The organism is Pseudarthrobacter oxydans (assembly GCF_013314975.1).
Lineage (GTDB): Bacteria > Actinomycetota > Actinomycetes > Actinomycetales > Micrococcaceae > Arthrobacter > Arthrobacter oxydans.
This window is the reverse complement of record NZ_JABTYH010000020.1, coordinates 1-57,671: the sequence shown is the minus strand read 5'-3', so window position 1 is coordinate 57,671 and position 57,671 is coordinate 1. Positions and strand designations below refer to the sequence as shown.

At 65.4% G+C, this 57,671-nt stretch carries 49 protein-coding genes, 7 tRNA genes, 1 pseudogene and 1 riboswitch (1 of these 58 running past the window's edge); of the genes and pseudogenes, 36 read left to right on the top strand and 21 right to left on the bottom strand.

Going from position 1 to position 57,671, the window contains the following annotated elements; genetic code table 11:
• The 7 genes from HTS88_RS13820 to HTS88_RS13790 form a co-directional block, all read right to left on the bottom strand.
• Positions 1 to 602 carry the start of an HRDC domain-containing protein gene (locus HTS88_RS13820; protein ID WP_174179297.1) on the bottom strand. The gene continues 733 nt to the left of window position 1, outside the view, so only the first 602 of its 1,335 coding nucleotides appear in the window; its start codon is at positions 600 to 602; its stop codon lies off the left edge, out of view.
• A 115-nt stretch (positions 603 to 717) separates the two neighbouring features.
• Positions 718 to 1,368, bottom strand: coding sequence for a DUF3000 domain-containing protein (locus HTS88_RS13815; protein ID WP_174179295.1), 651 nt, complete (start codon positions 1,366 to 1,368; stop codon positions 718 to 720).
• A 75-nt stretch (positions 1,369 to 1,443) separates the two neighbouring features.
• A complete protein-coding gene (locus HTS88_RS13810) occupies positions 1,444 to 2,529 on the bottom strand; it encodes a threonine aldolase family protein (protein ID WP_174179334.1) in 1,086 nt (361 codons plus the stop codon).
• A 30-nt stretch (positions 2,530 to 2,559) separates the two neighbouring features.
• Positions 2,560 to 3,279: an SDR family oxidoreductase gene (locus tag HTS88_RS13805; RefSeq protein WP_174179293.1), complete on the bottom strand. Its 720-nt coding sequence runs from the start codon at positions 3,277 to 3,279 to the stop codon at positions 2,560 to 2,562.
• Positions 3,276 to 4,643 (bottom strand): DUF6421 family protein, encoded by a 1,368-nt coding sequence (locus HTS88_RS13800; protein WP_174179291.1) that lies wholly within the window; start codon positions 4,641 to 4,643, stop codon positions 3,276 to 3,278. The genes HTS88_RS13805 and HTS88_RS13800 overlap by 4 nt, the downstream gene beginning before the upstream one ends.
• Positions 4,644 to 4,787: 144 nt before the next feature.
• Positions 4,788 to 5,297: a peptide-methionine (R)-S-oxide reductase MsrB gene (gene msrB / locus HTS88_RS13795; RefSeq protein WP_174179289.1), complete on the bottom strand. Its 510-nt coding sequence runs from the start codon at positions 5,295 to 5,297 to the stop codon at positions 4,788 to 4,790.
• Positions 5,298 to 5,311: 14 nt separating this feature from the next.
• Positions 5,312 to 5,803, bottom strand: coding sequence for a hypothetical protein (locus HTS88_RS13790; protein WP_174179287.1), 492 nt, complete (start codon positions 5,801 to 5,803; stop codon positions 5,312 to 5,314).
• Between the two features lie 124 nt (positions 5,804 to 5,927).
• Between HTS88_RS13790 and HTS88_RS13785 the strand changes: the two genes are divergently transcribed.
• A complete protein-coding gene (locus HTS88_RS13785) occupies positions 5,928 to 7,202 on the top strand; it encodes an alpha/beta hydrolase family protein (RefSeq protein WP_174179285.1) in 1,275 nt (424 codons plus the stop codon).
• Positions 7,203 to 7,208: 6 nt separating this feature from the next.
• On the opposite strand, the gene ybaK is transcribed toward HTS88_RS13785, so the two are convergent.
• The 3 genes from ybaK to HTS88_RS13770 are packed head-to-tail and all read right to left on the bottom strand — an operon-like array spanning position 7,209 to position 9,147.
• Positions 7,209 to 7,706 (bottom strand): Cys-tRNA(Pro) deacylase, encoded by a 498-nt coding sequence (gene ybaK, locus HTS88_RS13780; RefSeq protein ID WP_174179283.1) that lies wholly within the window; start codon positions 7,704 to 7,706, stop codon positions 7,209 to 7,211.
• Positions 7,707 to 7,726: 20 nt separating this feature from the next.
• A complete protein-coding gene (locus tag HTS88_RS13775) occupies positions 7,727 to 8,185 on the bottom strand; it encodes a SufE family protein (protein ID WP_174179281.1) in 459 nt (152 codons plus the stop codon).
• A 38-nt stretch (positions 8,186 to 8,223) separates the two neighbouring features.
• The gene (locus HTS88_RS13770) at positions 8,224 to 9,147 is read right to left on the bottom strand and encodes a sulfurtransferase (protein WP_174179279.1); all 924 of its coding nucleotides are present in this window, start codon (positions 9,145 to 9,147) and stop codon (positions 8,224 to 8,226) included.
• 260 nt (positions 9,148 to 9,407) lie between these two features.
• On the opposite strand from HTS88_RS13770, the gene zapE reads away from it, so the two are divergent.
• Positions 9,408 to 10,445, top strand: a complete 1,038-nt coding sequence (gene zapE / locus HTS88_RS13765; protein WP_174179277.1) for a cell division protein ZapE — start codon at positions 9,408 to 9,410, stop codon at positions 10,443 to 10,445.
• 16 nt (positions 10,446 to 10,461) lie between these two features.
• Here the strand turns inward: zapE and HTS88_RS13760 are convergent, their stop codons facing one another.
• The 7 genes from HTS88_RS13760 to HTS88_RS13730 form a co-directional block, all read right to left on the bottom strand.
• Complete coding sequence (locus HTS88_RS13760; RefSeq protein WP_174179275.1) at positions 10,462 to 11,685, bottom strand: benzoate/H(+) symporter BenE family transporter; 1,224 nt, start codon at positions 11,683 to 11,685, stop codon at positions 10,462 to 10,464.
• Between the two features lie 153 nt (positions 11,686 to 11,838).
• The gene (locus tag HTS88_RS13755) at positions 11,839 to 12,102 is read right to left on the bottom strand and encodes an antitoxin (RefSeq protein WP_174179273.1); all 264 of its coding nucleotides are present in this window, start codon (positions 12,100 to 12,102) and stop codon (positions 11,839 to 11,841) included.
• Between the two features lie 224 nt (positions 12,103 to 12,326).
• Positions 12,327 to 12,398: transfer RNA gene (locus tag HTS88_RS13750), tRNA-Val, on the bottom strand.
• Between the two features lie 41 nt (positions 12,399 to 12,439).
• Positions 12,440 to 12,512: transfer RNA gene (locus tag HTS88_RS13745), tRNA-Gly, on the bottom strand.
• Between the two features lie 59 nt (positions 12,513 to 12,571).
• A tRNA-Val gene (locus HTS88_RS13740) sits at positions 12,572 to 12,646 on the bottom strand.
• A 41-nt stretch (positions 12,647 to 12,687) separates the two neighbouring features.
• Positions 12,688 to 12,758 (bottom strand) — tRNA-Cys (locus HTS88_RS13735).
• Positions 12,759 to 12,805: 47 nt separating this feature from the next.
• Positions 12,806 to 12,878 (bottom strand) — tRNA-Gly (locus HTS88_RS13730).
• 307 nt (positions 12,879 to 13,185) lie between these two features.
• On the opposite strand from HTS88_RS13730, the gene HTS88_RS13725 reads away from it, so the two are divergent.
• From HTS88_RS13725 to hisF, 14 genes are all read left to right on the top strand, one after another.
• Positions 13,186 to 13,257 (top strand) — tRNA-Val (locus HTS88_RS13725).
• A gap of 101 nt (positions 13,258 to 13,358) precedes the next feature.
• Positions 13,359 to 14,219 carry a cytochrome gene (locus tag HTS88_RS13720; protein ID WP_174179271.1) on the top strand — a complete coding sequence of 287 codons (861 nt, stop codon included), beginning with the start codon at positions 13,359 to 13,361 and terminating at the stop codon, positions 14,217 to 14,219.
• 81 nt (positions 14,220 to 14,300) lie between these two features.
• Positions 14,301 to 14,900, top strand: a complete 600-nt coding sequence (gene def / locus HTS88_RS13715; protein WP_174179269.1) for a peptide deformylase — start codon at positions 14,301 to 14,303, stop codon at positions 14,898 to 14,900.
• The gene (gene fmt, locus HTS88_RS13710; protein ID WP_174179267.1) at positions 14,897 to 15,817 is read left to right on the top strand and encodes a methionyl-tRNA formyltransferase; all 921 of its coding nucleotides are present in this window, start codon (positions 14,897 to 14,899) and stop codon (positions 15,815 to 15,817) included. The genes def and fmt overlap by 4 nt, the downstream gene beginning before the upstream one ends.
• Complete coding sequence (locus tag HTS88_RS13705; RefSeq protein WP_174179265.1) at positions 15,814 to 17,385, top strand: RsmB/NOP family class I SAM-dependent RNA methyltransferase; 1,572 nt, start codon at positions 15,814 to 15,816, stop codon at positions 17,383 to 17,385. The genes fmt and HTS88_RS13705 overlap by 4 nt, the downstream gene beginning before the upstream one ends.
• Before the next feature lie 37 nt (positions 17,386 to 17,422).
• Positions 17,423 to 18,103 carry a ribulose-phosphate 3-epimerase gene (rpe, locus tag HTS88_RS13700; RefSeq protein ID WP_174179264.1) on the top strand — a complete coding sequence of 227 codons (681 nt, stop codon included), beginning with the start codon at positions 17,423 to 17,425 and terminating at the stop codon, positions 18,101 to 18,103.
• 39 nt (positions 18,104 to 18,142) lie between these two features.
• Positions 18,143 to 18,292: riboswitch (FMN riboswitch) on the top strand.
• A gap of 290 nt (positions 18,293 to 18,582) precedes the next feature.
• Complete coding sequence (gene ribD / locus HTS88_RS13695; protein ID WP_246256307.1) at positions 18,583 to 19,650, top strand: bifunctional diaminohydroxyphosphoribosylaminopyrimidine deaminase/5-amino-6-(5-phosphoribosylamino)uracil reductase RibD; 1,068 nt, start codon at positions 18,583 to 18,585, stop codon at positions 19,648 to 19,650.
• Positions 19,650 to 20,294 (top strand): riboflavin synthase, encoded by a 645-nt coding sequence (locus tag HTS88_RS13690; protein ID WP_174179259.1) that lies wholly within the window; start codon positions 19,650 to 19,652, stop codon positions 20,292 to 20,294. Before ribD ends, HTS88_RS13690 begins: the two co-directional genes overlap by 1 nt.
• The gene (gene ribB, locus HTS88_RS13685; protein WP_174179256.1) at positions 20,291 to 21,022 is read left to right on the top strand and encodes a 3,4-dihydroxy-2-butanone-4-phosphate synthase; all 732 of its coding nucleotides are present in this window, start codon (positions 20,291 to 20,293) and stop codon (positions 21,020 to 21,022) included. Before HTS88_RS13690 ends, ribB begins: the two co-directional genes overlap by 4 nt.
• Positions 21,019 to 21,807, top strand: a complete 789-nt coding sequence (gene ribA, locus HTS88_RS13680; RefSeq protein WP_246256304.1) for a GTP cyclohydrolase II — start codon at positions 21,019 to 21,021, stop codon at positions 21,805 to 21,807. Before ribB ends, ribA begins: the two co-directional genes overlap by 4 nt.
• Before the next feature lie 70 nt (positions 21,808 to 21,877).
• Positions 21,878 to 22,366, top strand: coding sequence for a 6,7-dimethyl-8-ribityllumazine synthase (gene ribH, locus HTS88_RS13675; protein ID WP_104187712.1), 489 nt, complete (start codon positions 21,878 to 21,880; stop codon positions 22,364 to 22,366).
• Positions 22,367 to 22,469: 103 nt separating this feature from the next.
• Positions 22,470 to 22,733, top strand: coding sequence for a phosphoribosyl-ATP diphosphatase (locus tag HTS88_RS13670; RefSeq protein WP_015936881.1), 264 nt, complete (start codon positions 22,470 to 22,472; stop codon positions 22,731 to 22,733).
• A gap of 90 nt (positions 22,734 to 22,823) precedes the next feature.
• Complete coding sequence (gene hisG / locus HTS88_RS13665) at positions 22,824 to 23,684, top strand: ATP phosphoribosyltransferase (protein WP_174179254.1); 861 nt, start codon at positions 22,824 to 22,826, stop codon at positions 23,682 to 23,684.
• Positions 23,685 to 23,755: 71 nt separating this feature from the next.
• Positions 23,756 to 24,532 (top strand): imidazole glycerol phosphate synthase subunit HisF, encoded by a 777-nt coding sequence (hisF, locus tag HTS88_RS13660; protein ID WP_174179252.1) that lies wholly within the window; start codon positions 23,756 to 23,758, stop codon positions 24,530 to 24,532.
• Between the two features lie 80 nt (positions 24,533 to 24,612).
• Here the strand turns inward: hisF and HTS88_RS13655 are convergent, their stop codons facing one another.
• Positions 24,613 to 25,257 carry a TIGR03085 family metal-binding protein gene (locus HTS88_RS13655; RefSeq protein WP_066280589.1) on the bottom strand — a complete coding sequence of 215 codons (645 nt, stop codon included), beginning with the start codon at positions 25,255 to 25,257 and terminating at the stop codon, positions 24,613 to 24,615.
• A gap of 112 nt (positions 25,258 to 25,369) precedes the next feature.
• On the opposite strand from HTS88_RS13655, the gene hisI reads away from it, so the two are divergent.
• The 11 genes from hisI (at position 25,370) to pyk (ending at position 40,710) form a co-directional block, all read left to right on the top strand.
• On the top strand, positions 25,370 to 25,813 hold the full coding sequence (gene hisI, locus HTS88_RS13650) for a phosphoribosyl-AMP cyclohydrolase (RefSeq protein WP_174179250.1): 444 nt from the start codon (positions 25,370 to 25,372) through the stop codon (positions 25,811 to 25,813).
• Positions 25,814 to 25,930: 117 nt separating this feature from the next.
• Positions 25,931 to 27,493 (top strand): anthranilate synthase component I, encoded by a 1,563-nt coding sequence (locus tag HTS88_RS13645; protein ID WP_174179248.1) that lies wholly within the window; start codon positions 25,931 to 25,933, stop codon positions 27,491 to 27,493.
• Complete coding sequence (locus HTS88_RS13640; protein WP_174179246.1) at positions 27,493 to 28,179, top strand: Trp biosynthesis-associated membrane protein; 687 nt, start codon at positions 27,493 to 27,495, stop codon at positions 28,177 to 28,179. Before HTS88_RS13645 ends, HTS88_RS13640 begins: the two co-directional genes overlap by 1 nt.
• A gap of 104 nt (positions 28,180 to 28,283) precedes the next feature.
• Positions 28,284 to 28,571, top strand: a complete 288-nt coding sequence (locus HTS88_RS13635) for an HGxxPAAW family protein (RefSeq protein WP_104187722.1) — start codon at positions 28,284 to 28,286, stop codon at positions 28,569 to 28,571.
• Entirely contained in the window at positions 28,571 to 29,392 is an 822-nt protein-coding gene (gene trpC, locus HTS88_RS13630; protein WP_174179244.1) for an indole-3-glycerol phosphate synthase TrpC, read from the top strand. The genes HTS88_RS13635 and trpC overlap by 1 nt, the downstream gene beginning before the upstream one ends.
• A 115-nt stretch (positions 29,393 to 29,507) precedes the next feature.
• Positions 29,508 to 30,848: a tryptophan synthase subunit beta gene (gene trpB / locus HTS88_RS13625; RefSeq protein WP_174179234.1), complete on the top strand. Its 1,341-nt coding sequence runs from the start codon at positions 29,508 to 29,510 to the stop codon at positions 30,846 to 30,848.
• Positions 30,845 to 31,669, top strand: a complete 825-nt coding sequence (gene trpA, locus HTS88_RS13620) for a tryptophan synthase subunit alpha (protein WP_174179232.1) — start codon at positions 30,845 to 30,847, stop codon at positions 31,667 to 31,669. The genes trpB and trpA overlap by 4 nt, the downstream gene beginning before the upstream one ends.
• Before the next feature lie 4 nt (positions 31,670 to 31,673).
• Positions 31,674 to 32,828, top strand: a complete 1,155-nt coding sequence (gene lgt / locus HTS88_RS13615) for a prolipoprotein diacylglyceryl transferase (RefSeq protein WP_174179230.1) — start codon at positions 31,674 to 31,676, stop codon at positions 32,826 to 32,828.
• A gap of 263 nt (positions 32,829 to 33,091) precedes the next feature.
• Positions 33,092 to 37,705 carry a glutamate synthase large subunit gene (gltB, locus tag HTS88_RS13610; protein WP_174179228.1) on the top strand — a complete coding sequence of 1,538 codons (4,614 nt, stop codon included), beginning with the start codon at positions 33,092 to 33,094 and terminating at the stop codon, positions 37,703 to 37,705.
• A complete protein-coding gene (locus HTS88_RS13605) occupies positions 37,698 to 39,155 on the top strand; it encodes a glutamate synthase subunit beta (RefSeq protein WP_174179226.1) in 1,458 nt (485 codons plus the stop codon). The genes gltB and HTS88_RS13605 overlap by 8 nt, the downstream gene beginning before the upstream one ends.
• A gap of 64 nt (positions 39,156 to 39,219) precedes the next feature.
• Complete coding sequence (pyk, locus tag HTS88_RS13600) at positions 39,220 to 40,710, top strand: pyruvate kinase (RefSeq protein ID WP_174179224.1); 1,491 nt, start codon at positions 39,220 to 39,222, stop codon at positions 40,708 to 40,710.
• Positions 40,711 to 40,818: 108 nt separating this feature from the next.
• Here pyk and HTS88_RS13595 read toward each other — a convergent pair whose 3' ends face one another.
• Positions 40,819 to 41,424, bottom strand: a complete 606-nt coding sequence (locus HTS88_RS13595) for an ANTAR domain-containing response regulator (protein ID WP_009358190.1) — start codon at positions 41,422 to 41,424, stop codon at positions 40,819 to 40,821.
• A 203-nt stretch (positions 41,425 to 41,627) separates the two neighbouring features.
• Between HTS88_RS13595 and HTS88_RS13590 the strand changes: the two genes are divergently transcribed.
• The 3 genes from HTS88_RS13590 to HTS88_RS13580 all read left to right on the top strand — a co-directional run bounded on the left by HTS88_RS13590 (position 41,628) and on the right by HTS88_RS13580 (position 44,353).
• A tRNA-Leu gene (locus tag HTS88_RS13590) sits at positions 41,628 to 41,709 on the top strand.
• A gap of 86 nt (positions 41,710 to 41,795) precedes the next feature.
• Entirely contained in the window at positions 41,796 to 42,926 is a 1,131-nt protein-coding gene (locus HTS88_RS13585) for a tyrosine-type recombinase/integrase (protein WP_174179222.1), read from the top strand.
• 581 nt (positions 42,927 to 43,507) lie between these two features.
• Positions 43,508 to 44,353, top strand: a complete 846-nt coding sequence (locus tag HTS88_RS13580) for an HNH endonuclease family protein (protein ID WP_343044967.1) — start codon at positions 43,508 to 43,510, stop codon at positions 44,351 to 44,353.
• 721 nt (positions 44,354 to 45,074) lie between these two features.
• On the opposite strand, the gene HTS88_RS13575 is transcribed toward HTS88_RS13580, so the two are convergent.
• A complete protein-coding gene (locus HTS88_RS13575) occupies positions 45,075 to 46,325 on the bottom strand; it encodes an ROK family transcriptional regulator (RefSeq protein WP_174179220.1) in 1,251 nt (416 codons plus the stop codon).
• 174 nt (positions 46,326 to 46,499) lie between these two features.
• Between HTS88_RS13575 and pulA the strand changes: the two genes are divergently transcribed.
• From pulA to HTS88_RS13545, 6 genes and pseudogenes are all read left to right on the top strand, one after another.
• Positions 46,500 to 49,568, top strand: coding sequence for a pullulanase-type alpha-1,6-glucosidase (gene pulA, locus HTS88_RS13570; protein ID WP_174179218.1), 3,069 nt, complete (start codon positions 46,500 to 46,502; stop codon positions 49,566 to 49,568).
• Between the two features lie 781 nt (positions 49,569 to 50,349).
• On the top strand, positions 50,350 to 53,082 hold the full coding sequence (locus HTS88_RS13565; RefSeq protein ID WP_343044966.1) for an alpha-amylase family glycosyl hydrolase: 2,733 nt from the start codon (positions 50,350 to 50,352) through the stop codon (positions 53,080 to 53,082).
• Between the two features lie 135 nt (positions 53,083 to 53,217).
• A complete protein-coding gene (gene ppgK, locus HTS88_RS13560) occupies positions 53,218 to 54,003 on the top strand; it encodes a polyphosphate--glucose phosphotransferase (protein ID WP_174179214.1) in 786 nt (261 codons plus the stop codon).
• Between the two features lie 444 nt (positions 54,004 to 54,447).
• Positions 54,448 to 54,957: an alpha-amylase family glycosyl hydrolase gene (locus HTS88_RS13555; RefSeq protein ID WP_141001246.1), complete on the top strand. Its 510-nt coding sequence runs from the start codon at positions 54,448 to 54,450 to the stop codon at positions 54,955 to 54,957.
• Positions 54,954 to 55,712, top strand: a complete 759-nt coding sequence (locus HTS88_RS13550) for a hypothetical protein (protein WP_174179212.1) — start codon at positions 54,954 to 54,956, stop codon at positions 55,710 to 55,712. Before HTS88_RS13555 ends, HTS88_RS13550 begins: the two co-directional genes overlap by 4 nt.
• Positions 55,713 to 55,921: 209 nt before the next feature.
• A pseudogene (locus HTS88_RS13545) lies at positions 55,922 to 56,200 on the top strand (ROK family protein); the annotation flags it as partial.
• Positions 56,201 to 56,434: 234 nt separating this feature from the next.
• Here the strand turns inward: HTS88_RS13545 and HTS88_RS13540 are convergent.
• Positions 56,435 to 57,289 (bottom strand): carbohydrate kinase family protein, encoded by an 855-nt coding sequence (locus HTS88_RS13540; RefSeq protein ID WP_141001242.1) that lies wholly within the window; start codon positions 57,287 to 57,289, stop codon positions 56,435 to 56,437.
• Between the last annotated feature and the right edge of the window lie 382 nt (positions 57,290 to 57,671).

Below are 57,671 nucleotides of genomic sequence, written 5' to 3'. Positions count from 1 at the left end.
TCCGTCAGGACCTCAACGTCCAGTGCGGCATACCGCAGCCAGGGTTCGGGCAGGGGGCGGGTGGACCAGTCGGCGGCCGAATGCTCCTTGGCCAGCCCGAAGCCCAGCAGCTGTTCGATGACGGCCGCGAGTCCCACACGGGGGAGGCCGGCGAGCCGTGCCGCGAGTTCGGTATCAAAGAGTTTGTCCGGCCACATGCCCAGTTCGGAGAGGCAGGGCAGGTCCTGGCTTGCGGCGTGCAGGATCCACTCGACGCCGCGCAGGGCGTCATTGATGATGTCCAGGTTCCCAAAGGGCTCGGGGTCGATCAGCCAGGTACCGGCGCCTTCACGCCGGATCTGGACCAGGAAAGCGCGCTGCCCGTACCGGAAACCGGAAGCACGCTCAGCGTCAACCCCAGCCGGCCCCGTTCCTGCCGCTATGGCCGCAGCGCAGCGCTCCAGGCCGGACTGCGTTTCGATCACCAGCGGAACACCGTCCCGTGGTGCCGCAAGTTCGACGATTTCGGGGACGGGGCTGTCAAAGCCTTCCACCGTGATGTGGGGTGCGGTATCAGCAGCCGGGACGCCGGCCGTGGTGTTATCCGGAATGTTAGGGGTCATGATGCCCTTAGTTTACCGGCCGGCCGGTCCGCGCCTGCGTGCGGGACATCGTGCGGGCCTGCAAAGTGCTGCCTTCCGTCCCCGGGCGCCCTTTGTGCGCCACCGGCCAGGGCCCTCAGTTCCGCCGCCGGTGCGTCAGCGGCGTGACGCCGTCCGGCAGGGGCGGCAGTCCGGCGAACGTGCAGACCATATCCGACCACGCCTCGAGGTGGGCCCTGACATCGGATGTGGCTGGCGTCCAGGAGGCACGGAGTTCAATATCAATGGAACCAGGACGCTCCGAGAGGGTGCCGAAGCTTTCGGAGAGGACGCGCGTGGCCGTACCGCCCGCTGCCCGGTACGGTGCCTTGTGGTTTTCCAGTGCCTCCACGAGCCAGGTCCAGGCGACTGTTCCGAGCATCTCATCGTTGCCCATCTCGGGCTCCAGTTCCGCGCGGATATAGGTGACGATGCGGAACTCCCCGCCCCAGACCTCCGACCCGTCCGGGTCGTGCAGGAGGATGAAGCGGCCCGTTGCCAGTTCCGTGCCGCCGTCGTCTTCCGTTCCCGACGCGGCGGCCAGTGCCATGGCAGCCGGGCCGTGGAGCGGCGTTCCGGCCGTGCCGGCGCCGGGAGCATAAACCTCGGCACCGAGGGCCACGGCAAATGGCGCCAGGCGGGCAGGCGCCGGAATCTCCGCCAGGCGGAGCTCCCGGCGGCACTGGGCTTTCCTGAGGGTTCCCAAGGCGTGGAGAAACTCCGGGGGAACCTGGTCAAGTGCGTTCACCTTCGCAGGTTACGCAACCGGGCCGGGCCGGGCGGGTAGGCTCGCCGCCCGCCCCCTGCCCTGGTGCCCGCAGCGTCATCCCTCACGCTGCCGGAGTTCCCGGCGGATGGCGGCAGCAAAGGTATCCACGTCTTCCTCGGTGGTGTCAAAGGAACACATCCAGCGGACCTCCCTGGCAGCCTCATTCCAGTCGTAGAAGCGGAAGGACGTGCGCAGCCTGTCAGCCACGCCTTCGGGGAGGATGGCGAACACGCCATTGGACTCGGTCTTCTGGGTGGGCTGGACGCCGTCGATGGTGTCGACGGCGGCGCGGAGCCGGGCGGCCATGGCGTTGGCGTGGGCGGCGGAGCGCAGCCACAGGTCACCCTCCAGGAGCGCGATGAACTGCGCGGACATGAAGCGCATCTTGGACGCCAGCTGCATGTTCATCTTGCGCAGGTACACGAGCCCGTGCGCGGCTTCCGGGTTCAGGGCCACCACCACTTCACCGAAGAGCAGGCCGTTCTTGGTTCCGCCGAAGGACAGGATGTCCACGCCGGCGTCGCGGGTGAAGGCGCGCAGCGGAACCTGGAGGTGGGCCGCGGCGTTGGCCAGCCTGGCACCGTCCATGTGGAGCTTCATGCCCCGGGCATGGACGTGGTCGGCGATGGCGCGGACCTCCTCCGGCGTGTAGCAGGTGCCAAGCTCGGTGGTCTGGGTAATGGAGACGGCGAGCGGCTGGGCACGGTGCTCGTCACCCCAGCCCCACGCCTCCCGGTCAATGAGCTCGGGCGTGAGCTTGCCGTCGGGCGTCGGAACGTGCAGCAGCTTGATGCCGCCGACGCGCTCGGGGGCGCCGTTTTCGTCCATGTTGATGTGGGCCGTTGAGGCACAGACCACCGCCCCCCAGCGGGGGAGCAGCGACTGCAGCGAGAGGACGTTCGCGCCGGTGCCATTGAAGACCGGAAAGCACTCAATCCCGGGCCCGAAGTGCTCCTCCATCAGTTCCTGCAGCCTGGCTGTGTAGTCGTCCTCGCCGTAGGAGACCTGGTGGCCGTCGTTCGCGGCAGCCAGCGCCGCGAGGACTTCCGGGTGGACCCCGGAATAGTTGTCCGAGGCGAAGCCCCGCACGTTCGGATCGTGGAGGCGGATCCCGGCGGCGGTTTCAGCAGTTGTTGTCATGGGTTTGCTCACGCTTTCAGTCTAGGTAGGTCAGGGCGCCAGCAGCATCCGGCTGCCGTTCAGTTCCGCGGCAGGGGCCTGGAAGAGGCCGACGACGGCGCGCGCCAGGTCCCCGACGTCCGTCGCCCCCGGGAATGAACGCTCCGGGTGGCTGCGGCGCAGCCCCTCATCCACCAGGGCCTTGACCACCAGGACGACGGCGGCTGCCGTGCCGCCGTCGACCTTGCCGGCGTCCCGGCGGAAACCGTCCGCCACGGCCATGGTCCAGGCCTCCGCGGCTGCCTTCGCTGCGGCATAGCTGGCCGCCGCCGCCGAGGGCTTGGCGACGGCGGTGGAGGACACCATGGCGAAGCGGCCGTCGGGGGAGGCGGCGACGTCGTCGTAAAAAACGCGCGAGACGTTGCGGAGCGTCGTGATGGCTCCCCGCTCCAGGAAGTCCCAGTCCTCGTCCGTCTGGTCCGTGATGCCGCGCGCGCCCCGCCAGCCGCCCACCAGGTGGATCACCGCATCCATCGGCCCGGCAGCAGCGGAGACCTCGGCCCGCAGCTGGCGTACCTCCTCCATCCGTGCGAGGTCGCACACGAAGGGGGCAACGCCGTCGCCCGCCTGTTCGGCCGCGGCACTGATCCTGGCCTGGTCCGACCCCACGGTGAAGACGCGGTGGCCCGCTTCCCGGAGGGCGCGGGCCACCGCAATGCCGGACGCTCCGCTGCCGCCGGTGACCAGTACGTTCAGCCGCCGTTGTGTCACAGGGCAGAGGCTCCGGTGATGCCGGCCGTGGACTCGATGACGGGGCGCATCTTCTTCTCCAGCGCTTCGTAGAACATGGACAGCGGGAATTCGTCGTCCAGCACCTGGTCGGTGAGGCCGCGGGGCGGACCGGCCAGCGGCAGGGCCTCCGGGCCCTTCGCCCAGACGGACGCCGGGTGGGGCGTGACGGTCGCGGAAATCAGCTGGTACGCGGCCAGCCAGTGGGCAGTCTTGGGCCGGTCGATGGAGCGCCAGTACAGCTCGTCGATGCTCGCGCCGAGGGCGATGACGGCGTTGGCCACTTCGTCCCAGTCGATGGTGAGCCGGGTGTCCGTCCAGTGCAGGACCCGCTGCTGGTGCAGCCAGGCGAACAGGAGCTGGCCGCCCAGGCCGTCGTAGTTCCGGACCCGGCTGCCGGTGATCGCGAACCGGAAGATGCGGTCAAAGAGGATGGCATACTGCACCAGTTTGGCGTGGCGCCGGGCTTCGGGATCGGCGTCCTCGTCTTTTTCTATCCTTACCGATTCGCGGAACGCCGTCAGGTCGCAGCGCAGCTCTTCGAGTGAGTACAGGAAGAAGGGCATCCGCTGCTTGATCATGAACGGATCGAACGGCAGGTCCCCACGCATGTGCGTCCGGTCGTGGATCAGGTCCCACATGACAAACGTGGCCTCGGTCAGGTCCTGGTCGGCGAGCATCTCCGCTGCGCCTTCGGGCAGTTCCAGGCAGGTGGTCTCGGCTGCGGCTTTGAGGACGCGGCGGAACCTGGCCGCTTCCCGGTCCGCGAAGATGGCCCCCCAGGTGAAGGTGGGGGTCTTGCTGACGGCGACGGTCTCCGGGAACAGCACGGCGGAATTGGTGTCATAGCCGGCAGTGAAGTCCACGAAGCGGATGGGAACGAACAGCTTGTTCGAGTAGTCGCCCGCCTCGAGGCCGGCAATGAACTCCGGCCAGATCACTTCGACCAGGACTGCCTCCACCAGGCGGCTGCTGCTGCCGTTCTGCGTGTACATGGGGAAGACGACCAGGTGCTGGAGGCCGTTCCGGCGCTGCTCCTGCGGCTGGAAGGCGAGGAGGGAGGACAGGAAGTCCGGAGTGGCAAACCCGGTGCCTGCCCAGCTGGAGAAATCCGCGCACACGGCGTCCAGGTAGGCGGCGTCGTGCGGGAAGGCGGGGGCCAGGGCGCGGACGGCGCTGACGATGTCCTTCACCAGGGACGCGGCCTCGGAGTGGTGCGCGGCGTCCGGGATGGAGCCGTCCTGGACCTGGAGGGCCTGCAGGGCAGTGGCGGCGGCCTTGAGCCGCTTCCAGTCCTGGTTCTCTGCGGAAATCCCGGTGACGGCGGTGGTCAGGGTTTCGGTCATCGTCGGCTGCCTTTCTGGTTGCTTGCTACCTCATGCCGAGCGTAGCAAGCAACCAGCAGGGCTAATGCCGAAAGGGTCTTAGCCTAAGAAAGCGTTAGGCTCAGGTGCCCAATCTGCCACGGGAGGAGGCCCGCAGCTGGGGGATCAGTTCTCCGCTTCCGTTCCGCTGACCTGCGCATCCTCCTGCGGGACCAGCCGGATCGAAATGGAGTTGATGCAGTAACGCTGGTCCGTAGGGGTTCCGAAACCCTCGCCTTCGAACACATGGCCCAAATGGGAATCACACGATGCGCAGCGGACCTCCACCCGGTCCATCCCCAAGGTGCGGTCGTGGATGTAGCGGACGTTCCCCTCAGCGAGCGGGGCCCAGAAGGACGGCCATCCGCAGTGGGAATCGAACTTTTCCTTGCTGGTGAAAAGTTCTGTTCCACACGCGCGGCACTGGTAGACGCCGGCTGTGTGGGTGTCCCAGTATTCACCGGTGTACGGACGCTCGGTCCCCGCCTGGCGGAGCACATGGTATTCCTCGGGCGTGAGCTCCTCACGCCATTGGGCATCGGTCTTTTCAGCGCCCTTGCCGCCCACAGCGGATGCCGCTTCCGGAGCTGTGTCGGGGGCCTTGTGTCCGAAGATGCTGTTTCCGAAGATGCTCATAGCCTTGTCAACGCTCACGAGTCGCCAATAAATCCCGATCCCGCGTACAGGTGCAGTACGGGTACTCCCAGCTGGTCCTGTGCCTTGTTGGCCCAGTCCGTGTGGAACGTGTCTGCCACGGCGTGCGGCCGGGTAATCACTACTGCCTGCGCAGCGCCGGTCTCACGTACTTTCGAGACCAGGCCACTGACAGCGCCGCCGTCCACGACTTCCCCCGTGACGCCTGAACCCAGTCCTTCCAGGGCCGCAAGGGACACGGACAGGGTCTCGGCGGCCTTGGCACGTTCCTGGGTGGGATCCGGAGCGTGGGAGGTCAACTCCCGGAAGGCCTTGGCGATGTCCAGCAGCGAAAGGTTCTCGAGGAAGTCCACCAGCAGGTGCCGCTCGGTGTTTGCCGGCACCAGGACAACCAGGCGGGTATCCGCGCCGTCCACGAGGCGTTCGATGTTCAGGCGGTCGTCCGCCCCCAGGGGTTCTTCGGTCAGGATGACGATGGGTTCACTCATGGCCCTAGCCTAGTCCTGCAGCGCTGCCTGCGCAGTGGCAGCCGCGCCCGTCCGAAGGTGCCGGGAGGCCATGACCGCACGCGGCGGATGCGGGCATCCGTCCCGGGCCGGTAAGAATAGTTTCATGGCATCTTTCCAGCGAACCCGCCCCGCCCCCGTCCAGACCAGCCCCGATTCCGGGGGGATGTCGCTGCGGGCCAAATGGGCAATCGGCGGAGCGATCGGCGGAGGAAGCGTGGCAGGGCTCCTGGCCACGGGGTCATCGGCGCTCGCGGTGTACTTCGCGCGGCGGGTCATCACACCGGCACGGCAGCGGGCAGCAGACCAGGAGATGCTCGCGCTCATCAGGGACGGCCAGCGGCAGCAGGCGATCTTCGCCGCCTCGGACGACACCACGGTGGACGGTGTTTACGGGTTCTTCTTCGACGGCGGCAAAGGGCACGCGCGGATCGGCCGCATCGTCTCCTATTCGCCCGCCGAGCGGACCGTCCTGCGGGACGTTGAGGCGGTCTACTCCGGGGACCTCTCCACCGCCCGCCGCGGCTGGTGGAGCGGAGCTGTCCATCCGGACCCCGCCGCCGTCGGACTGCCGTATGAGGAGGTCATGATTGACGTTGACCGGGGGCAGGCCCCGGCGTGGCTTGTCCGGGCCGGCGGGACGGCCCGGACCTGGGCGGTCATGGTGCACGGACGCGGAGCCACGCGCCAGGAGGCGCTGCGCGCCGTAGGCCCCGCTTTGGAGCTGGGGCTGACCAGCCTCCTGGTGTCCTACCGCAACGACGGCCTTGCCCCCTCCGCCGACGACGGCCGGTACGGCCTGGGTTCCACGGAATGGCGTGACGTCGAGGCGGCGATCGAGTACGCACTGGCCAACGGTGCGGAAGAAATCGTGCTGTTCGGCTGGTCGATGGGCGGCGCCATCTGCCTGCAGGCGGCCGACCTTTCCCGCTGCCGGCACCTGATCCGGGCGATGGTGCTCGATGCGCCCGTCACCGACTGGGTGAACGTCCTGGCCCACCATGCACAGCTGAACAGGATTCCCTCCCTGGTGGGCCGGTATGGCCAACTCATGCTGGGGCATCCCCTGGGGAGGCGCCTCACGGGATTGTCTGCCCCGGTGGACCTGAAGGCGATGGACTGGGTGTCCCGTGCAGTGGAACTCCGCACGCCCACGCTGGTGCTGCACAGTGTCGACGACGAATACGTGCCGTACGGGCCCTCGGCCCTGCTCGCCGAGCGGAACCCGGAGATGGTGACCTTCGAGCCCTTCCACCAGGCACGGCACACCAAGGAATGGAACGTCGATCCGGAGCGGTGGGAAAGCCTGGTCAAGGCGTGGCTGCGGCAGCAGCTGGCGCCCAGGCTGAATCCGGGCGCGCTGGCCCCGGCCAGTTCCTGAGCCTGGTCAGGCGGCCGGCGTACCGATCGGTGCTGTCACTGCCTGGGTGAGGCGGACCAGGTCAGCCGGTGCCAGTTCGATGTCCAGGCCGCGCTTTCCGCCGGAGACCAGCAGGGTCTCCAGGGCCAGGGCACTTGAGTCCAGGACGGTGGGGGAGGGCTGCCGCTGGCCGAGCGGGGAGATGCCTCCCAGTACGTAGCCCGTGCGCCGTTGGGCTGCCGCCGGATCTGCCATTGCCGCTTTCTTGGCCCCGAGGGCGGTGGCCAGCGCCTTGAGGTCCAGGGTTCCGCTGACCGGGACGATGCCCACGGCCAGCCGGCCCTCCACCTCAACCATCAGCGTCTTGAAAACCCGTGAGGGATCAATGCCGAGGGCCTCGGCCGCCTCCGCCCCGTAGCTGGCGGCGGTCGGATCGTGCGTGTAGGGGTGCAGCACGAACGGAACCCCGGCCGCGGTCAGCGCCGCTGTTGCCGGGGTTCCCTGTGATGCGTTCCTGCGGGCCATAATGCTGGTCCGGGCTGCGGCTAGGAGCGCACGCCGGACGCGGCAGCGACCTTGCGCTTGATCCTTCCCAGCATGGCGGTCATGCCGCGCATGCGGAGGGGCGTGATGGCCCGGGTGAGTCCGAGGAGTTCAGGCATGTCGTCCGGGACGGAGAGGATCTCTTCCGCGGACAACCCGTCCAAGCCCTCGTGCAGCACGCCGGCGAACCCCCGCGTTGTCGGGGCCTCTGCGGGAGCCTTGAAGAACAAGCGCACGGCGCCGGCCGGGCCGCCGTCGTTCTCCGTCTCGATAGTGAGGAAGAGCGGCGACTGGCACTCCACCACCTGCTCCAGCAGCTCAGGGTGGTCCTTGAGCCGGTCCGGAAGTTCCGGCAGGCCCTCGGAGAATTCCAGCAGCAGCTGCAGCCGCTCGGGTTCGGACATGGCCTGGAAATCGTCCACGATGGCCGCGAGGGCGGAAGGCAAGGCTTGAGTAGTCATCGGTTCAAGTCTACGCAATTGCTGCGGCACGGGCCGCGTCAGGATCCGACGGCAACAGGAACAGAACCGCGCTCTGCGCCCTTGGCGATCGGCACCCGCACGGCGTTGCCCCATTCGGTCCAGGAACCGTCGTAGTTGCGGACGGAATCGAAGCCCAGGAGGTACTTGAGGGCGAACCAGGTGTGGCTGGAACGCTCACCGATGCGGCAGTACGCCACAACGTCGTCGCCTTCGGCCAGCCCGGCTTCGCCGAGGTAGAGGGCCTCAAGTTCCGCACGGCTGCGGTAGGTGCCGTCCTCTGCGGCGGCGCGCGCCCAGGGGATGGAGGCAGCCGTGGGAATGTGGCCGCCGCGGAGGGCGCCCTCCTCCGGGTACGCCGGCATGTGCGTGCGCTGGCCCGTGTATTCCTCGGGGGAGCGGACGTCGATGAGCGGCTTGCCCAGGTGGGCAAGGACGTCCTCCTTGAAGGCACGGATGGGGGCGTCGTTGCGCTCGACGACGGGGTAGTCACCCCTGGCCGGGGCCGGCTTCTCCCTGGTGAGTTCGCGCCCTTCGGCAATCCACTTGTCCCGGCCGCCGTCCAGCAGGCGCACGTCCTGGTGGCCAAAAAGCGTGAAGACCCAGAGGGCGTAGGCAGCCCACCAGTTGGATTTGTCCCCGTAGATGACCACGGTGCTGTCACGGGAGATGCCTTTCGACGCCGCCAGCTCGGCGAACGCGGCTCCGTCCACATAGTCGCGGGTGACGTCGTCGTTCAGGTCGGTGTGCCAGTCGATCTTCACGGCGCCGGGGATGTGCCCGGTTTCGTAAAGCAGCACGTCCTCATCAGATTCGACCACCACCAGCTCACCGTTGGCGACGGCGCCGCTTTCGATGGCGGCAGCGAGCCACCCGGTGGACACCAGCCGTTCCGGGTGGGCGTAGGCTGCGAACTTCTCGTTCTGTTCAACGGGGTAGGGCATGATCTTGGCCTTTCATTGAGGACACGGGGAGCCTGCTGGACCTGGCGGCGCCGGCATTGGGACCTGCTTCCACACTAGCCAGCACCCCGGCCGGTGTCCGTATTCCGTTAACAGGACGAAATGTTGCCTTCATCACGCTGCGCTGGCCGGAACCGGTGACGCAGTATGCGGGAGCAATGCGTGGCGCATCATGGGACGGAAACGGGGCGCCGCATTGCCGTATTCTTTCTGGGGACCAACCACCAGCAGAACGGACCCCCTTGGTACAGATCGAACAGCTTGCCGCCCGCACTCCGGCAGTTTCGGTGGATGAGCTCCTCAAAGGTTTCTATCCATCGCCGCGGTTCGGCCAGGTTTCCTTTTCCAGCTACCGCCCCGATCCCAAGCAGCCCAGCCAGTCTGCGGCCGTCAGGGCGCTGGAGGGGTTTGCCGACGGCGTGGGCTCCGCGGGCGGGGGAGGACTGTTCAAGAAGTTCTTCGCCAAGAAGGACGAATCCCGCGCCGGAATCTACCTCGACGGCGGGTTCGGCGTCGGCAAGACGCACCTGCTCGCCTCGCTCTGGCATGCCTCGCCCGGCCCCAAAGCTTTTGGCACCTTCGTGGAGTACACCAACCTGGTGGGTGCGCTGTCCTTCCGCAAGACGGTAGACGCGCTCAGCAGCTACAAACTTGTGTGCATCGATGAGTTCGAGCTCGACGATCCCGGCGACACCGTCCTCATGTCCCGGCTCATGCGTGAACTGGCTGACGCCGGGGTAAAGCTCGCAGCCACCTCCAACACCCTGCCCGGATCGCTGGGCGACGGCAGGTTCGCAGCCGTCGACTTCCAGCGTGAAATCCAGGTCCTCGCGGACCAGTTCGACGTCCTCCGGATCGACGGGGAAGACTTCCGGCACCGCGGACTGCCCGCAGCGCCGGCGCCCCTGAAGAACAGCGAACTGTCCTCGCACATGAAGGCGGAGTTCGATGGGAAGACGGTGGCCCAGGACGAGTTCAGCACGCTGATCCATCACCTGGCGGGCGTGCACCCCAGCCGCTACCGCCAGCTCATTGACGGCATCGACGGCGTGGTGTGGCGCAACGTCCACACCATCACCGAACAGGCCGTGGCGCTGAGGTTCGTGGTGCTTGCTGACCGGCTTTACGACAAGGATGTCCCCATCCTCGCCAGCGGTGTTCCGTTCGACCAGCTGTTCACGGAGGAAATGATGACGGGCGGCTACATGAAGAAGTACTTCCGCGCCGTTTCCAGGCTCACCGCACTGGCCCGCGAAGGCCAGAACCACGAACCGTCCTAGCGGCGGTCCGGCCCGGTCAGCCTGTTGCTCCGGGACTGCGCGGCCTTAGCACCAGGCGGACCGCCAGCCCGGCAGCGAGTGCCCAAAACGCCGACCCAATACCGGCGAAGGCAAGGCCCGAGGCCGCCATGAGGAAGGTGACGGCCGGGGCTATCCTGTCCTCCGCATCGGCCAGCGCGGCTGACACGGCACCGGCCAAGGTCCCCAGGAGTGCCAGGCCGGCCACGGCTTCGAGCATGCCGGCCGGTGCGGCCGTCACCAGGGTCACCAGCGCGGCGGAGAACGCAGCCAGCACAAGGTAGGCAAGCCCGGACGTGAAGCCGGCCACCCACCGGCGGTGCCGGTCCAGCCCTGCCTCCTCACCGGCTGCCAGGGCGGCGCTGAGCGCGGCGAGATTAATGGCGTGGGCGCCGAACGGCGCTGCTGCCGCGGTGCCCGCACCGGTCACCAGCATGGCGGGACGCCACGGGGTGTCATAGCCGAAAGACCGGAGCACTGCCACGCCGGGGACGTTCTGCGATGCCATCGTCACCACAAACAGCGGAAGCGCAATACCCGCCATGGCCTGCAGGCTGAAGGCCGGCGTGGTCCATTCAAGGGCTGGAAGGATTTCGCCCTCCCCCAGGGAGGTGCCCCCTGAGGCCAGGGAAATCCCGATAACGGCCAGGGCCGCCAGCAGGGCTGCCGGGACGGACCAGCGGGGCGCCAACTTCATCATCAGCAGCCAGCACAGGATGACCGGCGCAATGAACAGCGGGACTGTCCCCAGTGCCTTGAACGGTGCCAGGCAGAGCTGCAGCAGGACGCCGGCGAGCATGGCCTGCGCAAGGGTCGCCGGGATCCTTGCCATCAGCCGCCCCAGGGCCGGGACCAGGCCGGTCATGGCGATCAGCACCCCGGTGGCAAGGAAGGCCCCGACGGCGGCCGGCCACCCGCCGTCGACCGTTCCGGACGTTGCCAGCAGGGCAGCGCCGGGCGTGGACCAGGCGAGGGTCACCGGCACTTTGGAACGCCAGGAAAGCCAGAGCACCCCCAGGCCCACGGCCACGGTCAGTGCCAGCAGTCCGGACGCCGCCTGCGCGGGGCTGGCGCCCACTGCCCTGAGCCCGGCCAGGACCACGGCGAAGGAGGACGTGAAGCCCACCAGCGCGGTGACGATACCAGCCACAACGGGGCGGGAATCGAGCTTGTGCCGACCGGGTGACTGCTGTGCCGTGGGATATGCGGGGGACTTCGCCATAGGGGCAGGTTACCGGCCCTGTTTCGTGAAGCCTCAATCGGCCTTGGCATGCCGGCTGAACGTCCCGCTTAAACGCCAAAGGTGCAGGTGCCGCCTCCCGGCGGGACCTGCACCCCCTTGACGTGCTAGGGCAAGACCCTGGCCAAATCCTGTTTACGGAGTCCTGTCAGCCGGCGGAACCGGGTTGACGGGAGTGACCGGCGGAACCTGCTCGGCGGCAGGTGCCTGTCCCGGGGTGCCGTTCTTGTCAATGAGCTTGGAAGCGCCATCCTGGACCTTGTTGACGTGGCCCGAGTACTTGCCTCCGGTCTTGGTGTCCACAAAATCACCGGCCTTGTTGATGCCGTTCTTGATGGCCTGCTCGTTGCCGCGGATGAGACCCTGAGCCTTGCCCTTTAGATCGTCAATCAGTCCCACGAGCACCTCCCTTCAATCGCGGAGCCAGGTCGCTCCTCCGCATTCGATCCTAGCGCCGTCCGGAAGGCCTGCCAAGGAAATCAGGGGTACAAGGCGTTCGCCCGCAGCGGATGCACGCCTGCCTGCAGTGGTTGCCGTTCGTATGTCTCCGTCAAGGGCGCCGTGGATGAGGGCGCACACGGTGGCCGGGCACGAAAAAAGCAGCTCCGGGGAGCTGCTGCATGTGGGCGATACTGGGATCGAACCAGTGACCTCTTCCGTGTCAGGGAAGCGCGCTACCGCTGCGCCAATCGCCCGGAACCGGAAGACCGGCTGATGGGATCTTAAGGAACAAGAGAGCGGACGACGAGATTCGAACTCGCGACATCCACCTTGGCAAGGTGGTGCTCTACCAGCTGAGCTACGTCCGCAGATATGAAGTGCGTTCCGGCGGGGGCCGGTCGAACTGCATGAAGCAAGTTTCCTTGCTTGGTGGGCGATACTGGGATCGAACCAGTGACCTCTTCCGTGTCAGGGAAGCGCGCTACCGCTGCGCCAATCGCCCATGTCCATCCGGAGGTGATCCGGAAACCATGGTTTTCACCGAGGTGGGTACGGGATTCGAACCCGTGTATACGGCTTTGCAGGCCGCTGCCTCGCCTCTCGGCCAACCCACCGTGTAAGCGTCGGTTCCGGAGAACCGTTGCTGTGACAGTGTCCTGCGAGCGGACGACGAGATTCGAACTCGCGACATCCACCTTGGCAAGGTGGTGCTCTACCAGCTGAGCTACGTCCGCATTTTGGAGGCTGATTCCCTGCCCTTCCCGGCATTTCCTCGCGTTCCAACGAGTAAAAACAATATAGGAGGTTCAAGGATTCTCCAAATCGCCGGCGCCCCGATTGCCCTTTGTGTCCGCCCTTCCCAGCAATGGCGCGGTTTTCGCCTACTTACAGCTGTGTAATTTACGACGGCCGATGCGCGCCTGGGGTGCCCCCTTCGGCAGCGTGCCGGGCGGGCCGGCCCCCTTCCGGCCGCCTGGGGATGGGGCCGGAAGTGCCGATTTTTGAATTGGGTGCGGCGTCGGCTAGCATTCAAGTGCATCAGGGCGATTGGCGCAGTGGTAGCGCGCTTCGTTCACACCGAAGAGGTCACTGGTTCGAACCCAGTATCGCCCACCGCACAAAGGTCCGTTTCCGCGCGCAGCGGAAGCGGACCTTTTTTGTGCGCGGATCCGTGCCTGCAGATTTTGTCGGCCCCTTGTGAAAGAGTTTTTTCCATGACAGCTCCACTCCTCGCCCACGCCACCGAATACGGCCGGATGTACGCCCGCTCAACGTCGGAGCAGTTCTCGGTTCCGTCCATCACCACCGTCATCAGCCAGCAGCCGCACGGACTGGATGGCTGGTTCGGCTACATGGGCGCGAGCAGCCTGGCGAACGATCCCCTGCTGGCGGACTGCCTGGGCAGCCCTGCCAAGATCAAGCAGGCCGTCAGCCGGGCAGCCAGGGCGGCCGAAACGTACCGCGATGAAGCCGCGAAGCGCGGGGACCGGGTGCACAACTACTGCGAGCAGGTGGCGCTCCGCGCCCTGGGCCGCCCGCACGCCATGAAGGAAACCCGTGAGGCCCTGGCAGCCAACGGCGAGGAAGCCTTCGCGGTCCGCTTTGACGAGTGGTGGGAGCTGTACCGGGTGGAGCCCATCGCCCCGGAAATCACGGTCTGGAACAACGCAGTGGGATACGCGGGAACCCTGGACCTGGTGGCCCGCATCAACGGCCGCGTCTGCCTTATCGACTACAAGACCAAGGGCACCACCCGGGACGGCCTGGTCAAACCGCTCGATGACAAGGTGGTGATGCAGCTTGTCGCCGGGATGAAGGCGGAAGAGAGCCTTGTTGATCCCGTGGCCGGGACCTGGGAGCCGTGGAAGTACGGGGAGGACCCCGTCCTCCTGGCAGTGGCCATCGGGGAAACCGAAGTGCGTCCTGTGCGGGCCAATCCCGAGGTCCTCAAGCACCACTGGTGGAAGTTCTGTGCCTTGAGGCGGGTGTGGGAGCTCTCGGCGGACACCATCAGCGCCGGTGCCGCGCTGCTTCCCATCGCCCCGCCGCCGCTGGCACACGTAAAGACTGCTTAGGCGTTTGACGGCGGCGGCCCATATGACTGCGCCTAAACTGGACAGGTTCCCTTTCCCGCCAACTGTAAGGAATTACTGCGCATGGCTATCCTGAATATCCGCATCATCGGCGATCCTGTGCTGCGCACAGTGGCCGATCCCGTGACGGAATTCGGGCCGGAGCTGGCCAAACTGGTCGCGGATATGACCGAAACCATGGAGGACGTGGACGGTGCAGGCCTGGCCGCGCCCCAAGTAGGCATCAGCCAGAGGGTTTTCACCTACCGGATTGACGGCGTGGAAGGGCACATCATCAACCCCGTCCTGGAAAACAGCGAGGATTACCAGGACGACCAGGTGGAGGGCTGCCTGTCCATTCCCGGACTTGGCTTTCCCGTCCGGCGCTTCCGCTCCACCCGCATGACCGGCGTGGACATGCACGGCAACCCCGTCACGGTGGAAGGGGAAGGGATGCTCGCGCGGTGCTTCCAGCACGAGAACGACCACCTGGACGGCATCCTCTACACCGACCGGCTGGAGGGGGAAGACCGCAAGGCCGCCCTGCGGTCCATACGTAATGCCAACTACGGCTCGGTCACAGAGCGGACGGCCGCCAAGCGCGCCAAGACGGTCGGTTCCAGCTTCGGCGGCTCCCTGCCCGGCTCCAGTTTTGGTCCCGGAGCGGCCGGTAACGCCGGGTGAGGGTCCTCTTCGCGGGAACCCCCGCCGTCGCCGTCCCGTCCCTTGATGCGCTGGTGGAGGCAGGCTTCGACGTCGTCGCCGTGCTGACCCGCCCCGACGCCCCCGTGGGCCGCAAGCGCGTCCTCACGCCGTCGCCCGTTGCTGCGCGCGCCGCCGAACTCGGAATCGAGGTCATCCGCGCAGCCCGCGTTGATGCCGGGGCAACCGCCAGGATCGCTGACGTAAACCCTGATGTGGCCGCCATCGTTGCCTACGGCGGGCTGGTTCCGCCTGCCGCCCTGGCCGTTCCCCGGCATGGCTGGATCAACCTGCACTTTTCCCTGCTGCCTGCGTGGCGCGGAGCGGCGCCCGTGCAGCGCGCCGTCATGGCCGGGGACGACGTCACCGGGGCTGTGACCTTCCTGCTGGAAGAGGGGCTGGACACCGGCCCCGTCTTCGGCACCCTGACCGAGTCCGTGGGGCCCGAGGACACCGCAGGCGAACTCCTGGAAAGGCTGTCCCGCAACGGTGCGGTCCTCCTGGCCCAGACGCTGTCCGCCATTGGGGCAGGCAAGGCCTCGGCGCAGCCGCAGGCCGGCGAGGTGTCCCTGGCGCCCAAGCTGACCCTTGAGGATGGCCACCTGAAGTGGAGCCATCCCGCCCTTGCCATCAGCCGGCAGGCCCGCGGCGTCACTCCCGAACCGGGTGCGTGGACGGTGCTGGACGGGCAGAGGGTGAAACTGGAACCGGTCCGGCTGCGTCCGGACGTCACGACGCTTGCTCCGGGAGCCCTGGCTCTGCACGGCAAGAGCGTGCTGGTGGGCACAGGTTCCCACGCGGTGGAACTGACCAGGATCCAGCCGGCAGGCAAAAAGATGATGGCCGCGGCTGATTGGGCACGCGGCATGGCTTCCTTTGAAAGCGTGGTGTTCGAATGAGCGGGTCCGGCGGCAATCCAGGCGGGCGTGGGAGCGGGCAGGGCAACTCCGGGCAGGGCCGCGGCAAAGGCGGACCCCGGGACAACAGCCGCCGTAACGCCCAGGGCCGTGAACGCAACCGCGGTCCGCAGCGGAGCTTCACGGACAGCGCCCCGTCCCAGCGCACCCGACGGGCGGATCCTGCCCGTCTTGTCGCCTTCGAAGTCCTGCGCGCCGTAGCGGCGGAGGACGCCTACGCCAACCTTGTCCTGCCGGCACGGATCCGCCACCACGGGCTGGACAAGCGCGACGCCGGATTCGCCACCGAACTGACCTACGGCGCCCTGCGCGGCCAAGGCACCTACGACGCCATCCTGGCCCGCTGCGTGGACCGCCCCCTGGACCAGCTGGATCCCGCCATCCTGGATGCCCTGCGCATCGGGGCGCACCAGCTGCTCGCCATGCGCGTGCCGGCACACGCCGCCCTGGACCAAACCGTCGGGCTGGCGCGCGCCGTGATCGGGGCAGGCCCGTCTGCGCTCATCAATGCCGTGCTGCGCAAAGTTGCCGCGCACACCCTGGAGGAGTGGCTGGACGAGCTCGTGGCCGGGGAGACCGACGCAACGAAGATCGCTGCGCTCCGCTACGCCCACCCCGAATGGATCGTCCGCGCAATGCGCCAGTCACTGGTTGCACACGGGCGCTCCGCCGATGAAATCAACAACCTGCTGGAAGCGGACAACGCTGCCCCCGTGGTTAACCTGGTAGCCCTCCCGGGGCTCGGCAACCTGGACGAGGCCTTGGAACACGGCGCTACTCCGGGTGGGCTCGTCGAGGGTTCGGCTCTTTCCAGTGGCGGTGACCTGGGACGCTTCTCCTCAGTCCGGGAAGGAACCACCCGCGTCCAGGACGTTGGCTCGCAGCTGGTGGCCCGGGCCATGGCGGCCGTCGATCTTGGCGGGCCGCAGGGCGGGACAGGCGCCGGACAAGCCGAGGCATGGCTGGACCTGTGTGCCGGCCCCGGTGGGAAGGCAGCCCTGCTCGGCGCACTGGCAAAGCAGCGGGGCGCCACGCTGCTGGCCAATGAGCCCGCCCCGCACCGGGCCAAGCTGGTGAGCCAGGCCCTCTCGGCCGTGCCGGCCGAAACGTGGCAGGTCCGCACCGGTGACGGCCGAGACCTCGGCTCCGAAAGGCCCGGCTCCTTTGACCGCGTCCTGGTGGACGTTCCCTGCAGCGGGCTGGGCGCCTTGCGGCGCCGGCCCGAGTCCCGCTGGCGCCGGTCGCCCAAGGACCTGGCGGACCTCGGTCCGTTGCAGCGTGAGCTCCTCGCCTCGGCGCTGGCAGCCGTGCGGCCCGGGGGCGTGGTGGCCTACGTGACGTGTTCCCCGCACCCGGCGGAGACCACCGCAGTGGTTGCCGATGCCCTCCGCAAGCGTGACGACCTGGAGCTCCTGGACGCCGGGGCAGCACTGGACGCCGTCAGCCTTCCGGGGAAGCTGGAGGCGGGCCATGAGTCCACGGCCCAGCTCTGGCCGCATATCCATGGGACGGACGCCATGTTCCTGGCACTCATCCATAAAAAGGCCTAGGCGAAAGCGAACAACAGACCCAGTGAAAGGCAACCCCGTGACGCAATGCTGCATCAACCCGAGCATCCTCTCCGCCGACTTCGTCAACCTGGAGGCGGAACTGCAGCGCATCAGCACCGCTGACGCCGTGCACGTGGATGTCATGGACAACCACTTTGTCCCCAACCTGACCATCGGACTGCCCGTGGTGCAGCGCATCCAGGCTGTCAGCCCCATCCCCCTGGACGCGCACCTCATGATCGCCGATGCCGACCGTTGGGCGCCGGGATTTGCCGACGCCGGCCTGGCGTCGGTCACCTTCCATGCCGAGGCCTCCATCGCCCCGGTGAAGCTGGCGCGCGAACTCCGCAGCAGGGGGTCGAAGGCGGGGATGGCGCTTCGGCCCGCAACCCCTGTGGACCCGTACCTGGACATGCTCACCGAACTGGACATGCTGCTCATCATGACCGTTGAACCCGGGTTCGGGGGACAGGCCTTCCTGGACCTCACCCTGCCAAAAATCCGGCGGGCAAGGGCAGCCATCGACGGGTCCGGAGCGGACGTGGCCATCCAGGTGGACGGCGGCATCACGGAGGAAACCATCGTCAGGGCAGCCGAAGCCGGCGCCACCGTTTTTGTTGCCGGCTCCGCTGTCTACGGCGCTGACGACCCCGCCGCTGCCATTGAACGGCTCCGCATGCAGGGCGGCCGTTCGTTACGTGCGGCGTCTGCGGAATAGGCGGGAGCCCGTGACGGTTATGGCACAATAGCAACACACATACGTGCTCCGGGGTCGGTGTAAGTCCGAACCGGCGGTGACAGTCCGCGACCCGCGAGCCGGTGCCTTCCGCAAGGAAAGCCCGGCAGACGGTTGAACCGGTGAAATTCCGGTACCGACAGTTAAAGTCTGGATGAGAGAAGCACGTACAGCTGTACCTGTGGGGCCGTCCCGGTCCCGCAGCCTTCTGCTGTCGTATACCCCCGGAGCCATCGCGGTTCGAGAGGGAAGGAACGACACGGAATGAACCCCAAGCGATGGCTCTTAAATGCCGGACATCCCGCCGCTTCAGCGGGGGACGCAGCCGTGGCGATGGTCGCGGCATGACGGCGGCCACACAATCTCTTGGTGCCGGAGCGGGCACCGCCCTGCATCCGGGCCACCCGCTCCAGCCCGCCGACGGCGTCGTTACCGCCTTCAGCGCAGGCGAGACCAGGGCCATGGAGGCTGCGCTGCAAGCAGCCCTGCGGGGCCCGCGCGGGGCGAACCCCCTGGTGGGCGCCGTCGTCGTCGATCCTGAGGGCAACCACCTGATCACCGGGTTCCACCGCGGCGCCGGCACCGCGCATGCGGAGGCCGACGCCATCGCCCAGGCGGCAGCAGCGGGCGTGGATCTCTCAGGCTGCACCATGCTGGTGACGCTGGAGCCCTGCAACCACCTCGGGCGCACCGGGCCGTGCGCGCAGGCCATCATTGCCGCCGGAATAACGGACGTCGTTTACGCCGTGGACGATCCGCACGACCCTGCGGCAGGTGGAGCAGCAACGCTGCGGGCCGCCGGCGTCCGCGTCCGCAGCGGCCTGGGAGCCGCTGAATCCCTGGACCTGAACCGGCAGTGGTTCGAGGCGGTGACCGCGAAGCGGCCTTTCGTCACCCTCCACATCGCCCAGACGCTGGACAGCCGCATCGCTGCCCAGGACGGCACCAGCCAGTGGATATCCAGCCCGGAATCCCTCGCGGACAACCACGCCATCCGCGGGCGGATCGACGCCATCCTGGTGGGCACCCAGACCGTCCTGGTGGACAACCCCCGGCTCACCGCCCGCGACCCGCAGGGAACACCGGCGCCGAACCAGCCGGTCCGGGCTGTCATGGGCTTGCGGGACGTCCCCGGCGGGGCCGCCGTACGCGGAACTGACGGGCGGGTCACGCACCTGCGCACCCGCGACCCGCACGAGGCGTTGTCCCTGCTCTACGCGTCCGGGACCCGCCACCTCATGGTCGAGGGAGGCTCGCGCATCCTGAGCGCGTTCCTTGCCGCCGGACTCGTGGATGAGCTCATCGTGTACCTGGCGCCCACCCTGCTCGGCTCCGGCACACCGGCCCTGGACGGCCTCGGCATCACCACCCTCGCCGACGCCCAGCAGTGGGAATGGGACGAGTCCGACGGCGGTGCCGTGCGCAGGCTGGGCCGCGACCTGAGACTCCACCTGAGACCGCAACGAACCGTTGCCCTAGACCCCCAACCATCCCGCGCAACCGCGGAACAAGCCCAGAAAGGCCACTGATGTTTACCGGAATTATTGCCGAACAAGGGCACGTTCTGTCCGTCGAGCGGGACGGGGACGCCAGCGCCACCCTCCGGCTGCATGCGCCCGGCAGCACTGAAGGGCTCGCCCTGGGCGGCTCCGTGGCCGTGAACGGTGTCTGCCTGACGGCCACCGGGATCAACGGCGCGGACTTCAGCGTCGACGTGATGGGGGAGACTTTGGTCCGCAGCACCATCGGCGAACTGGCGCCCGGCGACTCCGTCAACCTTGAGCGCTGCGTTCCTGCGGGCGGCCGGCTGGACGGGCATGTGGTGCAGGGGCATGTTGACGGCGTCGGCGTGCTGCTGGAACGGGAAGCACTGGGCAACTGGGAGCGGCTCCGGTTCGGCGTGCCCGCCAACCTGGCCCGCTACATCGCGGAAAAGGGCTCGATCGCCATCGACGGCGTCTCCCTCACCGTCACCGCCGTCAGCGAGGCCGCCGAGCCCGAGCCCTGGTTCGAAGTGGGCCTGATCCCCACCACCCTGGCCGAAACCGGGCTGGGTTCCAAGACCACGGGCAGCCGGGTCAACCTCGAGGTGGACGTCCTGGCCAAGTACACGGAACGCCTCCTTGCGTTCAGGACTTCGGCGCCGGCAGCTGCTGACGGAGGTGCACTGTGAACGCCGTGCTCCGGCTCGAACCAGAGGCAGCGCCGGCAGGCGTCGTTCCTGCCCCCGATGCCCGCGGGCTCGACTCGATTGAAGTGGCAGTGCAGGCCATGGCCGCCGGCAGGCCGGTGCTCGTGGTGGACAACGAGGACCGCGAAAACGAGGGCGACATCATCTTCGCGGCACAGCATGCCACCCCCGCGCTGATGGGATGGACCATCCGCTACAGCTCGGGCGTCATCTGCGTTCCGCTGTCCGGCGACCGGGCGGATGCCCTTGCGCTGCCTCCCATGGTGTCGGTCAACGAGGACGCCAAGGGAACCGCGTACACCGTTTCCTGCGACGCCGCGCTGGGTGTGAGCACAGGAATCTCCGCCACGGACCGGGCCCTTACCGCCAGGGTCCTGGCCGACCCCCACGCCGTGCCGGCGTCCCTGACCAGGCCCGGGCATATATTTCCGCTCCGTGCAGTTGACGGTGGTGTGCGGGAACGCCCCGGCCACACCGAGGCTGCGGTGGACCTGTGCCGCCTGGCCGGCCTCGAACCGGTGGGCGTGATAGCAGAAGTTGTGTACGACGACGGCGAGATGATGCGCCTGGACGGGCTCCGGACCTTCGCGGCAGAGCATGGCTGCCCCCTGATCTCCATAGAGGATCTGGCGGCCTACCTCGCAGCGGGGGAAGCCCAGCCCACGGAGAGCGCCCGCGAAGTTGCGGGCGGCAAGAAGGAGACACGATGACCTCTTCGACAGCCCGCAACAGCGGTTCGCCGAACGGCCACGGAAATTCCCGGGACGGTTTGGGGGCTTCCCCGATAAGCCACGGGTCCTCCGCCAACGGTCAGGAGCGCAGCAGCAGCGGCGTTGCCCCGCACCCCGTGAGCGGCGGCCCGATAGTGCAGCTGCCCACGGCCTTCGGTGATTTCGTGGCGCAGGCCTGGACCGACCTGGTGACCGGCGTGGAGCACCTGGCCGTCAGTTCCCCCAACCCGCCCAAGGACGGCAAGGCCCCCCTCGTCCGGCTGCACTCGGAATGCCTCACCGGCGACATTTTTGGGTCCTACCGCTGCGATTGCGGGGAGCAGCTTGCCTTCGCCCTGGAAATGATCCAGCAAAACGGCGGCACCCTGCTCTACCTGCGGGGGCAGGAAGGCCGGGGCATCGGCCTGGCCAACAAGATCAAGGCCTACGCACTGCAGGAGGCCGGCTTTGACACGGTCGAGGCCAACGAGCAGCTGGGCCTTCCCGTGGACGCCCGCTCCTACAACGCCGCGGCCCAGGTCCTCGCGGAGATGGGACTCCATGAGGTGCGGCTCCTGAGCAACAACCCGGACAAGCAGAACAGGCTGGCACGGGCTGGTGTGAAGGTAGTGGAGATGGTTCCCACCGAAGTGCCGTCCCGCGACGAGAACATCCGCTACCTGCGCACCAAGAAGGACCGCATGGAACATCGGCTGCTGCTGGACACCCATGTGGTGGCTGTTCCCGTCACCACCCCGGAAACCTTCGACCACGAACAAGACTGACCGGCTGAGGCCTGCCCTCCGGCCCCGGCACTGACAACACACACCACCACTGAACGGAAGAGACTGACCCATGAGCGGACACGGCGCCCCCGATATCGACCTCAGCACCCTCAACCCCGCAGAAACGTCCCAGCTGCGGCTGGCGATTGTGGCGGCCAGCTGGCACACCCAGATCATGGACGGGCTGCTGGACGGAGCGCTCCGGGCAGCGAAGGACGCCGGCATCGCCGAGCCCACCGTCCTGCGCGTACCGGGAAGCTTTGAGCTGCCGGTTGCCGCCGCCCGGCTCGCACCGCACTTCGACGCCGTCGTGGCCCTCGGCGTCGTCATCCGCGGCGGAACCCCGCACTTTGACTACGTGTGCCAGGCAGCGACGTCGGGACTCACCGACGTCAGCGTGCGCACCGGCGTCCCGGTGGGCTTCGGCGTCCTGACCTGCGACACCGAACAGCAGGGCCTGGACCGTGCCGGCCTTCCCGGCTCCAAGGAAGACAAAGGCCACGAGGCCGTCACCGCGGCGCTGGCCACCGCCGTCGTGCTCAAGCAGTACGGCAAGTAACGGAGCCCGCAGGACGGGCGCGCTTGTGTATTCGCTCACATCGCGCCCGTCATGCAACGGCCCGGGAAGCGCCCTGTGGGCTGCAGCAAGTAGGCTGGAGGGCGTGAAGAATTTCGAGACGCTGTTCGCTGAGCTCAGCGAGAAGGCAGCCACCCGCCCGGAAGGCTCCCGCACCGTCGCTGAATTGGACTCCGGTGTGCACGGCATCGGCAAGAAAGTCGTTGAGGAAGCAGCCGAAGTATGGATGGCTGCCGAATATGAATCCGATGAAGCCGCGGCAGAGGAAATTTCCCAGCTGCTGTACCACCTGCAGGTTCTGATGCTCGCCAAAGGCCTGACCCTGGAAGACGTCTACAAGCATCTGTAGCCACCGGTCCGGCGCGCTCCACGCCGCCGGTGCCCGCCGTGGCCTGCATTGCCTGAACACCTAGACCTCCCCACACCAGAAAGACCCCCAATGCTGCGAGTAGCCGTCCCCAACAAGGGCTCCCTGTCCGAAGCCGCCTCTGCCATGCTCTCCGAGGCGGGCTACCGCCAGCGGCGGGACACCCGTGAACTCGTTATGGTGGACCCGGACAACGACATCGAGTTCTTCTTCCTCCGCCCGCGGGACATCGCGGTGTACGTCGGCCAGGGGACGCTCGACGTCGGCATCACCGGACGCGACCTTCTCCTGGATGCCGAAGTGGAGGCGGAAGAGCTCCTTCCGCTGGGCTTCGCGGCGTCCACATTCCGTTTTGCAGGTCCCGTCGGGGACTTCGCCAAGGTGGAGCAGCTTGAGGGCAAGCGGCTGGCCACCAGCTACGACGGCCTGCTCCGCGGCTACCTCGCCGGGAAGGGCATCAACGCCAAGGTAGTCCGCCTTGACGGCGCCGTTGAATCATCGGTCAGGCTGGGCGTGGCAGACGCCATCGCCGACGTCGTCGAAACCGGCAACACCCTCAAAGCCGCCGGAATGGAGATCTTCGGCGATCCCATCCTGAAGTCCGAGGCCGTGCTGATCCGCCGCACCGGCGAAGGCGGCGCCGCGAACGGCACCGCCAAGGAGATCGAGGTCCTGATCCGCCGCCTCCAGGGCGTCCTGGTGGCGCGCCAGTATGTACTGATGGACTACGACATCCGCAAGGAACTGGTGGAAAGCGCCGCTGCGCTGACCCCCGGCCTGGAATCGCCCACCGTCTCCCCGCTGCGGGATTCCGACTGGGTGGCCGTCCGCTCCATGGTCCCAAAGAAGGAAACCAACCGGATCATGGACGAGCTGTACGACCTCGGCGCACGCGCCATCCTGGTCAGCAGCATCCACGCCTGCCGCATCTGAGCCGGCCCCCGCAGTACCGACCCGCGCTCTAACAACCGAGCGCAAAAAAGACAGAATTTCCAGGAGCTCCCATGGCAGTAGCAGTACGCGTCATTCCCTGCCTCGACGTGGACGCCGGGCGCGTCGTCAAAGGCGTTAACTTCGAAGGCCTGCGGGATGCCGGCGATCCCGTGGAGCTGGCGCACCGCTACGACAACGCCGGCGCGGACGAGCTGACCTTCCTGGACGTCACGGCGTCCTCGGGCAACCGGGAGACCACCTTTGACGTGGTCCGCCGCACCGCGGAGGAAGTCTTCATTCCGCTCACGGTGGGCGGCGGCGTCCGCGGTGTTGCCGAGGTGGACAAGCTGCTGAGGTACGGCGCGGACAAGGCGTCCATCAACACCGCAGCCGTCGCCCGGCCCGATGTCATCGATGAGATCACCCGGCACTTCGGTTCCCAGGTGCTTGTCCTGTCCCTCGATGCCCGCCGCACCCGCCCCGGTTCCCAGCCCAGGCCGTCGGGATTCGAAGTGACCACCCACGGCGGACGGACCGGTACCGGGATCGACGCGATTGCCTGGGCCCGGGAAGCCGCGGACCGCGGCGTGGGCGAGATCCTGCTCAACTCCATTGACGCCGACGGCACCAAGGACGGCTTCGACCTGGAGCTCATCAGGCTGGTCCGGGCTGCGGTCAAGGTGCCCATCATTGCCTCCGGCGGAGCAGGGGAGCCTGCCCACTTCCCCCCGGCCGTCGCCGCGGGTGCAGACGCCGTGCTGGCAGCATCGATCTTCCACTGGGGACCGGACAACATGATGTCCCAGGTCAAGGACGCCATCCGGAACGCAGGCTTCGAAGTCCGCTAAAGCGTGTCCCAACCCAACTAAGTAGCGCTAAGTGTCGTCTTGAGGGCTCATAACGACACTTAGCGCTACTTAGTTGGGGGTTAAAGGCCTACTTCGGCTGACTGGAGGAGGGCGACGGCGTCGGGCTGGCCTTCGAAGGTCACCAGGGCGTGGCGGGTGCGGCCGTGGGCGTGCATCAGCAGCTCGCCCGGCTCGCCCACGATGGCCACCGAAACAGGTGCGCGCTTGGCGACGTGGCGGGGCCCGGACGGGCGAACCAGGACGATTCCCAGGTCAACGCCGCGGTAAAGGATCGCGGCGCGCTTGACGAGTTCGTCCCAGAGCGCCTCCGAGTACGCCTCGTCGAGTGCCCGCGGCGCCCACCGGTCAACGGCGCGGCGGATGTCCTCCGTGTGCACGAAGTATTCGATGAGGTTGGAGCTCTCGTCGAGGGCCTTGATGTTCATCGGGGACAGCGCAGGCGGTCCTGCGCGGAACGTGTTGACCAGCTTTGCGTACGCTTCCGCAGTGGTCAGCTTCGCAGCGAGCCTGGCAGTCGCCTGGTCCGAGGCTTTGGCCAGCCGTTTGATGATCAGGCCCAGCCCTACGGCTGCCTTGCGTTCGCGCAGGTACAGGTGCGCGGCAAGGTCCCTGGTGCGCCAGCCCTTGCACAGCGTGGGCGCATCAGGACCGGCCGCAAGCAGGGTCTCGGCCAGGACTTCTCGGGACGGTTCGACGAAATGCATCACTTGTGAAACTAGCATGACAGGCGTGGAGTTGGGCAGCGCGGCTGCCCCTGCTGGCGTGCCGTTGTTCACACACATCCGGGGCCGCGGCGCAGGCACTAGACTTGACCTGATGTCTGAGTACCCCGCCCCCGTCCCGAACCCCGGCTCTGCCGTGCCCGTGGCTGCCGCGCCCGGCCCGGCCGCCGCAGCAAACCCAAGCCCGCTTCCCGGCGAACTGGCCGCCGCGCTCAAGCGCGACAGTGCCGGCCTCGTAGCCGCCGTGGTGCAGCAGTACGACACCAACGAGGTCCTCATGCTGGGCTGGATGGACGACGAAGCGCTGCATCGCACCATGACCACCGGGCGGGTGACCTTCTACTCGCGTTCCCGCCAGGAGTACTGGCGCAAGGGGGACACTTCCGGGCACGTGCAGTGGGTCAAGTCCGTGGCGATGGACTGCGACGGCGACGCGTTGCTGGTGCGGGTGGACCAGGTGGGCGCAGCGTGCCACACGGGCACCCGGACCTGCTTCGACGGCCGGGACCTGGCTGTCACCACCGGCCAGGCAGGCTGAACAACTCAGGAACCGCAGCCCGCTGCGGACCCTCGGGGGAGGGCCGGCTGCCCCCGCAAGCACACCTACAGGCGCCGGCGCAGACGGACCAACGAGAACAGGCGGAACAGCATAGCCATGCAGGACCTTGGAATCATCAGCCCGGGCCTCGAGGAATTCCGGGAGCTGGCCGGGCACAGCCGCGTCATCCCTGTCCGGCTCAAGGTGCTCGCGGACGCCGAGACCCCCATCGGCCTCTACCGGAAGCTCGCCAACGGCCAGCCCGGCACCTTCCTGATGGAATCCGCGGCAGTAGGCGGGGCGTGGTCCCGCTACTCCTTTATCGGCGCGAGGTCCAGGGCCACGCTGACCACCAAGGACGGGAACGCGCACTGGCTGGGCCAGCCTCCCGCCGGGGTCCCCGTGGACGGCAGCCCGGTGGACGCCATCCGCGACACCATTGAAGCCCTCCGCACCGACAGGTTCGACGGACTGCCGCCCTTCACCTCCGGCCTGGTGGGATTCCTGGGCTGGGAAACGGTCCGGCACTGGGAACGCCTGGTCAGCCCGCCCGAGGACGACCTGCAGCTCCCCGAAATGGCGTTGAACCTGGTCACGGACATGGCCGTCCACGACAATGTGGACGGCACCGTGCTGCTTATCGCCAACGCCATCAACTTCGATGACAGCTCCGAGCGGGTGGATGAGGCCTGGCACGACGCTGTGGCCCGGGTCAAAGCGCTGCTCGCCAAGGTCAGCACCCCCGTGGCGCAGCCCGTCTCGGTCCTGGCTCCCGCGGCACTGGACTTTGCCTCCAGCGTCCAGGAACGCTGGGACGAGGCCGAGTACCTGGCTGCCCTGGACCGCGGCAAGGAGGCCATCGTGGACGGCGAGGTGTTCCAGGTCGTCATCTCCCGCCGCTTCGAAATGGAGTGCCAGGCATCGGCCCTGGACGTCTACCGGGTCCTGCGGAACACCAACCCCAGCCCCTACATGTACATCTTCAGCCTCGAGGACGCTGACGGCCGGGAGTACTCCATTGTTGGCTCCTCGCCCGAGGCGCTGGTGACGGTGACCGGTGAGGAAGTCATCACCCACCCAATTGCCGGGTCCCGGCCGCGGGGCCGGACGGTGGAGGCGGACAAGGCACTCGCCGAGGAACTCCTGGCGGACCAGAAGGAACGCGCTGAACACCTGATGCTGGTGGACCTCTCACGGAACGACCTGTCCAAGGTCTGCGTGGCGGGGACGGTGGACGTTACCCAGTTCATGGAGGTGGAGCGCTTCAGCCACATCATGCACTTGGTCTCCACCGTGGTGGGACAGCTGTCGCCCCAGGCCAAGGCCTACGACGTGCTGAAGGCAACCTTTCCGGCGGGCACACTGTCCGGCGCCCCCAAACCACGTGCGCTGCGGCTCCTGGATGAACTCGAACCGCACCGCAGGGGCATCTACGGCGGAGTGGTGGGCTACCTGGATTTCGCCGGCGACATGGACATGGCCATCGCCATCCGCTCCGCTCTGATCCGGGACGGGCGCGCCTACGTCCAGGCCGGGGGCGGCATCGTGGCTGATTCGGTCAACGACACCGAGGCCCTGGAAACCGTCAACAAGGCCGCGGCGCCCCTCCGCGCCGTCCACACCGCGGGCACCTTGCAGAACATCTCCGCGGACTCGCTTCCCGGCGGGTCGGACTCCTGATGCCCCGTCCGGAAGGCTCACAGGAACCCTCATCAGCACGGGAACCCGTATCGGGACAGGCAGGCGCAGGGCAGGCGGCAGCTGCGGCCAAGGGTCCCGCGGCGCCGGCCTGGGCCCGTAAGTCCACGCTGGTGCTGCTCATTGCCGTGCTGGCGCTGGCGGTCTTCGGCACCACCACCCAGACCTGGATCAGTGTGACCCTCGATCCCAACCAGCTTGGCCAGGGCGGCGCCGCGCAGGAACCGCTCCCGGTGCAGGGCAGCAAGGCGGCCACCGCCGTCACGGCCCTGGCTCTGGTGGCCCTCGCCGGGGGCCTGGCAGCCGCCATTGCCGGCCGGATTGCCCGGTGGATCATCACCGCCATCATCGTCCTGGCCGCCGCCGGAATTGTCGCAGCAGCCGCGACGGTCCTCGCCAGCCCGCTGGCGGCCGCCCAGGGATCCATAGCGGAAGCGACCGGCGTCACCGGAAGCCAGGCCCAGGTGGCTGTCACAGCATTCCCGGTCCTCGCCGTCGTGGCCGGATGCCTGCTGGCACTGGCTGCCCTGGTGATCGTCCCCGCTGGACGGCACTGGAAAGCCCGGACGAAATATGACGCACCGGCGGCGGGCAGCCCCGCGGCCGCGGGTCCCGTCGACGAGATCGACAGCTGGGACCGGCTCTCCCGCGGCGACGATCCCACCTGACGCGCCCCGCGCGGACACCGGGCACCGGCAGCGCGCCGCCCGATAAACGGTTGCGGGCCAAAAAATGGCAGAATGTAAGCAGTATTCACCCTGAGGAGATTTCCATGAGCAAAGCACCTGCGTCCGTTTCCAAGTCCGGCACCCGCACGGTAGCCCCGGGCGTCATCGACCACAGCCAGGAACTTGGCCACGGCAACAGCCCCGCAGCCTGGACCTGCGTCATCGTGATGCTGGTCGGCGCCCTGATCATGTCAATCGCGTTCGTCATTGCCAACACCCCCATCTTCATTGCCGGCGGCGGCGTCATGGTGCTCGGCCTGATCCTGGGCTACATCATGCGCAAGGCAGGCTACGGCGTTGAAGGCAGCAAGCTGAAGAACTCCGGCCACTGATGTCCACTGTTCTCGATGACATCAACGCCGGTGTCAGGGAGGATATGGAGGCCCGGAAACAGCTTGTTTCACTGGCTGAACTGAAGGACCTGGCGCAGGCCGCGGCACCTGCCCGCGACGCCTGGGCAGCGCTCGGCGGCCCTTCGCCCTCCCGGGCTGAGCTCAAAGTCATCGCGGAAATCAAACGCCGCAGCCCCTCCAAGGGGGACCTCGCCGCTATCGGGGACCCCGCGTCCCTCGCCAGGCAGTATGCCGACGGCGGTGCCTCCGTCATCAGTGTCCTCACCGAGCAGCGCCGCTTCAGCGGGTCCCTCGCGGACCTCGACGCCGTGCGGGCCGCCGTCGACGTTCCGCTCCTGCGGAAGGACTTCACGCTTGACGAGTACCAGATCTGGGAAGCCCGCGCCCACGGCGCGGACCTGATCCTCCTCATCGTTGCCGCGCTCTCCGACGCCCAGCTCGCCGAGTTCAGCGCCCTCAGCCGCGAACTTGGCATGAACGTGCTGGTGGAAACGCACACCGAAGAGGAGATCGAGCGGGCCGTTGCCGCGCAGGCGCGCATCATCGGCGTCAACGTACGGAACCTGAAGACGCTCGACGTCGACCGTTCCGTTTTCGCCTCGCTGGCAGGGCAGATCCCGGCCGGGGCAGTGGTGGTTGCCGAGTCCGGCGTACGGGACGCCGACGACGTCACGCACTACGCCGCCAGCGGCGCCAACGCCGTCCTCGTCGGCGAGGCCCTGGTGAGCCACTCGACACCGCAGGAGCGGATCGCCGAGTTCAAGGCGGCAGGCGCCGCCGCCATTGCCGCCCGCGGCTGACGCACACAAAGGTGCAGGAGCAGAAGGCGGGGCTGTGCCCCGCCGGCCGGTCCTGCCCGGCCGGCCCGCAGGAACCACACTTTGAGAAACATCCAACTGGAAGAGGACGGGACTGATGGCTGAAGCACCCTCCGGCAACGCCGACAACGATACTGACAACAATGCCGCCGAAGCATTCCTGCAGGGAGGCTCCCTCAAGCACGCCCCGGGACCCTATTTCGGAAGCTACGGCGGACGGTGGATGCCGGAATCCCTGATCGCCGCGCTGGACGAACTCGAGGAAACCTTCAACAAGGCCAAGGAAGATCCCGAATTCCGGGCCCAGATCGCCGACCTGAACAAGAACTACTCCGGCCGGCCGTCGCTCCTGACCGAAGCCAAGCGCTTCTCCCAGCATGCCGGGGGCGTGCGCATCTTCCTCAAGCGCGAGGACCTCAACCACACCGGATCGCACAAGATCAACAACGTCCTCGGCCAGGCGCTGCTCGCCAAGAGGATGGGCAAGACCCGCGTCATCGCCGAGACCGGCGCAGGCCAGCACGGCGTGGCCAGCGCCACCGCCGCTGCCCTCATGGGGCTCGAATGCGTGGTGTACATGGGTGCCGAGGACTGCCGCCGCCAGGCGCTGAACGTTGCCCGCATGGAACTCCTTGGCGCCACCGTGATCCCCGTGACCAGCGGATCGCAGACCCTCAAGGACGCCATCAACGACGCCCTGCGCGACTGGGTGGCCAACGTGGACAACACCCACTACCTCCTGGGCACCGCAGCCGGGGCCCACCCGTTCCCGGCCATGGTCCGGTACTTCCACGAAGTCATCGGCGAGGAAGCCCGCGCCCAGATCCTCGAGCAGGAAGGCCGGCTCCCCGACGCTGTCTGCGCGTGCATCGGCGGCGGCTCCAACGCCATCGGTATCTTCCACGGCTTCCTTGACGATCCGTCCGTGAAGATCTACGGCTTCGAAGCCGGCGGTGACGGCGTGGACACCGGACGCCACGCGGCCACCATCACGCTGGGCAAGCCCGGCGTGCTGCACGGCGCCCGTTCCTACCTCATGCAGGACGACGACGGCCAGACCATCGAGTCGCACTCGATTTCCGCAGGCCTCGACTACCCCGGTGTGGGCCCCGAGCACTCCTACCTGGCGGACATCGGTCGGGTGAGCTACGAGCCCATCACGGACAGCGAGGCCATGGAGTCCTTCCGGCTGCTGTGCCGCACGGAAGGCATCATTCCCGCCATCGAGTCCTCCCATGCCCTGGCGGGGGCCATCAAGGTGGGCCGGCGCCTCGCCGCCGAAGCCGCGGCCAGCGGCGGCACGGCGCAGGACAAGATCGTCATTGTGAACCTTTCGGGCCGCGGGGACAAGGATGTGGCCACCGCAGCCGAGTGGTTCAACCTGTTGGACAAGGATTCCGCCGAGTCGGAAATCGGCAAAGAGGGGGAACAGCTGTGACCACTGCACAGACCACCAGCAAGTCAGCGGCCGCCATTGACAAGGCCCGTGCCGAGGGCCGCGCAGCCCTCATCGGCTACCTTCCCGCCGGCTACCCCAGCGTCGAGGAGACCATCGCCGCCGGCATCGCCCTGGCTGAGAACGGTGCCGACCTCATCGAGATCGGCATTCCCTACTCCGACCCCGTGATGGACGGCCAGGTTATCCAGGCCGCCACCACCGAGGCGCTGGCCAAGGGTTTCTCCGTCAGCCAGGTGTTCGACGTCGTGCAGGGCATCACCAGCAGGACCGATGCCGCCGTCCTGGTTATGACCTACTGGAACCCTGTGGTCCGGATGGGCGTGGACGAGTTTTCCCGCCGCCTGGCCGAGGCCGGGGGAGCAGGGCTCATCACCCCTGACCTCATTCCGGATGAGGCTGCCGAATGGATGGAAGCCTCCGACAAGTATGGCCTGGACCGCGTGTTCCTGGTTGCGCCGTCCTCCACCACGGAGCGCATGCAGCGGACGGTGGACGCCAGCCGGGGCTTCGTCTACGCCGTGTCCATCATGGGCGTCACCGGCGCCCGGACCTCCGTCAGCACCGCGGCCAAGGACGTGGTGGCCGCAGCACACGCCGCCGGCGCCGAGCGGGTGTGCGTGGGCCTTGGCGTCTCCAACGCCGGACAGGTCCGCGAGATCGCCGCCTACGCCGAAGGGGTCATCGTGGGCACCGCCCTGGTGGCAGCAATCCGCGACGGCGGTGTGGACGCCGTCGCTGCCCTCACCAAGGACCTCAGCACCGGACTGAGCCGCACCGGACTGACAGAGGAAGAAGCCTAAACCCATGCAGACCCTCCTTCAGGCAGCCGCCCTGGTGCCGGCCAGCATTCCGAGCCCGGACTGGTCCGGGTTCGATATTCCCCTTCCCTGGGGAACGCTGCGCATCCACGCCTACGCGCTGTGCATCCTGGCGGGCATCGTGGCGGGCCTCTGGCTGACCTCCGTGCGCTGGGCCCGCCGGGGCGCACCTGAAGGCAGCGTCTGGGACATCGTGGTCTGGGCCATCCCCTTCGGCATCATCGGCGGCCGCCTCTACCACGTGGTGTCCTCACCCGACGCCTACTTCGGTCCCGGATTCGACGGCACCGGCGACCTGTCCCTCATCCCGCAGATCCAGCGCGGCGGACTCGGCATCTGGGGCGCCGTTGTGCTGGGTGTCGTGGGTGCCTGGATCGGCTGCCGGCGCAGCGGCGTCAAGCTCAGCGCCTTCCTGGACGCCGCCGCCCCCGGACTGCTGCTGGCCCAGGCCATCGGCCGCTGGGGCAACTACTTCAACCAGGAACTCTTCGGCGGCCCCACCACCCTGCCGTGGGCCCTGCAGATCGACGCCGACAACCCCAACTTTCCGGCCGGAACTCCGGCGGACACGCTGTTCCACCCCACGTTCCTGTACGAATCGCTGTGGAACCTGGCCGGCGTCGTCCTCCTGCTCGCACTGGACCGGAAGTTCAACTTTCGCCGCAGCAGGCTCTTCTGGCTCTACGCCATGTACTACACACTGGGCCGGGTCTGGATCGAGGCGATGCGGATAGATGACGCCGAGCAGATCGAACTGTTCGGCATCACCACCCGCCTGAACGTCTGGACCAGCATCTTCGTTTTCCTGGCAGCCCTGGCGGCCTTCATCCTGCTGGGAAGGAAAAAGCGCACCGGGCGGGACACCGTGTACTTGCCGGGCCGTGAGCCGGAGAAGTCTGACGGTCCGAAGGCCGCAGCAGCGGCCGGCGACGAGGTCCGTGATCCGGACACTGTTGTCTCAGATAGTGAATCGCGTGATAATCTCCCTGATAACCAAAACGGTTCCCGGCGTGCTTCCGTGCCAACGGAAGAGGCCGCGGCTGCACCGGCGGGCCCAACGCCCGGACCGGATGCAACGGCCGCCGGAAAGTCCGGCAGCACTGCCACAGGAACCGCGCCGGAAGCCGGCGCTACCAAGTAGCGCGCGGGCCAGGCAGGGCAGCAGAGCCACCGCTCGAAGCGCCCAATCACCACAGCGTCGTGGCAGCGGGGCCACCCTGGACAGCATAGAGCTGCTGTCCGGTGTTGCCCGGGGCAGGGGCCTGCGTAACTGTTAGTTCAGCAGGCCATGCTGACCTACAATTTCCAGTAAATAACACTTTGTTGTGCCCATCAGAGCGGCGCCGACGAGTGGGGCCAACGGTGTCCCTTCCATACGCACGATCAGGAGGAAGGACGTCTCCCATGACCCAAACTCTTCACACTCCCAGCTGGTCAGAACCGGACCAGCCTGAGACTGCCATGTCGCCGTTCAAGCGCTTCGCAGCCCTGCCGGAGGCGGCCGGGCTCTACAACCCGGAGCAGGAGAAGGACGCCTGCGGTCTTGCGATCATCGCCACCCTCCGCGGCGAGCCCGGCTATGACATTGTGGACGCCGCCCTCACCGCCCTGCGCAACCTTGAGCACCGCGGTGCCGTGGGCGCGGACGAGGGCACCGGTGACGGCGCGGGCCTCCTCATGCAGATCCCGGACGAATTCTTCCGCGCGGTCACGGAGTTCGAACTTCCCGCTCCCGGCCAGTACGTGGCCGGCACCGCCTTCCTCCCCGCCGAACAGCGCGAGGCCGACGCCGCGAAGGCCGGCATCGAGGGCCTGGCAGCCGACGAGGGCCTGACGGTCCTCGGCTGGCGCGAAGTGCCCATCGTCGCAGACCTGGTCGGTGCCATGGCACGCGCCTGCATGCCCTACTTCTCCCAGCCCTTCCTGGCATCCGCCACCGGCGAGGAACTGGACCGCAATGAGCTGGATTCGCGCGCTTGGCGGATCCGCAAGCGGGCCCAGAACAAGTTCGGCGTCTACTTCCCGTCGCTGTCCTCGCGCACCATTGTCTACAAGGGCATGCTCACCACCGCCCAGCTGGAGCCGTTCTACCCGGACCTCTCGGACAAGCGCTTCAAGACCAAGCTGGCAATCGTCCACTCACGCTTCTCCACCAACACCTTCCCGTCCTGGCCGCTGGCCCAGCCGTTCCGCACCATCGCGCACAACGGCGAAATCAACACGGTCAAGGGCAACCGGAACTGGATGCGTGCCCGCCAGTCGCAGCTGGCCAACCCGCTGCTGGGCGACACCCCGGAAGAGCTGTACCCCATCTGCACCCCGGGCGCCTCGGACTCCGCGTCCTTCGACGAGGTGGCCGAGCTGCTGTGGCTGTCCGGCCGCCCCATCACGCACTCGATCATGATGATGATCCCCGAGGCCTGGGAAAACCACGCCACCATGGATCCGGCCCGGCGCGCGTTCTACGAGTACCACTCCCTGCTGATGGAACCGTGGGACGGCCCCGCCGCCGTCTCCTTCACCGACGGCAGCCTGGTGGGCGCCACGCTGGACCGCAACGGCCTGCGTCCCGGACGCTTCTGGATCACCGAGGACGGCCTGATCGTCTTCGCCTCCGAGGTGGGCGTCATCGACGTCGAAGCCTCCAAGGTGGTCAAGAAGGGCCGTGTGTCCCCGGGCAAGATGTTCCTGGTGGACACCGAAGCCGGCCGCGTCATCGACGATGAGGAGGTCAAGGCCGAGGTCGCCGCCGCCAACCCCTGGGCGGAGTGGGTCAAGGACAACCTGATCGACCTCAACGAGCTCCCCGAGCGCGAGCACGTGGTCCACACGGCCGCGTCGGTGAACATCCGCCAGCGCACCTTCGGCTACACCACCGAGGAACTGAAGATCCTGCTCGGCCCGATGGCACGCACCGGCGCTGAACCGCTGGGCGCCATGGGCTCGGACACTCCCGTGGCGGTGCTGTCCAAGCGCCCCCGCCTGCTCTTCGACTACTTCGTGCAGTCCTTCGCGCAGGTGACCAACCCGCCGCTGGACGCCATCCGCGAGGAACTGGTCACCTCCCTGACCTGTGCCATCGGCCCCAACGGCAACCTCCTGGACACCAAGCAGGTCCGCCAGCCGCAGGTCCAGCTGCCGTTCCCGGTGATCAACAACGACCAGCTCGCCAAGATCGCCAACATTGAAAACGCCGACGGCGACAAGGTGGCCATGAAGGTCCGCGGGCTTTACCGCCCCGAGGGCGGCGAGAACGCACTCCGCGCACGGCTCACCGAGATCTGCGAGCAGGTGTCCGGTGCCATCAACCGCGGCGTGCAGTACGTGGTGCTCTCCGACCGTGACTCCAACGCCCAGTGGGCGCCCATCCCGTCGCTGCTGCTGGTCAGCGCCGTGCACCACCACCTGCTGCGCAGCGCCAACCGCACCAAGACTGCCCTGGTGGTGGAAGCCGGCGACGTCCGCGAGACACACCATGTGGCCGTCCTGATCGGCTACGGCGCCTCCGCCGTCAACCCGTACCTGGCCATGGAATCGGTGGAGCAGCTGATTGCCGCCGGCGACGTCACCGGGGTCACCCCGCAGGACGGCGTGTACAACCTGATCAAGGGCCTCGGCAAGGGCGTCCTGAAGATCATGTCCAAGATGGGCATCTCCACGGTGGCGTCCTACACCGGCGCCCAGACGTTCGAGGCGCTCGGCCTGGGCCAGGAACTGGTGGACGAATTCTTCGCCGGCACCCACTCGCAGCTTGGCGGCGTGGGCCTGGACGTCATCGCCGCGGAGGTTTCCGCGCGCCACCAGATGGCCTACCCCGAGGGCGGCATCGAGCAGCCCCACCGCCCGCTGCTGGGTGGCGGCGAGTACCAGTGGCGCCGTGACGGCGAGCCCCACCTGTTCAACCCGGAGACGGTGTTCCGGCTGCAGCACGCCACGCGTGAGCGCCGCTACGACATCTTCAAGGCGTACACCAGGGGAGTGGACGACCAGTCCGAGAACCTGATGACCCTCCGTGGCCTCCTCAAGTTCAAGAACGAGCGCCCGCCCGTTCCGCTGGAGGAGGTGGAGCCTGTCTCCAGCATCGTCAAGCGGTTCTCCACGGGTGCCATGAGCTACGGCTCCATCTCCCAGGAGGCCCACGAGACGCTGGCCATCGCCATGAACCAGCTGGGCGGCAAGTCCAACACCGGTGAAGGCGGCGAGGACGTTGACCGCCTGCTCGACCCCAAGCGCCGCTCGGCCGTCAAGCAGATCGCGTCCGGCCGGTTCGGCGTCACCAGCCTGTACCTGACCAACGCGGACGACATCCAGATCAAGATGGCCCAGGGCGCCAAGCCCGGCGAGGGCGGCCAGCTCATGGCGCAGAAGGTCTACCCGTGGGTGGCCCGGACGCGGCACTCGACGCCCGGCGTCGGGCTCATTTCCCCGCCCCCGCACCACGACATCTACTCCATCGAGGACCTCGCGCAGCTCATCTACGATGCCAAGCGCGCCAACCCCTCGGCCCGGGTGCACGTCAAGCTCGTCTCCGAGGTGGGCATCGGCACGGTTGCCGCCGGTGTGACCAAGGCGAAGGCCGACGTCGTACTGGTCTCCGGCCATGACGGCGGAACCGGCGCCTCGCCGCTGAACTCGCTCAAGCACGCAGGTGTTCCGTGGGAGCTCGGCCTGGCCGAGACCCAGCAGACCCTGATGCTCAACGGCCTGCGCGACCGTGTGGTGGTGCAGGTTGACGGCCAGCTCAAGACCGGCCGTGACGTGGTCATCGCCGCGCTGCTCGGCGGCGAGGAGTTCGGCTTCGCCACCGCCCCGCTGGTGGTGGAAGGCTGCATCATGATGCGCGTCTGCCACCTGGACACCTGCCCGGTGGGCGTGGCGACGCAGAACCCGGAACTCCGCGCACGCTTCAGCGGCAAGCCGGAATTCGTGGTCAACTTCTTCGAGTTCCTTGCCGAGGAAGTCCGCGAAATCCTGGCCGAGCTCGGCTTCCGCAGCCTCGAGGAGGCAATCGGCCACGCCGAGGTCCTCGACGCCCGGGACGCCGTCAACCACTGGAAGGCCGACGGCCTGGACCTGGACCCGATCCTGCACGGGCTGGAGTTCGACGACGACGCCCCGCTGCGGAACATGACCGGCCAGAACCACGAGCTGGACAAGCACTTCGACCAGCGCCTCATCACCATGTCCACCGAGGCACTGACGGACCGCAGCCCGGTCAAGATTGCCGTGGACGTCATCAACACGGACCGTTCTGTGGGCACCATGCTGGGGCACGTCGTCACCAAGACGTTCGGCACCGATGTCCTGGCCACGGACACCATCGATATCACCCTGAGCGGCACCGCCGGCCAGTCCCTGGGCGCGTTCCTGCCCGCGGGCATCACCCTGCGGCTGTTCGGCGACTCCAATGACTACGTGGGCAAGGGCCTCTCCGGCGGCCGCATCATCGTCCGCCCGGACCGCACCAACGTGTTCAAGGCGGAGACCAACGTCATCGCCGGCAACGTGATCGGCTACGGCGCCACGAGCGGCGAGATGTTCCTGCGCGGCCAGGTGGGCGAACGCTTCCTGGTCCGCAACTCAGGCGCCACCGCCGTCGTCGAAGGCATCGGCGACCATGGCTGTGAGTACATGACCGGCGGCCAGACGCTGATCATCGGCCGCACCGGACGGAACTTCGGCGCCGGCATGTCCGGCGGAACCGCCTACGTCCTTGACCTGGACGCTGCCCGCGTCAACAAGGACGCCCTGCAGTCCGGCGAACTCCAGCTCCGCGAGCTGGACGCCGAGGACCGCGACATTGTGCACGGCCTGCTGGTCAAGCACGTTGAAGAAACTGATTCCCAGCTGGCGGCGCGCCTCCTCGAAAACTTCGATGACACCGCCGCCCGCATTACCAAGGTGCTGCCGCGCGACTACGCTGCCGTACTGCAGACCCGTCTCGACGCCATCGAAGAGGGCCTGGACCCCGACGGCGAAGAAGTGTGGTCCCGAATCCTGGAGGTAACCGGTGGCTGATCCACGCGGATTTTTGAAAGTACGCCAGCGTGAAACCCAGCCGCGCCGTCCCGTTCCCGTCCGCATCATGGACTGGAAGGAAGTGTACGAGGCGCAGGAAAAGGGCACCCTGAAGGCCCAGGCCGGCCGCTGCATGGACTGCGGCGTTCCGTTCTGCCACCAGGGCTGCCCGCTGGGCAACCTGATTCCCGAGTGGAACGACCTCACGTGGCGGGACAAGGGCGAGGAAGCCATCGAGCGCCTCCACGCCACGAACAACTTCCCGGAGTTCACCGGCCGTCTCTGCCCGGCACCGTGCGAAGCCTCCTGCGTCCTGGGGATCAACCAGCCTGCGGTCACCATCAAGCAGGTGGAAGTCTCCATCATTGACGAGGCCTGGGACAACGGCTGGGTGGAGCCCCTGCCTCCCGCACGCCTGACTGGCAAGACGGTAGCCGTCGTCGGCTCCGGCCCCGCAGGGCTGGCAGTGGCGCAGCAGCTCACCCGAGTGGGCCACACCGTGGCCGTGTACGAGCGCGACGACAAGATCGGCGGCCTGCTCCGCTACGGCATCCCCGACTTCAAGATGGAAAAGGAGCAGGTGGACCGCCGCGTCGAGCAGATGAAGGCGGAAGGCACCCGCTTCCGGACTGGCGTCGCCGTGGGTACCGACGTGACCTGGGAGCAGCTGCGGCGGCGTTACGACGCCGTGGTGGTCTGCACCGGCGCAACCGTCCCCAGGGACCTGCCCATCCCGGGCCGCGACCTGGACGGCGTCCACTTCGCCATGGACTACCTGGTTCCGGCTAACCGCGCCGTGGCGGGGGAGACCATCGAAAACCAGATCCACGCCCAGGGCAAGCACGTGGTGATCCTCGGTGGCGGCGACACCGGCGCGGACTGCCTCGGCACCGCGCACCGGCATGGTGCAGCCTCGGTCACCACCCTGGCGATCGGCAAGCAGCCGCCGTCGGAGCGCGCCGGCCACCAGCCGTGGCCGACGTTCCCCACGCTGTTTGAGGTTGCCAGCGCCCACGAGGAAGGCGGTGAGCGCACGTACCTCGCCTCCACCGTGGAGTTCGTAGGCGAGGACGGCAAGCTGACGGGCGTCAAGGTAGCCGAGACGGAATTCGTTGACGGCAAGCGCCTGCCCAAGGCCGGAACGGAGCGGATCATTCCCGCGGACCTGGTGTTCCTGTCCCTGGGCTTCACCGGAGCGGAACCCGCCGGCATCACCGAGCAGGTCAAGGCCGAATTCGACGGCCGCGGCAACGTGTCCCGCGACGGCTACTACATGACCAACACCGAGGGCGTCTTCGTGGCCGGTGACGCCGGCCGCGGCCAGTCGCTCATTGTGTGGGCGATCGCCGAGGGGCGCGCCGCCGCCGCAGCCGTGGACAAGTACCTGATGGGCAGCACCATCCTGCCCGCTCCCGTGGCCCCGACGGACCGCGCCATCGCCGTCCTCTAGCGATACACCGGAGGTTCACCTCCGTGACAACTTAACCAATGCAAGAGACCAATAGGGTAGGTATATGAGACGCGCAAAAATTGTGGCTACGTTCGGCCCGGCCATCGCCAGCTACGAAAACACACTCGCGGTACTGGAAGCCGGTGTTGACGTTGCCCGCATGAACATGAGCCACGGCGACTACTCCGTGCACGACAACACCTACGAGAACGTCCGCAAGGCAGCCGCGGACCTGGGCAAGGCCGTGGCCATCATGGCCGACCTCCAGGGTCCCAAGATCCGCCTGGGCCGCTTCGTTGACGGCCCGCACGCCCTCGCCGTTGGTGACACCTTCACCATCACCACCGAAGACGTTCCCGGCACCAAGGACATCTGCTCCACCACGCTGAAGAGCCTCACCGAGGACGTCAACGTGGGCGACGCCCTGCTGATCGACGACGGCAAGGTGGCCCTGCGTGCCACTGCCGTTGACGACGTCAAGGTGGTCGCCGAGGTGACCGTTGGCGGCATGGTGTCCAACAACAAGGGCATCAACCTTCCCGGCGTGGCCGTCAACGTGCCCGCGCTGAGCGAAAAGGATGAGGACGACCTCCGCTGGGCCATGCGCCGCGGTGTTGACCTGGTGGCACTGTCCTTCGTCCGCGACGCCTCGGACATTGTCCGCGTCCACGAGATCATGGACGAGGAAGGCCGCCGCGTGCCGGTCATCGCCAAGATCGAGAAGCCGCAGGCCGTGGAGCAGCTGCCCGAGATCATCGACGCGTTCGATGCCATCATGGTGGCCCGTGGCGACCTCGGTGTTGAGCTTCCCCTGGAGGAAGTGCCGATCGTCCAGAAGCGCGCCATCGAACTGGCCCGCCGCTGGGCCAAGCCGGTCATCGTGGCAACCCAGGTCCTGGAATCCATGATCGACAACCCGCGCCCCACCCGTGCAGAGGCCTCCGACTGCGCCAACGCCGTCCTCGACGGTGCGGACGCTGTGATGCTCTCCGGCGAGACCAGCGTGGGCAAGTATCCCATCGAGACCGTCAAGGTCATGGCCCGGATCATCGAGTCCACCGAGGTCCACGGCCTCGAGCGCGTCCCCCCGCTGGGTACCAAGCCCAAGACCCGTGGCGGCGCCATCACGCGTGCCGCCGTCGAAATTGCCGACCAGCTGGACGCAAAGTACATCTGTGCTTTCACCCAGTCCGGCGACTCCGCACGCCGCCTGTCCCGCCTGCGCCCCATCAAGCCCGTCTTCGCGTTCACCCCGGTGGAGCAGGTCTGGAACCAGCTGGCACTGACGTGGGGCATCCAGCCGGTCCTGGTCCAGATGGTGGACCACACCGACGAGATGACCGCGCAGGTTGACCGCAGCCTCATGGAGATGAACCTGGTGGACGACGGCGACCTGGTGGTTATCGCCGCCGGTTCGCCTCCCGGAAAGGCCGGTTCCACCAACTCGCTGAAGGTGCACAAGGTGGGCGACCTCGCCGACTCCACCCGCGTTGGCGAAGCAACCAGCAACAAGGAAAAGCTCGGCCCCTGGCCGGAAAAGAAGAAGAAGGCCTAAGGCTTTCGGACTGACGAAAAGGACCCCTGCCAACCGGCGGGGGTCCTTTTCGTTTGTGGTCTTATTGGTTGGGCCTGCCGGAATTTTGGCAGACCCAACCGGGCGGAACTAGTTGACCTGGTTGATGATGGTCTCGGCCACTTCGCGCATGCTCAGGCGGCGGTCCATGGAGGTCTTCTGGATCCAGCGGAAGGCTTCCGGCTCCGTAAGGCCCATCTTGGTGGTGAGCAGGCTCTTGGCGCGCTCCACGAGCTTGCGGGTGGCGAACTGCTCCTGGAGGTCGGAGACCTCGCTTTCCAGGGCCTTGATTTCCTCGTGGCGGGAGAGGGCGATCTCCAGTGCGGGGATGAGGTCTGCGGGGGTGAACGGCTTCACCACGTACGCCATGGCGCCGGCGTCGCGGGCACGCTCCACGAGTTCCTTCTGGCTGAACGCGGTCAGCAGCACCACAGGGGCGATGCGGGCCTTGACGATCTTCTCCGCGGCGGAGATGCCGTCCATCACGGGCATCTTGACGTCCATGAGGACGAGGTCCGGCTTCAGTTCCTCGGCGAGCTGGACGGCCTTCTCGCCGTTGTCCGCCTCACCCACAACGTCGTAGCCTTCGCCGCGCAGGATTTCGATGATGTCGAGGCGGATGAGGGTTTCATCCTCGGCCACAATGACGCGGCGCGCCGGCTGGGACGTGGGTTTTGACTCCGTCTGTTCAGTCACGGGATCTCCTTGGAAAGGTACGGCGGGGACATCACTATCTTAGGTGCGCCCGGTCCTGTACATAATCTGCATGGTCGGTTGCGGCGTCGGCGGCGCGATTCTGGAATTCAGCCTATCTGGCTGTAGAGTAATTCCGCGTACGTGAAGCGATCGCGTTGCTCACAATCAGCTGTGGGCGTACCGGGTTGCTTTGTGTATTCCGCGCCCGAGTGGCGGAATTGGCAGACGCGCCGCACTCAAAATGCGGTATCGAAAGGTGTGTGGGTTCGAGTCCCACCTCGGGCACAGCGTTTCCGCAGGTCAGAGGCCTGTTGAGCGGTCAGGTGTGTACAAAACCACCAAAAGTGTGTACACGAGCGTACCGTTTTTCTATGGCCAGCATCGCTACACGCACCAAAAAGGACGGTTCCAAGTCCTACATGGTGCGCTGGCGCGATCCGAAAACCAGGTCCAACCAAGGGCTCACCGTCAGCACCCTTATCGAAGCTGAGACGCTCAAGCGGCTGCTGGACGCAAACGGCCAGTCCTTCGAGATTGCACAGCATGCCATCCTCGCCAATGAGAAGCGCACACCGACTGTGGCTGAAGTCATTCAGGAACACATCGACCTGCTGATCCGGCCATCGAGCGGAACCACGAAGACGTACCAGACCATGCTGGACCTGCATATCCGGAACATCATCGGCCATGTACCGGTGGACAAGCTCGACTATCGACTGATCGCACACTGGGTGAAGTCGATGATGGCGAAGGCCAAGGCCCCCAAGACCATCCACAATGTCCACGGCCTGATTTCTGCCGCTATGAACACCGCGGAGATGCTCGGCTACATCACGCGGAACCCCTGCCGTGGGGTTCAGCTACCGGGCATTGAGAAGGCCGAGGACGAGGCGATGTTCCTCACCCATGCCGAGTTCAGCCTCATCATGGAGGGGATGGGGGAGCGGTACAAGGCCTTCACCAACTTCCTGGTCATGACCGGTACCCGCTTCGGTGAGGCAACCGCCCTTACCGTCGCCGACGTCGACCTGCTCTCAAAGCCGCCCACCGCCCGGATCAATAAGGCGTGGAAGCGGGACGGCCAGAACCAGTACTACATCGGGGCGACGAAGACCGGCGCAGGTAAGCGGACGATCGGGCTGAACCCCGCCCTGGTGGAGCTGCTGATCCCGTTGGTGGCGAGCAGGCCAGGAAACGAACTGGTGTTCACGACGCCCAAGGGCGGGCGCATCATCCACAAGCTCTACTGGCACCACTACTGGGTCCCTGCCGTTTGCACCGCCCGGGCAATCGGCCTGACCAAGAACCCACGCATCCACGACCTCCGCCACACCCACGCGTCCTGGCTGATCCAGGACGGCGTGCCCTTGTTCACCATCTCGCGGCGACTGGGGCATGCCTCTACACGGACTACTGAGCAGGTGTACGGGCACTTGATGCCGGAGGCGCTTCAGGCTGGTGCTGACGCCACTGAGCGGTCGATAACGGCTTTCATGCGGTAACGGTCTTGCTACTCAGGATCGCGGAATGTCTGTCCCCGGTTCGCTTGCCTGACGCGCAACGCCGGTCATGTCGGTGGCTCTCCAAGCCGTCATGGAAGTGGAAAGCAACGCTTCTTTTTGGAGATCCCGTGGATATTGAATTTTTTGAGCCCGCCGAAGCTGCCGCGCTGATGCGCTGCACAGAGTCATGGCTCCGCGACGGCGCCACAAGTGGACGCTTCCCCCATGCATGTTGGGGAAAGGGGAAGATCATCTTCACGTCCGAGCACATTATGGAAATCGCGAAGTTGAGTGAGATTCTCCCCGGCAGCACTGGTTCCTCGATCTCCGGCAGTGGGCCAGTGACGAGAGAAAGGCTCATCGGTACTCGGTCCAAAGTCAGACGGGCAGCGGCGCATTGAGTGAGCGTGACGTTTTCGTATGGGCCATGGTTTGAAAAGTTGAGGCAACCAGTGGCACCCGAAGCGGACTTCCGGACAGACCTATGGGCGCTGACGTGTGGCAGGTACCACGCACTCGGTTACCTGCGGCAGATGGTGGTCGAAGCTAGCGTGGAGCAGCTCCACCTAACCAGAAGGACCATGAAGACCACCTGTTCTCCCGCCAAAGTCCTGACCGCTGTCAGCGCGATGATGCTGGCTGGGTCCTTAGTAGGTTGTGGCGCCCTAGCCAACGATTTCGAAATCATTGGGGCCGCTCCAGAAGTCACCGCCGATGCGCCGGCCCCTGCTGGTGACGCGGCCAACGCCCTTGTACAACTGGAGAGCATTCCGGTGAAGGGTCGCGCCTCAAAGACTGGCTACACTCGCACCGAATTTGGACCGGCTTGGGCTGACGTTGATCGCAACGGCTGCGACAGCCGCAACGACATCCTCGCCCGCGACATGACGAACGAAACTTTCAAGCCAGGCACCAACAACTGTGTGGTCATGACAGGAACCCTCACCGATAAGTACACCGGCACCACGATTACCTTGACGCGTGGCCAGGACACCAGCTCGGATGTCCAGATCGACCACATCGTTGCCCTCAGCGATGCGTGGCAGAAGGGCGCCCAACAGCTCAACGCCGACCAGCGCGAGGAACTTGCTAACGACCCGCTCAATCTCATGGCTGCTGACGGCCCCACCAACAGTGCCAAAGGCGATAAAGACGCAGCCACGTGGCTGCCGCCAAACAGAGCTTTCCGATGCGAGTACGTCGCCCGCCAAACCGCCGTCAAGGCGAAATACCGTCTCTGGGTCACACAAGCGACGCGCCGCTGGCATATCTTTGTCCTAGTTGCCAGTTTGCGCCTCAGAGCCCTCAGCTCGTCCTTGGGAAACAGGGCTCCGGCATCAGCCTCTACCGCCACGGCGGGACGGCGGGCAGTTCGACGTATACGATCCCGTTTCCTGTTACCGCAACGGATTGAACAGAAGCGCTGACTGTTGCGGGAAGACTCGAAGCCTATCGCGCACTCTTCGCAATTCTTGATCACGATGGTTCATCAGTCCGGGAGCCGGTTTCGACATGACCAGACGTGAGCTGTCCTCACGCTGATGACCTTGGATGCCAGAGGTGTGAGGAGTTGATGGTGACGGGCAGGTGTGGAGGCAAACGATAACTGTGGCATCGTTATCGACACTGGGCGGTGGAGGATGGGGCCGGACTGCTGAATAGTGCCTCAGCTTCTGGCGCTATTGGCGCAGAGGGAGGACAGGCAGGCTCGGACGCTTAAACCTGCAGCTCGGATTCCTAGTTGCCCAAATGGCAGCTAGGCAGTTGCGCAACGTTGCCCAAATGGCAGCTAGGCAGTTGCGCAACACGCTGTTGCTCAATTGCCAGGCACCCGTCGACAAAGGCTCAACAATCGGGGCGGCCGTCAGGATTGAATCTAAGACTTTCCACTGGGCATGTGCAGAAACTCGCTTACGAACCCTATTCTGACGGACTTTTCAGCGTTTCCTGACGTCAGGTTGAGGTGTACTTCAAACCTGATTGGACTCCTCGCCAGAGGATTACCCATCAGCGCTAAATGAGCGGTTAAACCGAGGGTGATCTAGGACGACATTGACGGGGCTCTTCACTCAGGACGAGTCACGAGACGTATTGCTAGCTAAGAGCAGCAGGACACTTTTTCCTCGAACTGGAGACTTGTTGCCCGGTCTAGAGCGCGTTCGGGCTGGCTCCGTTCAACTCAAGGTCTAGGCTGTTTTTCTCAACGTAGTCCAGCGCGCTCCTCGTGGCACCTACGGCAACTATCGAATCTCCCAGCGGAGAAACGGCGATCCGTGGCGGGGTTGCCGTGAATTCTTTCAGTCGTTCGGCGATAGGTTCGATCAGTACTGCGGCGGATTTTGCCACGGCGCCGCCGATGACGACGAGTTCGGGGTTGAAGATGGTGGCTACCGCTCCGATGACCCTGGCCATCCTGTCCGCGAGACGGTTCATGATCTTTACGGCCACCTTGTCCCCATCTGCGGCTGCGGCAAAAACATGTTCGGCTTCGATGCCCTCCTGCGCATGTGTTCGGAGGCTTGTCTTGGCTTTGCCGGCGAGAGCTTCGGTGGCCCATGTTCTGGCCATGTAGGCGATACCAAAGGTAGCTCCTACACCCTCCACGTGTTCCAGGAATTCCAACTCGCCTGCGCCGCCTTGGCTGCCGTGGAGGAGCCGCCCGCCGTCGATGACTCCGGAACCAAAGCGTTCGCTGGAGAGGATCACCACGACGTCGTCCACGCCGGCCGATGCGCCGCGCCAGCGTTCACCCAGTGCAGCAAGGTTTGCATCGTTTTCCAGCAGCACCTTCCACCCGTGGCGGTCCTGGAAGGCGGCTTTGAGGTCTACGTCAAATAGCTGCCAGAAGCGTTGGGTGGCCAATACTTCACCCTTTCGGTCAACGGGTGCTGCTATTCCGATGCTCACGGCAAGCACCTTGTTGGCAGAAACACCCGCATTTTGAAGGGCGGCCATCGCCGCCCGATCGATAAAGGCAAGGCGTTCCTCGGCAGTCATCTGGTCCCCGGGGATGCGGTTTTCAGCCCTGATCCGAACGCCGGGAAATGGCAGGCTTGCCCTTCCGACAGTTTCCCCCCGGAGGTTTGATACCACGGCAGTGGCCTTTGCGATTCCCACGTCCAGGCCAAGAACGAAACCGGCACTTTCGTTCAGCTCGAACCTACGGCCGGGCCGCCCTTTCTGATACTCGCCAAAAGCCCGCTGGTTCTCCAGTTCCGTGACCCATCCCCGTTCCATCAGCTCCTCGCACACTGATAGGGCAGTGGCCCGCGCGAGTCCGGTTGCCTGCATGACCTCGGTAACCGTCACTGCACGCGAAGCACGGATGAAGTCCAGAACGGCACTGGCGCTTGCTCTGCGCAGCAGCTGGGGACCGGGCGTTGAGTTCACAGAAGACATAGGTATTGACCTCTTTCTGAGTTACGCCCCATAATACTGGAACGACTAAATTTTAGTCTCGAATTAACACGTCCACTGGTACTTAAGCTCCTCTCCGGCGCGCTGCCCGTATTTCGTACGGTTTCCTTTACTCACAACTTCCGGGCCCAGTGTGGGTTCGGTCAGGAGTCAACGATGATCCAACAAGTTTCAATGAGAGGCCACAGGCGAAAAGCGCTGATAACGGCTGCCATTGGCACCAGTATTTCCGCTGCACTCGCAGGTACGGCCTTACCCGCAATTGCTGCGCATACGCAGTTGCCGAGTTCCGTAACCCTTGTCGGTTCACTTCAGGATGAACTGGGATGTGCAGGGGAGTGGCAGGCTGACTGTGCGGCTACGCGGCTTCAATCTGTCCCTGGGACCGAAGGTCTTTATCAGGCGACCTTCGATATTCCGGCAGGAAGCTATGAGGTCAAGACTGCCCTGAACGACTCCTGGACGGAGAACTACGGTGCGGATGGAGTTGCCGGCGGGGCGAATATCGTGGTCCAGGCACCGGGAGGTCGCGTCACGTTCACTTACGACCACAACACGCACCGGTTGAGCGACGATCTGCCTGAGTCCTTGGGTGGTGCCGCTGCGGGGCATTGGCTTACGTCGGACATGATCGCGTGGAAGGGATTTGACCCGGCTCAGGCACCGTCATTCCAGCTCTACACTGCCGAAAATGGGGGCCTCACGGTCTCCGACGGGAAGATACTCGGGGGAACGGGCAAGGAACTCAGCCTCATGCCTTCCGGGCTTGACGGTGCGCTGGCCGGCAAATATCCGCACCTGGCCGGGTCCACGGTATTGAGACTGCCCGCGGAGGCGGCACGGGAAGCGCGGGAACTTCTCAAGGGCCAGCTGATTCTGGCAGCCCATGATGCGGCAGGCAACGCTGTTGCAACGACCGGTGTTCAGATCCCAGGGGTCCTGGACGAGGTGTATGCCTCTGCTGCAAAGCGGGACCTCGGACTGCGCTGGAAGGGCGATCGGCCGGAGCTCTCCCTGTGGGCGCCCACCGCGCGCAACGTAACACTGCATGTTTATGACAACGGATCCGGCGGAGAACCCAAAGCCAGCGTCACGATGAAGGATGGCCGGGACGGCGTGTGGTCAGTCCTGGGCGACAAGGGCTGGGAGGGAGACTACTATCTCTTCGAAGTGGAAGTTTTCGTCCCCGAGACAGGAAAAGTCGAGAAAAACTTCGTCACCGATCCTTACAGTGTGGGATTGTCAACGAACTCCGAGCGCAGTCTCCTCCTAAACTTGGCGGACCCGGCCCTCGCTCCCGCCGATTGGGAGAAAATCGCCAAGCCGGTGGTCGAAAAACCTGAGGACCTTTCCATCTACGAACTGCACGTCCGTGATTTCTCAATCACTGACGAGACTGTCCCGTCCACGGACCGTGGAACCTACAAGGCCTTCACCCACCAAGGCAGCGACGGCATGCGCCACCTGCAGGAAATGACGAAGTCCGGCATCAACGCCGTGCACCTTCTCCCGGTAAATGACATTGCCACCATCGAAGAACGTCGCGAACTGCGTCAGGAACCGCAATGTGATCTGCCGGCCCTTCCCCCGGACAGCGAAGAACAGCAGGCCTGCGTAGGTGCCGTTGCTGCCAAGGACGGGTTTAACTGGGGTTACGATCCCCTGCACTACACAACCCCCGAGGGGTCGTACGCCACTAATCCCGAGGGAGCCATCAGAACCCTCGAATTCCGTGAAATGGTCGCAGGGCTAAACAAGTCAGGGGCCCGCGTGATCCAGGACGTGGTCTACAACCACACTTCCGGCGCCGGACAGAACTCCTCCCACAACCTGGACCGCATCGTCCCGGGCTACTACCACAGGCTCAACCCGACCACCGGCGCGTTGGAGACTTCGACCTGCTGCGCCAACACTGCAACGGAAAACACCATGATGGGAAAGCTCATGGTCGATTCCCTCGTCACGCTGGCCAAGACATACAAATTGGACGGCTTCCGCTTTGACCTGATGGGGCACCATACCAAGCAGAACCTCCTCGATGTCAGGGCAGCGCTGGACCAGCTGACACTCCAGCGGGATGGAGTGGACGGTAAGAACATCTACCTCTACGGGGAAGGGTGGGAATTCGGGGAAGTCGCTAACGACGCACGCTTCGTGCAGGCTACTCAGCAGAACATGGCCGGCACAGGAATTGGCACCTTCAGCGACCGTCTCCGTGACGCCGTCCGCGGCGGTGGCCCCTTTGACGAGGACCCGCGCGTCCAAGGCTTCGCCTCCGGGCTCTTTACCGATCCGAACGTGTCCCCGGCCAGCGGAACCCCGGAGGAACAGCGAGCCACGCTCCTGCTCGCCCAGGACCAGATTAAAGTAGGCCTCACCGGAAACCTGAAGGACTACTCATTCATCGACCGGACCGGGGCCACCGTCAAGGGATCGGACGTTCGCTATGGGGGCGAGCCCGCCGGATACACGGCAGACCCCTCTGAAGTCATCAGCTATGTGGATGCGCACGATAATGAAACCCTGTTCGACGCACTGACGCTGAAGCTCCCCCAGGGGACCTCCATGGAGGATCGCATCAGGATGAACACCCTCGCCCTGAGCACCACGGCCTTCGGTCAAGGCGTTTCGTTCTGGCATGCAGGCACAGAAAACCTGCGCAGCAAGTCGCTGGATCGAAACAGTTACGACTCCGGTGACTGGTTCAACGTGCTGGATCACACCGGCACCACGAACGGATTTGCCCGGGGCCTGCCGCCCGAGCGGGACAACAGGGACAAATATCCGTACATGAAGTCCCTGCTCGCAGACCCGACCCTGAGCCCGCAACCGGCACATATCGCAGCTTCCCGTGAGCGCGCGAAAGAGCTCCTCGAAATCCGCAAGAGCTCCCCGCTGTTCCACCTCGGGGACGCCAAACTCATCCAGCAAAAGCTCTCCTTCCCCTCAGCTGGCCCAGACCAGGCCCCCGGGGTGGTCGTGATGCGACTGGATGACACCGTGGGCTCTGACGTCGACAAGGACCTCAAGGGCATGGTCGTCATCTTCAATGCCTCGGACGAGGCGGCGATCCAGGCCGTTCCGGGCGCAGCGGGCGCGAGCTACAGCCTGCATTCGGTGCAGGCTTCAGGGGCTGACCCGATTGTGAAGACAGCAGCCTATGATCCCGCCGGCGGTTCATTCACAGTCCCCGCTCGGACCGTAGCCGTCTTCCAGGCGAAGTAAACCCACGGGGCCGGCAGAGCCACTCTGCCGGCCCCGTGCCCCCTGCAGTGAGAAAGGGAAACACTCACATGCAACTGGTTGTCCGTCTCCCGCCCGAGACCTGCTCTGGGAGGGACGTGGAGGTCCGGCTTAATGAAGCGATCGACACCGCCATGAGCGCCGGCAGGGGAACGGAGCGGAGGGGCGCTGGTCACCAGGCACTCGCCCGCACACTTCACCGTCGCAATCACCGCCCAGGTCCTTTATGGCTGGGTAAGAGAACAAGACGAGACATGACCGGCCACACTCGCATCACCAACAATTCTGACGAGTCCACAGGGAAATATGATGCACCAAGATCACACCAGCAAAGACGAACACAACTCCTCCGACACCGAGGACGCCCGGTGGGAAAGGCTTTGGGAACCGGCAGCCCGCCACTACCGGCCCATAGAACACCCACACCCCACACCAGACGCTGCGGGAATGACGGCTGCTTCCTACCCCAGCTAGCTAGCAGGCGTTGCATACACTGACGGAACCCGGCTGAGCGAATTCCGCAATACAACCGCCGGTTCTGAACTCCGGAGAAGCACAGCCATCAATGAGTGGGGCGCCCAGCACTCACCGGTCGGCAGGACCCATCCATTTACGCCAGCACTCACAGCCGGCGACTTGGCCCCCAAAGCAGAGTCGCTTAGCGAAAGGTTCCACCTTGCTACTCCACAACAATAAATCCGGTACTCCGCACCCCAGCCGAAACTCAAGCCGGCGGAAGTCGCTCAGCCGCTCGGCTGCCGTTGTGCTCGCCACAGCGGTGGTGACGGTGTCCACCGTCCTGCCTGCCAGTGCTGGAGCGGTGAGCACCAATAAGCCTGCTCCTGATCCGGCGGCCCAGCATTCGGTCCGCGGCGGCGTCAGTGATCAGAACTTCTACTTCGTCATGCCCGACCGCTTCAACAACGGAAGCAAAGCCAATGACGAGGGAGGGCTGGGTTCCGATCCGATGGTGTCCGGCTACGATCCCACCCGCAAGGGGTTCTTCAACGGTGGGGACCTGAAGGGCCTGCAGGACCGTTTGGACTACATCCAGGGCCTGGGAACCAACGCCGTGTGGCTTACGCCTAGCTTCAAGAACAAGGCCGTCCAGGGCGGCGGGCAGCTGGAGAACAGCTCGGCGGGCTACCACGGTTACTGGGTCACCGACTTCACCCAGATTGATCCGCACATGGGCACCAACGCCGAGTTGAAGGCGCTCATCGACGCTGCCCATGCCCGCGGCATGAAGGTCTACTTCGACATCATCACTAACCACACCGCCGATGTCATCCAGTATCAGGAAGCATCGTCCGCTCCCTACATTTCCAAGGAGACCGAGCCCTACCGCACCGCCACCGGCGAGGCGTTCGACGACCAAGACTACGCCGGCACCCAGGACTTCCCCGCGCTGGATGCCGCAACGTCTTTCCCGTACACGCCAGTGACCCCGGCCGCCGAGCAGGACGTCAAAGTTCCAGCGTGGCTCAATGACCCCACGCTCTACCACAACCGAGGCAACACCACCTTCGCCGGCGAGGACGCCCTCTACGGCGACTTCTCCGGATTGGATGACCTGTTCACGGAGAACCCCCGCGTCGTCAACGGGATGATGGACATCTACAAGACATGGATCCGCGACTTCGGAATCGACGGCTTCCGCATCGACACCATGAAGCACGTCAATGACGAGTTCTGGCAGCAGTTCGGGCCCCAGGTGCTCAGCTACGCCAAGGAACAGGGCAAGGACGAATTCTTCATGTTCGGCGAAGTCTTCGATACCTCCAAGAGCGTCACGTCCAAGTTCACCACCAAGAACCGCATGCAGGCAGTCCTGGACTTCGGCTTCCAAGGAGCGGCCCGCAGCTTCGCCTCACAGAGCAGCAAGGCCACCGGATTGGCCGACTTCTTCTCCGGCGATGACTGGTACACCGACGCCGATTCCAACGTCTACCAACTGCCCACCTTCCTGGGCAACCACGACATAGGCCGCATCGGCACATTCATCGCCCAGGACAACGCCGGAGCCCCCGACACAGAACTCGTCGAACGCGACGAACTTGCCCACGAACTGATGTACTTCTCACGCGGAAACCCAGTCGTCTACTACGGCGACGAGCAAGGCTTTACCGGCGCGGGCGGAGACCAGGACTCGCGGCAGTCGCTGTTCGCCAGCCAGGTCCAGGAGTACCTGGACGATGACCTTCTGGGCACCGGTTCCACACACGCGACCGACAACTTCGACACCGGGCACCCCCTGTACCGGAAGATCAGCGAACTCGCTGCACTGACCGCCAAGCACCCCACGCTCCGCGACGGCGCCCAGCAGAACCGCTACGCCGCCGATGGCGCCGGGATCTATGCTTTCTCCAGGATCGATGCCAAGGACCAGCGCGAATACATCGTGGCCCTGAACAACAGCGAAACCGCTCAGACCGCGGCAATCCCCACATACGAGACGAAGCAGCCGTTCGGGCTGGTCTATGGTGAGGCTGCGACTCAGGTCAAGACCGACGCGCAGGCAAATCTCACGGTCACAGTCCCGCCGCTGTCCGCCGTGGTGTATGAAGCGAAGGGGAAGCTCGCAAAGTCCAAGGCGGCGCCCGCCGTCGCACTTACGAAGCCGGTCATGGCATCTGGTGACGCTGACCGCCTTAAGGTGACGGCCGACGTCGACGGTAACTCGTTCTACGAAGTCACCTTCCAGGCCCGGACCGGGGCGGGCGAGTGGCAGGCAATCGGCACGGACGACAACGCCCCGTATCAGGTGTTCCATGAAGTGTCCGCAATCGAGTCCGGGACCTCGGTGGAGTACCGCGCGGTAGTGCTGGACAACCAGGGGCAGACGTCAACGAGCGAGCCGCGCAGCGGTGTCGTCGGCGAGCCTGCCCAGCCCACAACCGTCAGCGTTGCCGGCAGCCTCAACACTGAACTGGGCTGCACGGAGGACTGGCAGCCCTCGTGCGAGCAGGCGCTTATGAGCTATGAGCCGGCCCACCGGCTGTGGCAGCTGAACGTACCAAACCTGCCAGCAGGCACATACGAGTTCAAGGCAGCGCTCAACGGGACGCTGGATGAGAACTACGGTGCCGGTGGTCAGCCGAACGGGACGAACGTCCAGATCGAACATGCAGGCGGCGCCGTCACGTTCCTCTACGACCACGCCACCAACATGATCAGCGCCCTGACCGCGGGCCAGCAGCCGGCCGCCGTATCCGTGGCCGGTAGCTTGAACGCCGAACTCGGGTGCGCAGGCGACTGGATGCCCGACTGCAGTCAGGCCCAGCTGACGCTGGACCCGTCAGATGGCATCTGGAAGCTGGTTATTCCGGACCTGGCCGCGGGAAGCTATGAATTCAAGGCCGCGATCAACGGCTCCTGGAGTGAGAACTACGGCTTGGGCGGCGCCGCCAACGGCAGCAACATCGCGCTGAACCACGCCGGCGGCACGGCCACCTTCAGGTACGACCCCGCCAGCCACCTGATGACGGTGCGCTAACTCCAAAAAAGCTAACGTGCATTTGTGGTCGTTCCGAGGCCCGGAACGACCACAAATGCCCCACAGCAGCATACGGCGGGAACCCAAGCCGTGACAGCGAGATGCTGACCTCACGAACCAATGAAAGAGCGGACCATGACGGCCAGCAACACCGCAACAAGGGGCCCTTCCATCGGCATTGACATCGGCGGTACCGGCATCAAGGGCGGAATCGTCGACCTCGAAGAAGGCAAGGTCAAGGGAAACTGCCTACGCCTCGCAACGCCCCAGCCAGCTAACCCCGACACCGTCGGTGACGTTGTCGCCCGGATCGTCGATGAGCTTGTCGCAGGAAACGAAGACCTGGACCGCACGTCGACTGTAGGCGTGACTTTTCCAGGCATCGTCCAGCACGGATTTTCGCGATCAACCGCGAACGTTGACAAAGCCTTTCTCAACTTCGACATCAACACCTACTTCACGGAACGCCTTCGCCGACCAGTGGCCGTCATCAACGATGCCGATGCGGCAGGACTCGCAGAAGCCAGATGCGGCGCCGGAGAAGGAACAAATGGAACCGTCCTTGTCATCACCCTGGGAACAGGGATCGGATCAGCACTGATCTATGACGGGAAGCTTGTGCCCAATGCCGAGCTCGGCCACCTTTCCATCGACGGCTTCGACGCCGAAATCAAAGCATCCGCCGTCGCACGAGAACGCGACAGACTGACCTGGAAGCAATACAGCGTCCGATTGCAGCGCTACTTCTCTGAACTCGAATTCATCTTCTCGCCCGAACTGATCATCGTCGGCGGCGGCATCTCCGAACGGACGGATGAATACCTGCCCCTCCTTACGCTGCGAACCCCGATAACACCGGCAAAGCTAAGAAACGAGGCGGGCATCGTCGGCGCTGCCCTACAAGCCGCGTCCACTCCTTGACCACCTGCGTCCTCAGCACGATGCTCGAAGTGACGGGACTATTCCACTACGAGATTTACATAACGATCACCGGTGAAAAGAGCGGCGATCAACTCGGGTTTGAAACTCCTCTACTTCTGGCACCCCACCAGCCTTGGAGCGCCGGCACCGCAATGCGATTGCGCGGAGAAGCGGCCTGGGCGTCTCGGAGCTGCTCCGAGCCTGGCGCGAGATCGACGACGTGGACGCCGTCGACTGATGAAGGCCTCGATCCCCTCCGGCTGCCTCTGCCCGAGGCAGCCGGAGGACCCAGCGCAGACGCGCATCTGCAGGCGAACCACGCGCTCACGACACCGGTCAACGCCCGAAGCCGGTGCGGGGACATGCACGCGCTACGAGTCAGTCCGCCGTCTCAAACAATGCAGCACATCCTGGAACAAGCAAAAGGCCAACAGGGGAAGCACGATGAACCTTCTGACCAACACGCACGACCAGTGGTGGCGCGATGCCGTCGTCTACCAGGTGTACCCGCGTTCCTTCGCGGACTCGAACGGCGACGGGATGGGCGACCTGCCCGGCGTCACTTCCCGGCTGCGATACCTCACAGAGCTCGGCGTCCACGCCATCTGGCTCTCGCCCTTCTACACCTCCCCCGCAGAACGACGGCGGCTACGACGTCTCCGATACACCGATGTCGACCCCCGCTTCGACCCCCTCGGGGACGCCGACGAGCTAATCGCCCGCGCCCACGAACTCGGCATCAAGGTGATCGCCGACATCGTCCCCAATTACTCCTCCAGCGAGCACCCGTCGTTCCAGCATTCCCTCGCCGCCGGTCCGGGTTCGCCCGAGCGGGAGATGTACATCATCGCCGACGGCAAGGGCGATGATGGCGAGCTGCCTCCGAACAACTGGACCTCTATCTTCCACGGCCCCGCCTGGACCCGCGTGGCGAGTCGTTTGAATCAGCCATGACCCTCCATGAGTTCACTCGTCGTACGACAGCGCTTCATGATGCGCTGCAGCAGCAGGGAGTAATCGGGCTCTTGATGCTTGGATCCAGCGCATTTGAGACGCGCCGGGATGAGTGGTCGGATCATGATTTCTTTGTCATTACCGAACCGGACGATGTGGCTCGCGTGCGCAATGTCATGGCGTGGATCCCAGATTCTGAACGCGTTGTTTCGCTGGCGCGTGAAGGGTCGATGGGCTTCAGCGTGCTTTTCGATGACGGCCACATTTTCGAGTTTGCCGTCGGGCAGCTGAAGGAGTATCAGGGCATAGCAATCTCACCGGATCACTCTGCCCTGATTGATGACGGTCCCGTGCAGACACTTGTGGAAGACGCCGCTGGTGTACCCGTTACCCCCTCGGACCCGCTCAATGAGGTCCTGCTCGCATTAACGAAGCTGCTGATCGGTGTTGGGCGGGCCCGCCGTGGAGAGATTATCAACGGCGGCCAGATGGTACGAACTTGGGCGCTCAACCATCTTCTACGGGCGCTGCGCGATTTATTGGAGGACAGTGCGGGCTCGGAGCCGCTTGACCCTACACGCCGATTTGAAACTGCGCATCCCGAAATTGGCGCTGCCATCAGCGCTGCGATTGACCGGCCAACCGAGGATTGCGCAAAGCAACTGCACTCCCTCATAAAGGAAGTCCTAGCTCCGCGATGGGAGCAGTTTCCCCATGCTGCGCACGCTACTGTTGCCCGACGACTCGGATGGTAAGGCGGTAAAGCCTGATCACCACTTCACAATGACCCTAAAGGTCACTGAAAGCCCTGCGTCTCAGGCTGCGGGTGGCCCACTATGTGCCGGAGTTCGTGGACTGCCCGACCGGGGGTGTACGAGTAATACTTGAACGTAGCAAGGTCCGCTGGTCTCAAGCACAATAGGCTCCTGAAGGTTTTCATCAGCAGCGTCCGACGAGCTATTACGGGAAGCTCGTGCCCAATGCCGAGCTCGGCAACCTTTCCATCGACGGCTTCGACGCCGAAATCAAAGCATCCGCCGTCGCACGAGAACGCTACAGCCTCACCTGGGAGCTACACAGCGTCCGATTCTCGCCCAAACTGATCATCGTCGGCCGCGGCATCCTCCGAAGGACGGATGAATACCTGTCCCTCCTTAGGCTGCGAACCCCGATAACACCGGCAAAGCTTAGAAACGAAGCGGGCATCGTCGGCGCGGCCTTACAAGCCGCGTCTACTTCTTGACCACCTGCGTCCTCAAAAAACGATGCTCGAAGTGACGGGACGATTCCACTTCCAGATTTACATACGATCACCGGTGAAAAGAGCGGCGATCAACTCGGGTTGAAAACTCCTCTACTTCTGGCACCCCACCAGCCCTGGAGCGCCGGCACCGCAATGCGATTGCGCGGAGCAGCAGCCTGGCTGAATACGAAGCAGGCACCCCTTCTGCTCCTTATTCAGCCGCCGAATGCTTAGTCAATGAGCGAGTACTGGATGAAGGTGTTCACTCTCAATCGCAAGGCTGGCCTGCATCGCTGCTGCCTTGAGTGCGTCGCCAACTGACGCGGCGCGAAGGGACGCAGCCAGAAAGCCAGCCATGAACGCGTCGCCGGCGCCGTTGGTATCCACCACATGAGCAGGAACTGCTGCTACCTCATGCTGAGTCCCGTCACTTTCCAGCGCGACTGCACCATGCGCCCCGCGTGTGCAGACAGCCAGCCGAGGGCCCCGCTCAAGGCAGGAACGCATGAGCTTCCAAGGATCGTCGGTCTTGTCGTCGTTCATGAACACAACCTCGGCCGCAGACAGGAATGGCTCATGGAACGTCGAAGACCCGTCGTAGTCGTGGAGGTCCACCCACAGCGGCGTCTGACGGATCTCTTCGCGTTCCAGCAGCAGCGCGCCAAGCTCGCTCAGATCGATCACCGCGAGATCCGCTGCCGCCACCAGGGCGCCGGCAGCCTCGAGTTCATGCCCGGAGGGTGTGGAAGGCACGGAAACATAGATGGATATCCGGCGGCCGTCATCGGTCATGAGATTAACGTGGCGCTCGGTCCGTTCAGACGCAATGGCTTCGAGGGTAACACCAGCGGTGGTGAGGGCACGGCGGACCCGTCCGCCATCGTCGTCAGACCCAAGAGGAGAGCACAAGCGCACTCCGACGCCGAGATCCGCAAGATGCAGAGCCTTGCCCGCGGAGGTGCCCCCGATCGTTTGCCAGGAGCGTCGTGCGAACTGCATGTGCGGGACAGGCGCGGGGAGTTCGTCAAGGAGGATGAGGTGATTCCACGAGGCAGGGCCGCAAACAACGACCGTGGGCAAAACAAGCATGACCTAATTCAAACACGTTCACATCTAGGCGTTGCGGGCGCTGCTTAGGGGACGGCAGGAAAAAGAAAAGTCTGGAGCTTCTCACAGCCACTTTTACTCCTGCGCTCTCCAAAAACGCCGATAATGGATATTCCGTCAACCCGGCGAGGCTCGGACAAGCTGCGCTGATGACTTTGTTCCGTCCACAGTTGGGGTCAATTTGGGTTATCCACGGCTGAATTGAATATTGGGAGCCCCTGGATTAGCTCCCGGAGCAGCAGTAGCGGTGGAAACCCATGAGAATTGTCCCTGGGTGTGGGCGGCGGTGGAACCCAGCCTCTCAGTGGACTCGGATTGAATTCCCTTATTTCTGGGGCCCAACAAGGCCGTCTGTGTCAGGTTG

Bases quoted from the DNA above. Each gene is read 5' to 3' on its own strand.
- HTS88_RS13810 (WP_174179334.1), bottom strand. From the start codon at position 2,529: ATGACAACAACTGCTGAAACCGCCGCCGGGATCCGCCTCCACGATCCG.
- HTS88_RS13800 (WP_174179291.1), bottom strand. From the start codon at position 4,643: ATGACCGAAACCCTGACCACCGCCGTCACCGGGATTTCCGCAGAGAAC.
- msrB (WP_174179289.1), bottom strand. From the start codon at position 5,297: ATGAGCATCTTCGGAAACAGCATCTTCGGACACAAGGCCCCCGACACA.
- HTS88_RS13790 (WP_174179287.1), bottom strand. From the start codon at position 5,803: ATGAGTGAACCCATCGTCATCCTGACCGAAGAACCCCTGGGGGCGGAC.
- HTS88_RS13785 (WP_174179285.1), top strand. From the start codon at position 5,928: ATGGCATCTTTCCAGCGAACCCGCCCCGCCCCCGTCCAGACCAGCCCC.
- ybaK (WP_174179283.1), bottom strand. From the start codon at position 7,706: ATGGCCCGCAGGAACGCATCACAGGGAACCCCGGCAACAGCGGCGCTG.
- HTS88_RS13775 (WP_174179281.1), bottom strand. From the start codon at position 8,185: ATGACTACTCAAGCCTTGCCTTCCGCCCTCGCGGCCATCGTGGACGAT.
- HTS88_RS13770 (WP_174179279.1), bottom strand. From the start codon at position 9,147: ATGCCCTACCCCGTTGAACAGAACGAGAAGTTCGCAGCCTACGCCCAC.
- HTS88_RS13760 (WP_174179275.1), bottom strand. From the start codon at position 11,685: ATGGCGAAGTCCCCCGCATATCCCACGGCACAGCAGTCACCCGGTCGG.
- HTS88_RS13720 (WP_174179271.1), top strand. From the start codon at position 13,359: ATGACAGCTCCACTCCTCGCCCACGCCACCGAATACGGCCGGATGTAC.
- def (WP_174179269.1), top strand. From the start codon at position 14,301: ATGGCTATCCTGAATATCCGCATCATCGGCGATCCTGTGCTGCGCACA.
- HTS88_RS13705 (WP_174179265.1), top strand. From the start codon at position 15,814: ATGAGCGGGTCCGGCGGCAATCCAGGCGGGCGTGGGAGCGGGCAGGGC.
- ribD (WP_246256307.1), top strand. From the start codon at position 18,583: ATGGAGGCTGCGCTGCAAGCAGCCCTGCGGGGCCCGCGCGGGGCGAAC.
- HTS88_RS13690 (WP_174179259.1), top strand. From the start codon at position 19,650: ATGTTTACCGGAATTATTGCCGAACAAGGGCACGTTCTGTCCGTCGAG.
- ribA (WP_246256304.1), top strand. From the start codon at position 21,019: ATGACCTCTTCGACAGCCCGCAACAGCGGTTCGCCGAACGGCCACGGA.
- ribH (WP_104187712.1), top strand. From the start codon at position 21,878: ATGAGCGGACACGGCGCCCCCGATATCGACCTCAGCACCCTCAACCCC.
- hisG (WP_174179254.1), top strand. From the start codon at position 22,824: ATGCTGCGAGTAGCCGTCCCCAACAAGGGCTCCCTGTCCGAAGCCGCC.
- hisF (WP_174179252.1), top strand. From the start codon at position 23,756: ATGGCAGTAGCAGTACGCGTCATTCCCTGCCTCGACGTGGACGCCGGG.
- HTS88_RS13655 (WP_066280589.1), bottom strand. From the start codon at position 25,257: ATGCATTTCGTCGAACCGTCCCGAGAAGTCCTGGCCGAGACCCTGCTT.
- hisI (WP_174179250.1), top strand. From the start codon at position 25,370: ATGTCTGAGTACCCCGCCCCCGTCCCGAACCCCGGCTCTGCCGTGCCC.
- HTS88_RS13645 (WP_174179248.1), top strand. From the start codon at position 25,931: ATGCAGGACCTTGGAATCATCAGCCCGGGCCTCGAGGAATTCCGGGAG.
- HTS88_RS13640 (WP_174179246.1), top strand. From the start codon at position 27,493: ATGCCCCGTCCGGAAGGCTCACAGGAACCCTCATCAGCACGGGAACCC.
- HTS88_RS13635 (WP_104187722.1), top strand. From the start codon at position 28,284: ATGAGCAAAGCACCTGCGTCCGTTTCCAAGTCCGGCACCCGCACGGTA.
- trpC (WP_174179244.1), top strand. From the start codon at position 28,571: ATGTCCACTGTTCTCGATGACATCAACGCCGGTGTCAGGGAGGATATG.
- trpB (WP_174179234.1), top strand. From the start codon at position 29,508: ATGGCTGAAGCACCCTCCGGCAACGCCGACAACGATACTGACAACAAT.
- lgt (WP_174179230.1), top strand. From the start codon at position 31,674: ATGCAGACCCTCCTTCAGGCAGCCGCCCTGGTGCCGGCCAGCATTCCG.
- gltB (WP_174179228.1), top strand. From the start codon at position 33,092: ATGACCCAAACTCTTCACACTCCCAGCTGGTCAGAACCGGACCAGCCT.
- pyk (WP_174179224.1), top strand. From the start codon at position 39,220: ATGAGACGCGCAAAAATTGTGGCTACGTTCGGCCCGGCCATCGCCAGC.
- HTS88_RS13585 (WP_174179222.1), top strand. From the start codon at position 41,796: ATGGCCAGCATCGCTACACGCACCAAAAAGGACGGTTCCAAGTCCTAC.
- HTS88_RS13580 (WP_343044967.1), top strand. From the start codon at position 43,508: ATGAAGACCACCTGTTCTCCCGCCAAAGTCCTGACCGCTGTCAGCGCG.
- HTS88_RS13575 (WP_174179220.1), bottom strand. From the start codon at position 46,325: ATGTCTTCTGTGAACTCAACGCCCGGTCCCCAGCTGCTGCGCAGAGCA.
- pulA (WP_174179218.1), top strand. From the start codon at position 46,500: ATGATCCAACAAGTTTCAATGAGAGGCCACAGGCGAAAAGCGCTGATA.
- ppgK (WP_174179214.1), top strand. From the start codon at position 53,218: ATGACGGCCAGCAACACCGCAACAAGGGGCCCTTCCATCGGCATTGAC.
- HTS88_RS13555 (WP_141001246.1), top strand. From the start codon at position 54,448: ATGAACCTTCTGACCAACACGCACGACCAGTGGTGGCGCGATGCCGTC.
- HTS88_RS13550 (WP_174179212.1), top strand. From the start codon at position 54,954: ATGACCCTCCATGAGTTCACTCGTCGTACGACAGCGCTTCATGATGCG.
- HTS88_RS13540 (WP_141001242.1), bottom strand. From the start codon at position 57,289: ATGCTTGTTTTGCCCACGGTCGTTGTTTGCGGCCCTGCCTCGTGGAAT.